Below are 57671 nucleotides of genomic sequence, written 5' to 3'. Positions count from 1 at the left end.
GACGAGGAGCAGGTCGGTGCACTGATGGACTTCGAGATGGTCACCATCCGCGAAGACGTCAGCCTGGAAGTGGTACTGCGTTACCTGCGTCGGCTCAAGGAGCTGCCGGGGCACACCGACAAGCTGTTCGTGGTCGATTACGACGGCATTCTGAAGGGTGTGCTGCCGATCAAGCGTCTGCTGGTCAACGACCCGGACAAGAAGGTGGCGGAGGTCATGGCGACCGACCCTGTCAGCTTCAAGCCCGAGGAAGATGCCTACGATGCTGCCCAGGCTTTCGAGCGTTACGACTTGGTTTCCGCACCAGTGGTCGACAAGAGCGATCGTCTCATTGGTCGTCTGACCATTGACGAGATGGTCGACCTGATTCGTGAAGAGAGCGAGAGCGAAGTCCTCAACATGGCCGGTCTGCGCGAAGAAGAAGATATCTTCGCCTCGGTCTGGCGCTCGCTGCGCAACCGTTGGGCTTGGCTGGCGATCAACCTGATCACCGCCTTCGTCGCCTCGCGGGTGATCGGCCTGTTCGAAGGTTCGATCGAGAAGCTGGTGGCGTTGGCGGCATTGATGCCCATCGTGGCCGGTATTGGTGGCAACTCGGGTAACCAGACCATCACCATGATCGTGCGCGCCATGGCGTTGGACCAGGTCTCGCCAGGCAATACGCGTCGCCTGATGCGCAAGGAGCTGGCGGTATCCTTGCTCAATGGCTTGATCTGGGGTGGGGTGATCGGGATGGTCGCGTTCCTGCTCTACGGCAGCTGGTCGTTGGGTGTTGTGATGACCGCAGCCATGACCTTGAACCTGCTGTTGGCGGCGTTGATGGGGGTGTTGATCCCCATGACCCTGGCACGCCTCGGGCGCGACCCTGCGATGGGGTCGAGCGTGATGATTACCGCCGTAACCGACAGCGGCGGCTTCTTCATCTTCCTCGGCCTGGCGACACTGTTCCTGCTCTGATGGGCAGTGTGCAGCGCCAGGAAGGGCTGATTCGGCTCAAACGAAAAAAGCCAGCTTGCGCTGGCTTTTTTCGTGGGCGTTGGAAACCTCAGGAGGCGTCGGCTGCCATTTCCACATCGTGAGCGATGAGGGCGACCAGCGCGTTCTGCTGGCGGTGGGTGAGTTGACGGAAGCGTTGCAGCAACTCGCGTTCGTGCAGGGACAGTTCAGGGCTGTCCAGGCGCATGCTCAACTCGTCGCCCAGTGCACCTTCCTGGATGAGGCTTTGCTCCAAGCGGGCGATGATTTCGGAGTTCATGCTGCGGTGATGGTTGCGCGCTACCTCGGCAATGCGCTCACGCATCCCGTCAGGCAGGCGGACGACGAATTTGTCAGCGGTGCGGCTGGAGTAGATAGCCTGTTTCATTGGGCGCATATAAATTGACCGGTTGTTCTGGTTCAGGGGAAGCGGTTCTCAAATTGGCCGCACGGTAGTCGGTACGACCGTCGCGACGACAAAATGTTCAACCGTGATGTGATTTTGGATGCTCATCTTGCCTCATGGTCGCCGTTTCCTTGGCGTCAATTCTGTGACAAATAGTGATCCGGGTAAAGGCTTTCTGCCAGTACCAATTATCAGAAATGAGTACTGGTTTGAAAAGTTTTACTCTTTCCCATCTCGACCCTCTGTCAGGCCTTTGCTGTCAAAATCTTGTAAAACTTGGCAAAGGCCTGGTGAAAATCATAAAACTCGCAAGATTTCCCTATCCTTGAGCATAGTGGCTATGCAACATGACGCAAGCGTTCCCCATCAGGCCGAAGCGCCCGACGTTCACGTTTTGACCGCGCCTACGCAAAAAATTCCCTGACGATGCCATTAATATGCAATTGAATCGCCGGGCAGCGTGGAGACGGCGAGAAAACGCAGAAATGGACTACATCGAAATGCCAGTCTCGGGCATGACAAACGGTCGAGCGCTGGTTACCATGCTCGCCGCTGACCGCCTGCGCCGTTTCGGATGGCTTCTCCAAGCCACTGAATTTGCGTAGAATGCGCGACGTGATGTCCCCTTAGTTCAACGGATAGAACAAGCCCCTCCTAAGGGCTAGATGCTGGTTCGATTCCAGCAGGGGACACATCCTTCGCAATTCCGCCTACCACTCCCTGTTGCCGTCTTTCCAGCGCTGGACGAATCGCAGAGATTCGCCACGACGCACGACGACCGGTATCGCACCGGCCACCGTGATCATGTCGTTCAGACCGACAGTGCCTTTTCCTTGTCTTCCTGCTGCTTGCTGGTCTCGCTGGCCTGGGTCATGTCGGCCGTGTTGGCGGCTGCACGTTCAGCCTGCTGCTGCAGCTTGGCCTGGGTCTTGAGTTCGACGTCTTCTTTCATGCGCTGGGCAATCTGTTCGTCGATCTTCTGTTTCTTCTCCGGAGGCAGGGCGTTGTAGTCCTCTTCAGTCATCCCAAGCTCCTGCAGGATCTTCTCCTTGATCTTTTCCTCCGGCGACTTGGACATGTAGTCGCGGAACTCCTGCAGGGCGTTGCTGGCCGGCTGCTTAGATGCACTGGCTTGCTGGCGCGCGGCGATATCGGGGTTCTGCAGGGCGACCTTGAGCTTGGCGAAGGCTTCCTGGCGGGCGTCTTCGGCGTTCTGCTGCGAGGTGTTGCCTTGGCTGTTCTGTTGGGCTGTCGTGTTGCTGGTGGCCAGGGCCTGACGCTGCGGCAGGATATCGGCCTGGACAGTGTCATGGTTGACCCGGTGCGGTTGTTGTACCGCAGTCTGCCAGCCCAACCCATTGAGGCTGATCATCATGTGTTTCCTCCTTGGATGGTAAAACGCGCAGAGCTAGCGGCAAAACCTGTGCCAGACTACCGAAGCCAGAAGCGGCGAGGGCTGTAGCTGGATTGCGCTGAGCGCCAGGGCAGCGGATTGCCCGCAGGAGGAAGTGGCTTGCCGCTATCGGCAAACAGGCTGATGGCAACACCCGTGCCTTGCCGCAGGCAAAAAAAGACCCACCGCACCCAAGGTGCGACGGGTCAAGTCGGCTTTCGCCGCTTCAGTGCTGTTCAGATATGCAGTGCGTGCCCCAATGCCCGCAATGCAGCCTCCTGCACGGCCTCGCCCAGGGTCGGATGGGCATGGATGGTGCCGGCCACGTCTTCCAGCCGCGCGCCCATTTCCAGGGATTGGGCAAAGGCAGTGGAGAGTTCGGAAACCGCTACCCCGACTGCTTGCCAGCCAAGGATCAGGTGGTTGTCGCGACGCGCGACGACACGCACGAAACCGCTTTTCGACTCAAGGCTCATCGCCCGGCCATTGGCGGCGAAGGGGAACTGCGCAACGATGCAGTCCAGGCCCAGCGCGGCGGCTTGGTCCGGGGTCTTGCCGGCCACCACGACTTCCGGATCGGTGAAGCACACTGCGGCAATCGCAGTGGGCTCGAAGCGCCGAGTCTTGCCAGCGACAAGTTCGGCGACCATCTCGCCCTGGGCCATGGCCCGGTGCGCGAGCATCGGTTCGCCGGCCACGTCACCGATCGCCCAGACGTTGCGCATGCTGGTCTGGCAGCGCTCGTCGATGGCGATCGCCGCACCGTTCATCTTCAGTGCCAGGCTCTCCAGGCTGAAGCCCTGGGTGCGTGGCCGACGGCCAACGGCGACCAGTACCTGATCGGCCTCCAGGCGCAACTGTTCGCCTGCGCCGTCGCGCGCCAGCAGGCAGCCCTGTTCGTAGCCTTCCACGCTGTGTCCCAGGTGCAGCGCGATGCCGAGTTTTTTCAGCGACTCGGCCACCGGTGCGGTCAGCTCGGCGTCGTAGGTGGGCAGGATGCGATCACGCGCTTCTACCACGCTCACGCGCGCACCGAGCTTGCGGTAGGCGATGCCCAGCTCCAGGCCGATATAGCCGCCGCCGACCACCACCAGGTGTTGCGGCAGGCTTTTCGGTGCCAGGGCCTCGGTAGAGGAGATCACCGGCCCGCCCAGCGGCAGCATCGGCAGCTCGACGCTGCTCGAGCCGGTCGCCAGCAACAGGTGTTCGCACTGGATGCGCTGGCCGTCGACCTCGACGTTCTTGCCGTCGAGGATCTTCGCCCAGCCATGGAGCACCTTCACGCCATGTTTCTTCAGCAGGGCAGCCACACCGCTGGTGAGGCGGTCGACGATGCCGTCCTTCCATTCGACGCTGCGCGTGATGTCCAGGTGCGGTGCCGAGACGCTGATGCCCAGCGCCGAACCTTCGGCGTAGCGGCGGGTCTGGTGGAACTGCTCGGCCACGTGGATCAGCGCCTTGGATGGGATGCAGCCGATGTTCAGGCAGGTGCCACCCAGCGCCTGCCCTTCGACCAGCACGGTGGGAATGCCCAGTTGCCCGGCGCGGATGGCGGCCACGTAGCCGCCGGGGCCACCACCGACAATCAGCAGGGTGGTATCAAGAATCTGTTGCATGCTCACTCCACGAACAGGCAGGCGGGCTGTTCCAGCAGGCCGCGCACGGCCTGAATGAACAGGGCGGCGTCCATTCCGTCGACCACGCGATGGTCGAACGAACTGGACAGGTTCATCATCTTGCGCACCACGATCTGGCCATCGATCACCACCGGGCGCTCGACCATGCGGTTGACGCCGACGATCGCCACCTCCGGGGTGTTGACCACCGGCGTGCTGACGATACCGCCCAGGGCACCGAGGCTGGTCAGGGTGATGGTCGAGCCGGACAGCTCTTCGCGGCTGGCCTTGTTGTTGCGCGCGGCATGGGCCACGCGGGCGATCTCGCTGGCGTTGCTCCACAGGCTGCCGGCTTCGGCATGGCGCAGTACCGGCACCATCAGGCCGTTGTCACCTTGGGTGGCGATGCCCACATGTACGGCGCCGTGGCGGGTGATGACCTGGGCCTCGTCGTCGTAGGTGGCGTTGATCTGCGGGAAATCGCGCAGGGCGACGACCATGGCGCGTACCAGGAACGGCAGCAGCGTGAGCTTGCCACGGCTCTCGCCATGCTTGGCGTTGAGCTGTTGGCGCAGGGCTTCGAGCTGGGTGACGTCGATTTCCTCGACATAGCTGAAGTGCGCGACGCGGCGCTTGGCATCCTGCATGCGCTGGGCGATCTTGCGGCGCAGGCCGATCACCGGCACCTGCTCGCTGTCGGTGCGCTTGCCGTAGCCGGCTGGCGCCTGGCCGAGGGCGGTCTGCGGCTTGCTGATGAAGGCGTCGAGGTCTTCGTGCAGGATGCGCCCGGCCGGGCCGCTGCCATGCACGTAACGCAACTCGATACCGGCATCCAGCGCACGCTTGCGCACGGCGGGTGAGGCCAGTGGTTTGTCATGCGCCTCGCGCGGGACGATGGGCGCGACGGCGTGGCTTGTGGCCGGCTGCGGACGGCTTTCGGGCTGCGGCTCGCTCCTTGTCTGGGCTGGCGCAGGGGCCGGCGCGACGTGCGGCTCGGCCGGCTTGGCCTGCGGCGCGTCGACGTGGTTGCCGCTGCCTTCGACTTCGATACGGATCAGCTCGCTGCCGACCGCCATGACCTCGCCGGGCTGGCCTCCCAGGGCCAAGACCTTGCCGCTGACCGGCGAGGGAATTTCTACCGTGGCCTTGTCGGTCATGACATCGGCCACCACCTGGTCTTCTGCGATCACATCGCCGACCTTGACGAACCATTCCACCAGTTCGACCTGCGCGATGCCTTCACCGATATCCGGCATCTTGATGACGTGCGTGCCCATTCAGACCTCCATGACCCGTTTCAATGCCGCACCTACCCGCGAAGGACCTGGGAAGTAAGCCCATTCCTGTGCGTGGGGGTAGGGGGTGTCCCAGCCGGTGACGCGCTCGATCGGCGCTTCGAGGTGATGGAAGCAATGCTCCTGGACCAGCGACACCAGCTCGGCGCCGAAGCCGCACGTACGAGTGGCCTCGTGGACCACCACGCAACGCCCGGTCTTCTTCACCGAGGCGACGATGGTTTCCAGGTCCAGCGGCCAGAGGCTGCGCAGGTCGATGACCTCGGCGTCGACGCCGCTCTCCTCGGCAGCCACCTGGGCCACGTAGACCGTGGTGCCGTAGGTCAGCACGGTGACATCGTTGCCGGGGCGGGTGATCGCCGCCTTGTCCAGCGGCACCTTGTAGTAGCCGTCGGGCACGGCACTGTGCGGGTGCTTCGACCAGGGTGTTACCGGGCGGTCGTGGTGGCCGTCGAACGGGCCGTTGTACAAGCGCTTGGGCTCGAGGAAGATCACTGGGTCGTCGCATTCGATCGACGCGATCAGCAGGCCCTTGGCGTCATAGGGGTTGGATGGCATCACCGTGCGCAGGCCGCAGACCTGGGTGAACATCGCTTCGGGGCTCTGGCTGTGGGTCTGGCCGCCGTAGATGCCGCCGCCGCAGGGCATGCGCAGGGTCAGCGGCGAGATGAATTCGCCGGCCGAACGATACCGCAGGCGAGCCATCTCCGAGACGATCTGGTCGGAGGCGGGGTAGAAGTAGTCGGCGAACTGGATTTCCACCACCGGGCGCAGGCCGTAGGCACCCATGCCCACGGCGGTGCCGACGATGCCGCTCTCGGAGATCGGTGCATCGAACACCCGCGACTTGCCGTACTTGGTCTGCAGGCCTTCGGTGCAGCGGAACACGCCGCCGAAGTAGCCGACGTCCTGGCCGTAGATCACCACGTCGTCGTCGCGCTCGAGCATGACATCCATGGCCGAGCGCAGGGCCTGGATCATGGTCATGGTAGTGGTGGCCATGGCGGTTTCCGGGTTGATGCTGTTGTTGTGATCGTTCATCTCAAACCCCCAGTTCCTGGCGTTGACGGCGCAGGTGATCGGGCATTTCCTTGTACACGTCCTCGAACATCGAGGCGGCGCTGGGGATATGGCCATTGGCGAGGGTGCCGAACTGTTCGGCATCCTTCTGTGCCTTGATCACCTCGGCCTCGAGCTCGGCACTGACGGCCTGGTGCTCTTCTTCGGACCAGTGGCCGGCCTTGATCAGGTGCTGCTTGAGACGAAGGATCGGGTCGCCCAGCGGAAAGTGGCTCCAGTCGTCGGCCGGGCGGTATTTGGACGGATCGTCCGAGGTGGAGTGCGGGCCGGCACGGTAGGTGACCCATTCGATCAGTGTCGGGCCCAGGCCACGGCGGGCACGTTCGGCGGCCCAGCGCGAAGCGGCGTACACGGCGACGAAGTCGTTGCCGTCGACCCGCAGCGAGGCGATGCCGCAGCCCACGCCACGGCCGGCGAAGGTGGTCGACTCACCACCGGCGATGGCCTGGAAGGTGGAAATTGCCCACTGGTTGTTGACCACGTTGAGGATCACCGGGGCGCGGTAGACGTGGGCAAAGGTCAGGGCAGTGTGGAAGTCGGATTCGGCAGTGGCACCGTCACCGATCCAGGCCGAGGCGATCTTGGTATCACCCTTGATCGCCGACGCCATGGCCCAGCCGACCGCCTGCACGAACTGGGTCGCCAGGTTGCCGCTGATGGTGAAGAAGCCCGCCTCGCGCACCGAGTACATGATCGGCAGCTGACGGCCCTTGAGCGGGTCGCGGGTGTTGGACAGCAGCTGGCAGATCATCTCCACCAGCGACACGTCGCGGGCCATCAGGATGCTCTGCTGGCGGTAGGTGGGGAAGCACATGTCGGTGCGGTTCAGGGCCAATGCCTGACCACTGCCAATGGCTTCCTCGCCCAGGCTCTGCATGTAGAAGGACATCTTCTTCTGGCGTTGGGCGACCACCATGCGGCTGTCGAAGATGCGCGTCTTGAGCATGGCGTGCATGCCTTGGCGCAGCACCTGCGGGTCGATGCCCTCGGCCCAGGGGCCGACAGCATTGCCGTGCTCGTCGAGCACACGCACGAGGCTATAGGAGAGGTCCGCAGTGTCGGCGGGCTCTACGTCGATAGGTGGCTTACGGACTTGACCGGCGTCGTTCAGACGCAGGTAGGAGAAATCGGTCTGGCAGCCTGGCCGGCCTGTGGGCTCGGGCACATGCAAACGCAGGGGGGCGTACTCGTTCATGCTTTTTACGCTCGCTCGAATGTTGTTTTTGTGAGCTCTGAAGCGGCCGCCGCTGACTACCGGCTTGTGACTGGTAGGTCAGCGTCATTTACATCTTAGAGGCTGGGCCGGAGAATTTTTCTCTCAAGTTCATTGCCTTTATGGCGCAGCGCAGATAAACATTCTGAATAAACACAAGAATCAGGTGAATTTGCCTCATGCGTAAACTTGATCGTACGGATATCGGTATTCTCAACAGCCTCCAGGAGAACGCCCGGATCACCAACGCGGAGCTTGCGCGTTCGGTGAACCTCTCGCCGACCCCCTGTTTCAACCGGGTCAAGGCGATGGAGGAACTAGGGGTGATCCGCCAGCAAGTGACCTTGCTGTCGCCCGAAGCGCTGGGCCTGGATGTCAACGTGTTCATCCATGTCAGTCTGGAGAAGCAGGTGGAGCAGTCGTTGCATCGCTTCGAGGAGGAGATCGCCGAGCGGCCCGAGGTGATGGAGTGCTACCTGATGACAGGCGATCCGGATTACCTGCTGCGCGTGCTGTTGCCGAGCATCCAGGCGCTGGAGCGATTTCTCGATTACCTTACGCGGCTGCCGGGGGTGGCGAATATCCGCTCCAGCTTTGCGCTGAAGCAGGTGCGCTACAAGACCGCATTGCCGTTACCGGCCAATGGCATGACCTTGCGCGAGTAGTTGTCAGTTCAGGCTCTATCGCCACCGCCCGACAGGGTGCTTGATATTTTAAACACCCCCGGCCTATGTTGTGGCTGTCGCCCTTTGCGGCATGCCTACAACAACAAGGACCAGCGTCATGACGACCGAGCGCCTGACCGGCATCGACGAAATCGAATGCGTCACCCCTGACCTCAATGGCGTCCCACGCGGCAAGGTGATGACCGCCGAGGGCTTCCTCGAAGGCCGGCGCCTGCAGATGGCGCGTGGGGTGCTGCTGCAATGCATCATGGGCGGCTATCCGCCGGCAAGGTTCTATGGCAGTGATGACGGCGACCTGGCACTGGTCGCTGATCCTGCGCAAACTCATGTCCTGCCGTGGAGCGACAGCCCACGGGCCTTGGCGATCTGCGATGCGGTCGAGCTCGATGGCACGCCCTCGGGGCTTTCTACCCGTGGTCTGCTCAAGGCGGTGATCGCTCGCTATGCGGCGCTGGGGCTTGCGCCGGTGGTGGCCACCGAACTGGAATTCTTCGTCTTCGCCCCGAACAGTGATCCGGGCCAGCCGTTCCAGCCACCGCTGGGCAGGGACGGGCGCCGCGAGCTGGGCCATTCGGCCTTCAGCGTCAGCTCCAACAATGGCCTGCGGCCTTTCTTCAGCGAGGTCTACCGGTGCATGGCAGCGCTGGGCTTGCCGCGCGATACGTTCATGCACGAGATGGGCGTCAGCCAGTTCGAGATCAACCTGTTGCACGGTGATCCGCTGTTGCTGGCCGACCAGACCTTCCTGTTCAAGCATCTGCTCAAGGAAGTTGCACTCAAACACGGCTTGACCGTGGTGTGCATGGCCAAGCCGCTGGCGCATACCCCCGGCAGCTCGATGCACATCCACCAGAGCCTGGTGGAGATCGGCACCGGTCGTAACGTGTTCAGTGACGAGCAGGGCAGGGCAACCGACACCTTCCATCACTTCATCGGCGGCTTGCAGGCGTGCATGGCCGACTTCACCGCGCTGTTCGCGCCCAACGTCAACTCCTACCAGCGTCTGTGCCACCCTTACGCCTCGCCGAACAATGCTTGCTGGTCAGAGGACAATCGCGCGGCTGGCCTGCGCATCCCGGCCAGTTCACCGGTAGCGCGGCGTGTGGAAAATCGTCTGCCGGGCGCCGACACCAACCCCTACCTGGCGATTGCCGCAAGCCTTGCGGCCGGGCTGCATGGCATCGAGCGCAAGCTGCAGCCCACTGCGGCGATCCAGGGCGAGTTCGTGGTGCCCGAGCACCTGAGCCTGCCGTGCACGCTGCACGCGGGCATCGAGCGCCTGCGTCGCAGCACGTTGGCGCGGGAACTGTTTGGCGAGGAGTTCATCGAAGGATACGTCGCCACCAAGACCCTGGAATTGACGGATTTCTTCGATGAGATCACGCCGTGGGAGCGTAGGGTGCTGGCCGCGCAGGCCTGATCGCGACAGAAGCTTTGCCCGGCGCGCCGCTCCTGGCTTTTTTTCATTGCCAGGGGCCCGCGTCCGGGAAATTGCCCTTATGCTTGCCAGCAGCACCACACCTGCCCAAGGAGCCCGCGGGGACGCATGCGCCAGATCTGGAAGTCATTTCGCTCGTTGTACTTCGCCGCCCTGATGATGCTGATCGGCTCAGGCCTGTTGAGTACCTACCTGGCGTTGCGCCTGGCTGCCGACCATGTCGACAGCCTGTGGGTCGGTGCGCTGATGGCAGCCAACTATTTCGGTCTGGCCGTGGGCGGCAAGGTCGGTCACCGATTGATCGCTCGGGTCGGGCACATTCGTGCGTATGCCACCTGCGCCGGCATCGTCGGTGCGGCGGTGCTGGGGCACGGGCTGACCGATTACGTACCGGCCTGGATCGGCCTGCGCATGATCGTCGGCCTGGGCATGATGTGCCAGTACATGGTCATCGAGAGCTGGCTCAACGAGCAGGCCGACGCCAAGCAGCGCGGTGCAGTATTCAGCGGCTACATGATCGCGTCCTATCTTGGGTTGGTGCTGGGTCAGTTGATCCTGGTGGTGCATCCGGCACTGGGGCCTGAGCTGCTGATGCTGGTCGCCATGTGCTTTGCCCTGTGCCTGGTGCCGGTGGCGATGACTCGGCGCATTCACCCGGCACCGCTGCGGCCGGCGCCGATGGAGCCGAAATTCTTCATCAAGCGGGTGCCGCAGTCGCTGAGTACCGTGCTTGGCGCGGGACTGATCGTCGGTTCCTTCTATGGTCTGGCCCCCCTGTATGCGGCGCGCCAGGGGCTGAGCACCGAGCAGGTCGGTCTGTTCATGGGCTGTTGTATTTTCGCCGGGCTGTTAGTGCAGTGGCCCCTGGGCTGGCTGTCGGATCGCTATGATCGAGCGGTGCTGATCCGCAGCGTGTCGATCGGCCTGGCGGTGGTGTCGCTGCCGTTGGCGCTGCTGCCCAGTGTGCCGCTGGAGTTGCTGTTCGCGGCTGGCTTCATCGTTTCGTTGTTGCAGTTCTGCCTCTATCCATTGGCCGTGGCGTTCTCCAATGACCATGTGGAAAGTGAGCGGCGGGTATCGTTGACGGCGATGCTGCTGGTCACCTACGGCGTGGGTGCGAGCATCGGTCCGCTGGTGGCGGGCGTGCTGATGAAGGCGTTGGGCGCACAGATGCTCTATGCCTTCTTCACCTTCTTTGCCCTGGTGCTGGTGTGGCGTATTCGACCGAAGGCGGTCACCGGGCTGCACCAGGTTCAGGATGCACCGCTGGGCCACGTGGCGATGCCTGCGGCAGGTTCGCCGTTGTCTGCGGCGCTCGATCCACGGGTCGATGAGCAGACCGTGCAGGACGTGATGCAGGCGCCGGTGGCGGCGGAAGATACCGAAGATGAGCCAGGGCAGGTCCAGGGTAGTCAGGTCGAGCCGGAAACCGACAAGGCGAATTGAGTGATGCCCGACCAGGAGCCAGGCTTCCTGGTCGGGATCGTTCATTTTTTGATGGCTCAGGCGTCCTGAATGTTTTGCAGTCGAAACTCGAGAATCTCGCCGTTCAACTCTCCGGCATTGAGGTAGGCGCCATCCCAGATCTTCACTTGGGAAACCCTGTGCCCCAGGGCGTCACGCAGGTAGAACGGAATGTTCGGCGCGCTGTTCGGATTGCCATCCCAATTAGTGAGCGTTTCGATCTTCCACAAGCTTTCGCCAGGGCCGAGCAGGGGCCTGGTGATGCTGTCGATCGCTTTGCCCAACAAGCCGGTGCCATACAGGCCGAGCCATCCCTTATAGTTCTGTTCCATTCTGGCGCCGGCATATTCGAAGCTGCTGACTGTAAAGTTATTCAGGCAACTGATCCGATAATGAGATCGGGTGGCGGTCTGTTTTTCTTTCAGGTACTCGAAATGAAACGTGAGTGGCACGAAGGTACTGAGCGGGTGTTGATAGGCCGCTTCGGTCAGCAGCCATCCCTCCCGTTCTGTTTCACCGTCCGGCTTGGACGGTGACAACCAGCGGGAGGTCCCGACCTGGCCATGCCTGCAATGCAGCTCGGCTGTGAAGTTGCGGTGAATCATGGCGATGCTCCTGTTGAGCGCCCAGGTTGTTGGGGCGATAGCCGTCACCGTAGTGGGTTCAAGGTGTAAGGAGCATGAGGAAAATTTTCAGCGAATGTACCGACCGCCTGAATCGAAAACGCCACCCGAGGGGTGGCGTCGATGTCTTTCAAGGGGCGATCAGTAGTCGTCTTTATCGAACCGCCGCGCTTCACGCTGCAGCTGGTACACGAAACTCTCGATCTTGCGCTGGCTCTGGCCGTTGAGGTTGTGGAAACGCACGCCGGCGAAGGTGGTATTGATGCGCTCTTCGAAGTGCAGGTGACGCAGCTCCACCATCACGTCGCTCAGGCCCAGCGGGTTTGCGGCCTTGAAGCGCTCATACACCTGGCCCAGTTGCAGGCGCTCTTCGACATTGCCATCGAAGCGCAGCTTGCAGCCCGTGGCGGACACGTCCAGCAGCTTGCCGCGCAGCGCGCCGTTGCCCTTGAGGTGGGTGCCGTCGAGGATGATGTCGACCAGTTGCGACAGTTTCAGCGCTGCGCGGAAGGCGTTGCGACGCTGATGGTAGGTCATTTCGGTGGGCAGAGTGCCGCGGTAGCAGCGGTGGCCATCGACTTCGCCGATGGCCAGCGCAGTGTTGCACTCCCAGGCAATGCGTACGCCATCGTGGAAACCTTCGACGCGGAAGGGTTCGCCGTTCTCGATGAACTTCTCGCCGTCACGCGGGATCATTTCGTCCAGTGCCAGAACGTTGGCGTCCCGGTCCACCTGTACCACGTAACTCTGGAAGCGCTGGCTGCGTTCATGGAAGCTGATGATCAGCGGATCGTGGCTTTCCATCAGCTGGCGCAGGTTCGCCGAAATCTCCAGAGGAGTGGTCAGCACTTTTGGTGGCTGAGGAGCATCGGACTCATTGAACACGGGTAATCAATCTCCAGGCAAAAACGACACACGCAAGTAACGGCATTTTGCCAGTATGTTCCGTGCCTTGAATAGGAATAATCACACCTGGCTGATCGCCCGGGGCTTGTCCATGGGGGAGGTGGTACCACGGCTGTCGTACAGCGACGGGGAGTCGCCGCCGTTGAGGATTCTGATCTGGTTGGCCGTGGCGTGCTGCTGCACCTGGATAACCCGGCCATTGGTCTCGTTGACCTTCTGGCAGGTATCCATCAACTGGGTCAGCACATCGAGTTGCTGCAGGATGATCTCGCCGTTTGGCGATTGCGCAGCAACGGCCTGCACACCTGCCCGGTCGGCGCTGAGGCCGAGCCCGTTGAGCAGGTGATTGCGCCGCATGCCCTGCTGCTCGAGCAAGACGATCAGCGATTGCTTGCGGGCGAGGATGGTCTCCAGCACCTGCATGTCCCGACCGTGCAGGGCGACCGTTTCCTTCTGGAGGAGGTCGAGCAGTTCCTGGGTCGGCGCGATGTCGTCTTCGATCAGTTGCAGCAGTGTGGTGTCGTGCATGGCTGGCTCTTGGCTCTGGCGTCCTGGAAGTCAGCGCACCGTAAGGTTAGCGCTGAGCTTCGAAATCAAGCAGTTTGCTGGCGATCCGGCCGGCATCGACCTGGTAGCTGCCGTCGGCGATCGCCTGCCTCAACTGGGCCACGCGGGCGCTGTCGACTGCCGGTTGATCGCGCAGCTTGTCGCTGATCTTCTGCAACTGCTGGGCCTCTTGACTGAGGTGTACCGCCTCTCCGCTAACGCTGGCAGGCTTGCCTGCATCGCTGGCACCACCGGTTTTTTCGGTGTTGCCCGATGCGGCATTGCCGCGAACGCCGCCCGTGATGGACGGAGAGTTATTCAAACGACTGAAGTCGATGACCATGATCAGAAACCTCTGGGTGAATAGGACGCTTGCCTTTGTTTCGGCCAACCCGAAACAAACTTTAGGCACAAATGTTCTGCCGTCCGTCAGCAAACCCGCATATCCCAATTTCTGACACAGTTTAGGAAAAGCGGTTCCTCGCCGCCAGTCCCGGGGTCCTGCATTATTTCGTCGGCGATGAACCGCCGGTGCCTTTTACATCCTTCCTACATCGCCACTTCGACCTGGCCCGGCCCGACCACCGTGGCCTTGACCACGCGCTGGGAGTTGAGATTGCGCACGCGGATCTGTTCGGTCAGGCCGCCCTTGCTGAGGGCTTCGCCTGGCATGCGTACGCTCAGGCCGCCACTGCGGGCGGTGATCACCACGTGATCGCCCTTGCGAATGACGTCCGCTTGTTCCAGTTGCTGCAACGTCAGGACCTGGTCGAGGATGGTCGGGCGCAGCAGTTTCATGCCCACGGCCTGGTCGAGTTCGCTCAGAAAGCCCTGGCCCAGGGTGCTGACGTCACGCTCGCGCAGGGCCACGTCACCTTCAGTGATCACGCTTTCGCGCTTGAGTGGGCGGGTCATGACCACCACGTCGCGGAACAGCTTCACATGTGCCGGCACGAATACCGTCCAGGGCGAGGTGCCGTCGCAACGTACCCGCACCGTCACCCGCCCAAGCGGCTGTGCCGGGCTTTCCAGCGAGGCGTCCAGTTGCTGGCTGCACACCGGCATGCGCAGGCGTGGGTCGAGATTGTTGACCTGGATGTCATAACGTCCCACGGTCTGGGTGCGCGTCATGTAGTCTTCCACGGTGAATTCAAGAAACCCTTGGGTGACACCGATAAGCTGTTCAGGCAAGGTAAACGAATCCGCCAGCGTGCGAGCGCCGGATGCGAGCAGGCATGCAATGGCCAGGGGGATGGCCAGCAGGCGCGTCAGTCGTCGGAAAAATGTCGTTTTCGTGTACATACGCTCAAAAAAGCAAAGCCCGTGCCGACTTGTTGGCAAGCGAGCAGAAAAATAGAAGGAGTCTGGCATGGCTGGCGTTATGGATTCGGTCAACCAGCGCACGCAACTGGTTGGACAGAATCGCCTCGAGCTGCTGTTGTTCCGTCTCAATGGCGATCAACTCTATGGCATCAATGTGTTCAAGGTCCGTGAGGTGCTGCAGTGCCCGGAGCTGACCCTGTTGCCCAAGTCCCATCCGGTGGTGCGCGGTGTAGCGAACATTCGTGGGGCAACCATCCCCATCCTCGACCTGTCGATGGCGACGGGGCTACCGGGCCTGAAAGAAGAGACCCGTAACAGTTTCGTGATCATTACCGAGTACAACACCAAGACCCAGGGTTTCCTGGTGCACTCGGTCGAGCGCATCGTCAACATGAACTGGGAAGAGATCCATCCACCACCCAAGGGTACTGGGCGCGATCACTACCTGACGGCGGTCACCCGGGTAGACAACCGCATGGTCGAGATCGTCGACGTCGAGAAGGTGCTCGCGGAAGTGGCACCGTCCTCGGAGTCGGTTTCCGCCGGCGTGGTCGATGCTGAGGTGCAGGACAAGGCCGTGTTGCTGCGGGTGCTGACCGTCGACGATTCGTCGGTGGCGCGCAAGCAGGTCAGCCGTTGCCTGCAGACCGTGGGCGTGGAGGTGGTGGCGCTCAACGACGGCCGCCAGGCGCTGGACTACCTGCGCAAGCTGGTGGATGAGGGCAAGCGGCCGGAAGAAGAGTTCCTGATGATGATCTCCGACATTGAAATGCCGGAAATGGACGGCTATACCCTCACCGCCGAGATTCGTAACGATCCGCGCATGCAAAAATTGCACATCGTCCTGCATACTTCGCTGTCGGGCGTGTTCAACAAGGCGATGGTCAAGAAGGTCGGCGCTGACGACTTCCTGGCCAAGTTCAAGCCGGACGACCTGGCCCAGCGCGTGGTCGATCGGATCAAGGCAACGCATTGAAACGGCCGGGGCGAGCCCCGGCGCATGTGATTGAAAAGAGGCGGCAGCATTGTCTACGGGTAATTTGGATTTCGAACAGTTCCGGGTCTTCCTGGAGAAAGCCTGTGGCATCCTGCTGGGCGAAAATAAGCAGTATCTGGTGTCCAGCCGTCTCAACAAGCTGATGGAGCAGCAGGGCATCAAGAGCCTGGGTGAGCTGGTCCAGCGCATCCAGACCCAGCCCCGCAGTGGCCTGCGCGAGCAGGTAGTCGACGCCATGACCACCAACGAGACCTTGTGGTTTCGCGACACCTATCCGTTCGAAGTGCTGAAGAACAAGGTGATTCCCGAGTTCATCCGCGCCAACCCTGGCCAGCGCCTGCGCATGTGGTCGGCGGCCTGCTCGTCGGGGCAGGAGCCGTATTCGATCTCGATGGCTATCGATGAGTTCGAGCGCAGCAACCTGGGCCAGTTGAAGATGGGGGCGCAGATCGTCGCCACCGATCTTTCCGGTGCCATGCTCAATAACTGCAAGACGGGTGAGTACGATAGCCTGGCGATTGCCCGCGGCTTGTCGCAGGAGCGCCTGCAGCGCTACTTCGACCCGAAAGGGCCGGGGCGGTGGGCGGTTAAGCCGGCAATTCGCAGTCGGGTGGAGTTCCGCTCGTTCAACCTGCTCGACAGCTATGCGGCGTTGGGCAAGTTCGACATCGTGTTCTGCCGCAATGTGTTGATCTACTTCTCCGCGCAGGTGAAGAAAGACATCCTCATGCGTATCCATGCAACGCTCAAGCCAGGGGGATATCTGTTCCTGGGGGCTTCGGAGGCGCTCAATGGCTTGCCGGATCATTACCAGATGGTTCAGTGCAGTCCAGGGATCATCTATCAGGCCAAGTGAATGAAAAGGCCGGTATCGAGAGATACCGGCCTTTTCGTTTTCGCGTCTGCGAACACCGGACCTTGCCAGCGTGTTCAGGCGGCAAGGTCAGGATCGATCGAGATCGCGATCAGAAGTCGTACCGCACCTTCGCCGAGAATACGTCGGCATTGAAGCCCGACTTGCCCACGTAGTCATAATTGACCCCGAGGGTCACTGCACCCAGCTTGTAGTCGGCACCGACACCTGCTTCGTAGCTGTTGCGCACCGCACTTGCGCCGCGGGTCACGAATGGCGTGTTGCCGAGCAGGAAGGTCGAGGTGCTGTTGGTCTGGTCGGCGGCGAAGTCGTGGTAGCCCATCAGCTTGAATTGCGGCTCCAGGGTCCCGACACCAACGGCATAGCTGCCCGCCACTCGCACACCTGCACCCAGCTCGAGGGCTTCGTAGCGCTCATCTTCGACCTTGAGTGCGGCGGACGAGCCTTTCTCGCGGTAGCCATCGATGTCGACACGGCTGTAGCGTGCGGCCACGCGTGGTTCGACCAGCAATTGCGGGTTGATGTGCCAGGTGTAGCCACCCACCAGGTTCGCGGCCAACTGGTTGCTATCGTAGTCGGCCTTGGCCCGGGTGTCGGCGATCTCACGCTTGCCTTGGTTGTCGCCCCGGCCATAGGTCAGGCTGGCGTCGACGAAGTAGTTGCCCAGCGTATAGGCGCTGTACAGGGTGAAGGCATGGCTCTCGACCGACGTCTTGTTGCCACTGCTGCCGTTGACGTCAGTGTCCAGGAAGCTGTACGCCAGGCCCAGGGTGAGCTGGTCGTTGAGCTTGCCATCGGCACCGACGGCAATGCCGTGACTGTAGGCGTTGTAACCTGCCACGCCGTCACGGGTGCTCTGGGTGGCGTCGCTGTACAGCGATTGAACCCATACGCCGGCCTGGCTGAAGCCTTCCCCCGACGACGCGCCACGCAGGTTGCTGGCGCGGCTGCTGATGGCGTTGCCGATCATGCGCTGGGCTCCGGTGGCTGCCTGGCGCGCGCCGCCGTTGACCTCCGGGGTCAGCTGGCGAGCCAGTCTGGCGACCTGGGCCTGGTCGGCCTTGGCGGCGTAGGCCAGCAGCGGGTCGCCTTTGGGCAACTGAGCCAGCAGGCCGTTACCGATCGCGTTGCCGATGGCACCCTGGGCATTGTCGTTGCCGCCGCTTTCCTTGACGATCTCGGTGACTTCTTCCACTGGTTTGGTCGTGACCTGAGCGTAGACTTTGTTGTCTTCCACCGCGCTGCTCTGCACGCGCAGCAGTGCCGAGGTACTGGTGACCTGGATGCCGTTGGGGTCAAGGTTGTGGCCGGCGGTGTCCACCAGCTGTACCTGGCCGGCCTCGACCAGCAGGTAGCGCGATCCGGACGGCTGGAAGTCCTCTTCGTCGGCGTGCAGGGCGATGCGCGAGCCTTGCTCGAACTTGCTGGTGCCACTGACCTTGAGTACCGCCACGCTCGGGTCGGTTTCGCTGGACAATTCCAGGCCCAGCGCCGAGTTGCCGGCGATCGACAGGTTGCCGTCGATCGCGGTGCGGGCAGCGGTCAGTGACAGGGTTGCGCGGGTGTCGTCACCCAGGTTGCCGACTTCGATCCAGCCACCGGGCTTGAGGCGGATGTCCGGGGTGCTGTGGGGCAGGTAGTGGGCCTGGAACTCGCTGTTACCTTCGACCTCGATGTTGCTCAGCCCGTCGAGCATGCCGGTGATCTGGCTGCCCTCGCGCAGGATGAGCTCGACCGGCCGATTGCTGTGGCTGGCGTCGATGGCGACCTGGGCCATGATGATGCCGCTGTTGAAGATGTTCAGGTCGCCGTGGTCGCGATACCAGGGTTGCTGGCCGGGGCCGTCGAATGCGACATCGCCGATGCGAATGCCGGTGCCGCTCAAGGCGTAGATCGAGCCACGGTTGTCGATGTGCCGCCCCAGGCTACTGGTCAGGGTTGCGCCATCGAGCGCGATGGCCTGGCTGTTCGTGTCGCTGGCGACGATATTGCCGTAGTTTTCGATGCTGTCCAGGCGGGTTGGCATGCCGGTGGCGCCGCCGCGCGACGTGGCGTTGACGCTGATGGCATTGGGGCCGCTGCTTTCGATGGCGCCGCGGTTGACGATCTTGCCCTGCACGGTGGCGCCGGCCAGGTTGAGGGTGATCGCGTTGTAGCCATAGGCGCGGACCTTGGCGTTCTGGGCGTTGACCAGGTCGCCCTTGATCAAGGTCGACTGGCCGTTGGCGCTGGCCAGGTTGATGCCGTAGGCCTCCCGCCGGTTGATGATGCCGATACCGGTGCCGGCCTGGAGCGTGCCTTGGTTGATCAGGTTGCCATCGATGGTGGTATTGCTGATTTTCAGCGCGTTGCCATCGAGGCTGGTGCTCCTGACGAAGGCCTGGTTCATCAGGTCGCCGGTCACATGACTGTTGCGCACGGTGAGGGCGTCGCTGCGATTGACCATGTCCACGGTGGTGCGGTCGTTGTCGTTGATCGGGCTGTTGAAGGTCAGGTCGCCCTGTACGTTGGCGTCGTCGAGCACGATCGCGCTGCGGGAAATATTGGTGAAGCTGCCGCCGAACTCGAGGCCGTTCGCGTAGCTCTGGTGGCTGGAGGTGAAGCCGGCATCGGTCAGTTGGATGGTCTGGCCATGGGCGGGCAGGGCGCTGGTGGCAATTGCCAGGGCAAGCAGGGTCTTGCGGTAGGTCAGCGGGGACACGGTTTCTTCCTTGGAAGGCAATAGGGACAGTGCGCATCCATGCTGTGCCTGAAACCGTAACCAGTGGCCTCATGCCACATCTCTGCGCGGTCGCGAATGCTACTCGCAGTGATGGCAAAATAACACTGCCCTGTTGACGTCAATTTTTTGGATTGCCGCTTTTGCCGCTCGGCAATTGCCGCTCACTCGCCATCAAGCGGAAGCACTTTGCCGCTTTTCTGGCATTGCCGTTGCTCGCGGATGCAGATGATGCCCGGTATTGCTGGGGTTGCGGCTGTTGGCACAGGCCTTGCTATAGCTTGGCCAACGCAACGCTGGTCAACCTTCGAAGGTTCCCCGACATGAGCATCAGCTTCGACAAGGCCCTCGGCATCCATGAAAAGGCACTGGGTTTCCGCGCCCAGCGCGCCGAGGTGCTGGCCAACAACATCGCCAACGCCGACACGCCCAACTACAAGGCGCGTGACATGGACTTCTCCTCGGTGCTTGCCGCCGAGGCAGACAAACAAAGCAATGGGCGTATTTCGCTGACCCGCACCAACGGCCACCACATCGAGGCCGAAGGCCTGGCCATGGGCGACGACAGTCTCAAGTACCGCACGCCGATGCAGCCGTCGATCGACCAGAACACCGTGGATGCACAGATCGAGCAGTCGAACTATGCGCAGAACGCGATCGACTTCCAGGCCAGCTTCACCTTGCTCAACAGTAAATTCAAAGGGCTGGTATCGGCCCTGCGTGGAGAGTGACCATGTCCCTTGCCAGTGTCTTCAACATCGCCGGTAGCGGCATGAGCGCGCAGAACACGCGCCTTAACACCGTCGCCTCGAACATCGCCAACGCCGAGACCGTCTCCTCGAGCATCGACCAGACCTACCGCGCGCGCCACCCGGTGTTCGCCACTACCTTCGAACAGGCCCAGAACGGCGCCGGTCAGTCGCTGTTCGACGACCAGGGCCAGGCCGGCCAGGGTGTGCAGGTCAAGGGGATCATCGAGGACCAGAGCAACCTGGAAGCCCGCTACGAGCCCAATCATCCGGCGGCGAACAAGGACGGCTACGTCTACTACCCGAACGTCAACGTGGTCGAGGAGATGGCTGACATGATCTCCGCCAGCCGTGCGTTCCAGACCAACGCCGAGCTGATGAACACCGCCAAGACCATGATGCAGAAGGTGCTGACCCTGGGTCAGTGATTGAGGAGCGCAACGCATGGCAGTCAATGTTAATGATGTGCTCGCCAACTCCGGTGTGAGCAACGGCACCAAGAAGCCAGCCAGCGAGCCGACCGACAAGAACGCGCTCGGCAAGGATGCCTTCTTGCAGTTGCTGGTCACCCAGATGCAGCACCAGAACCCGCTCGATCCGCAGGACAACGGTGAGTTCGTTGCCCAGCTTGCGCAGTTCAGCAGCCTGGAGGGTATCCAGACCCTCAACGAGTCGGTCAACGCCATTACCGGTTCGCTGGGTTCGTCCCAGGCGCTGCAGGCATCGTCGCTGGTCGGCCGCTCGGTGATCGTGCAGAACGACAAGGCGTTGGTCGATCCGACCAAGAGCTTCAATGGTCAGGTCGTGGTGCCGCAGAACATCGAGAGCGGCAAGGTCACGATCAAGGACAAGGATGGCAACGTCGTCAAGACCATCCAGTTGGGCGAACAGAAGAAGGGCACTGCCGACTTCATCTGGGATGGCACCAACGACAAGGGCGAGAAGGTCGCTGCAGGCAACTACACCTTTACCGCGACGACCACCGTCGATGGCAAGGCTCAGGAGATGTACACGCTGCTGCCAGCCACCGTCACCAGTGTCACCGTGGGTGGCACTGGCGGCGAGATGATGCTCAACCTGGCCGGTATCGGCAAGGTCGGCATCTCCAAAGTACAAACCATCGGAATCTAAGGCCGGCCTGTTCGGCAGAAGGAGCAATGCATGTCTTTCAATATCGGCCTTAGCGGTCTCTACGCAGCCAACAAGCAACTCGACGTTACCGGCAACAACATCGCCAACGTCAATACCACCGGTTTCAAGTCGTCGCGTGCCGAGTTCGCCGACGTCTACGCCGGCGCCAACCGCCTGGGCGTGGGCCAGAACCAGGTCGGTAACGGTGTGCGCCTGGCGGCGGTGTCGCAGCAGTTCACCCAGGGTGACGTGAACAACACTGGCAACGTGCTGGACATGGGGATCCAGGGCCAGGGCTACTTCGTCCTGTCCGACAACGGCTCGCTGACCTACACCCGTGCCGGAGCCTTCCGCACCGACAAGGACAACAACGTGGTGACCTCCGACGGCCTGAACCTGCAAGGCTATGCTGCCGACAGCACCGGCAAGATCCAGAAGGGCATCCTCACCAACCTGAAGATCGATACCTCGGCGCTGGCCCCCAAGGCCACTACCCTGATCGACCAGGGTATCAACCTGAACTCCTCCGCCGACACCATCCCGCTGGAGGTGTCCGACGGCGCGACCCCGCCGGTGATGGTGCCGAACAAGCCGTTCGACCCGGCCGACCAGTCGACCTACACCAAGTCCTTCCCGACCAAGGTGTACGACAGCCAGGGTAACGAGCACACCATGGAGCAGTTCTACCGCAAGACCGGCACCAACGAGTGGACCATGTACACCCTGGTCGATGGTCGCAACCCGCTCAACCCGAGTAGCACCACGCCGCTGACCGGCACCATGACTTTCAACTCCGACGGCAGCATCAAGGCCATGACCACCGACAACACCACGGTGCCGGCGGCCAACTGGAGCGTGACCAACAACACCTTCAGCCTCAAGGGCTGGATCCCGGCCGCGAAGGATGCCGCAGGCAACTGGGCGGCCAACGGTTCGGATGGCAATGCCGACGGCATGCGCCTGGCCATGAACAGCACCACCTCGTACAACACCGAGACCGCGCGCATGTCGCAGAATCAGGACGGCTATGCCACCGGCATCCTGTCGAGCCTGTCGATCGACTCGACCGGGGTGATGTTCGCAAGCTTCAGCAACCAGCAGTCTCGCGCCATCGGCCAGGTTGCGATTGCCAGCTTCGCCAACGACCAGGGCCTGCAGCAGATCGGCGGTACGCGTTGGAAAGAGACCTTCTCCTCGGGTATTCCAGGCATCGACGCGCCGAAGACCGGCACCCTGGGCTCGGTCGAGTCCAACTCGCTGGAAGCGTCCAACGTCAACCTGACCCAGGAGCTGGTCGAGCTGATCAAGGCGCAGAGCAACTACCAGGCCAACGCCAAGACCATCTCCACCGAAAGCACCATCATGCAGACCATCATCCAGATGACCTGATGGTCGCTGGCTGAGCGTGTCTGGACGAACCCCTTTCCCGTGAAGGGGTTCGTCGTTTTTGCAGGAGGGATCATGAGGAAACTGACTGTCGCGCTGTTGGCGGCGGCATGCCTGCTCCAGGCTCAGGCCGGTACTGCGCCGTGGTGGCGCTGGGAAAGCCAGGTGGATGGGCGACTGGTGTGTTCGCAGTGGTCGCCGGGGGAGGGCTGGAAGCGGTTTGCCGGGCCGTACAACAATGGTGGGTGTCGCGATTAGCAATACCGCCACTGCTGAACTTTGGCACCCCCTTGCCGCCAGCGGCAAAGCAGCGCCGGATAACCGACGTTGCACCCTCGACGAAAACCACCAAAGGCCCGTATCCACGGGCTTTTTCTTGCCTCGGGAAAAGTTGGTTCGGAACTTGCTTTACAGCCTGCATAGCAACGGTGAGCGGCAATCGATCGCCAGTGCAGTGGAGGATGACTGTGGACAAGATGCTTTACGTGGCCATGACCGGCGCCGCCCAGAACGCGGTGGCACAGAAGGCCCACGCCAACAACCTGGCGAACGTTTCCACCACCGGTTTTCAGCGTGACCTGGAGCAGGCGCGCTCGATGCCGGTGTTCGGCGACAGCTTTCCGGCGCGTGCCTTCGCCATGAGCGAGCGGCCTGCCACCGACTTTACCGCAGGCCCGATGATCGAGACCGGTCGCGAGCTGGACGTGGCGGTCAGCGGCAACGGTTTCATCGCCGTGCAGGCCCCTGATGGCAGCGAAGCCTATGTGCGCACCGGCAGCCTGAACATCGACGCCCTCGGCGTGTTGCGTGCCGGCAATGGCATGCCGGTGATCGGCAACGGTGGCCCGATCGCCATTCCGCCAGAGCAGAAGGTCGAGGTCGGTGACGATGGCACCATCAGCATCCGCGCCATGGGTGAAGACCCGCGCGTCATGGCCGAGGTCGATCGGATCAAGCTGGTCAACCCCGATATCAAGAGCATCAGCAAAGGCCTCGATGGCCTGATCCATACCAACAGCGGCCAGCCGGCCGATGCGGACGTCAATGTCCGCGTGGTGTCGGGCTTCCTCGAGGGCAGCAACGTCAATGCCGTCGAAGAGATGACTTCGGTGCTGGCCCTGTCCCGCCAGTTCGAGCTGCACGTCAAGATGATGAAGACCGCCGAGCAGGGCGACGAAGCCATGGCTCGGGTTTTGCAAATCAGCTAATCACTTTTGAACGGGTGCCGTAAAACAGGCGCACGAGGAGAACACTAAATGCTTCCGGCTCTCTGGGTCGCTAAAACCGGCCTGTCCGCACAGGACACCAACCTGACGGTCATCTCCAACAACCTGGCCAACGTCTCGACCACCGGCTTCAAGCGCGACCGTGCCGAGTTCCAGGACCTGCTGTACCAGACCAAGCGTCAGCCTGGTGCCCAGTCGACCCAGGACAGCGAGCTGCCTTCGGGCCTGCAGGTCGGTACCGGTGTGCGCATCGTCGGCACCCAGAAGAACTTCCAGACTGGCAGCCTGCAGACCACTGAAAACCCGCTGGATCTCGCGGTCAACGGTCGTGGTTTCTTCCAGGTCCTGCAGCCAGACGGCACTGTCTCCTACACCCGTGACGGCACCTTCCACCTGAACTCCGATGGCCAGGTCGTGACCGCCAACGGTTTCGCCCTCGAGCCTGCCATCGTCGTGCCGCCGGAGGCCCAGACCTTCACCGTCGGCCAGGACGGCACCGTGTCGATCACCACCACCGGCAACCCTGCTGCGCAGATCATCGGCAACATCCAGACCGCAGACTTCATCAACCCGGCCGGCCTGCAGGCGATCGGCAACAACCTGTTCTTCGAGACCGCTGCCAGCGGTGCGCCGCAGGTCGGCACCCCGGGCCTGAACGGTTTCGGCACCACTCTGCAGCAGACCCTGGAAAACTCCAACGTCAGCACCGTCGAAGAGCTGGTGAACATGATCACCACCCAGCGCGCCTACGAGATGAACTCCAAGGTCATCTCCACCGCCGACCAGATGTTGTCGTTCGTCACCCAGCAACTGTAAGTCCTGGCTCTAGCTACCCGGCCGCTGTTGCAGCGCCTGTTACACCGTGAGGTAAGCGTCATGAATCGTCTGTTGTCCGTCGTCGCCCTGGGAGGGGCTGTGTTGCTGGCCGGTTGCGTTGCGCCGACGGCAAAGCCCAACGACCCGTACTACGCGCCTGTACTGCCGCGTACACCTTTGCCGTCGGCGGCCAACAACGGTTCGATCTACCAGGCCGGTTTCGAGCAGAACATGTATGGCGATCGCAAGGCGTTTCGTGTTGGTGACATCATCACCATCACCCTCAACGAGCGTACCTCGGCGAGCAAGAACGCCGGTTCCCAGATCCAGAAGGACAGCAACGCCAATATCGGCCTGACCTCGCTGTTCGGGACGACGCCCAACACCAACAACCCGTTCGGCGGTGGCGACCTGTCGCTCAACGCCGGGTACAAGGGTGAGCGCGCCACCAAAGGTGCCAGCCAGGCCAGCCAGGGCAATACCTTGACCGGCTCCATCACCGTTACCGTGGCCGATGTGCTGCCCAACGGCATCATCGCCGTGCGCGGCGAGAAGTGGATGACCCTCAACACCGGCGAAGAGCTGGTACGCATCGCCGGTCTGATCCGCGCCGATGATATCGCCACCGACAACACCGTGCCGTCCACGCGTGTGGCCGACGCGCGCATCACCTATTCGGGCACCGGCTCCTTCGCCGATGCCAGCCAGCCCGGGTGGCTGGACCGCTTCTTCATGAGCCCGCTTTGGCCCTTCTGAGTACGGATGACCATGTTCAACGCCAGGCAGTTGATTGCCGCGACCTTGCTCCTGTCCTTCGCGTTCGGCGCCCACGCCGAGCGCCTGAAGGATATCGCCAGCATTTCCGGCGTGCGCGCCAACCAGTTGATCGGCTACGGCCTGGTGGTGGGGCTCAACGGCACCGGTGACCAGACCACCCAGACCCCGTTCACGCTGCAGACCTTCAACAACATGCTGTCGCAGTTCGGCATCAAGGTGCCGCCAGGTTCGGGCAACGTGCAGTTGAAGAACGTCGCTGCGGTGTCGGTGCACGCCGACCTGCCGGCCTTCGCCAAGCCGGGGCAGGTGATCGACATCACCGTGTCCTCGATCGGCAACTCCAAGAGCCTGCGCGGCGGTAGCCTGCTGATGACCCCGCTCAAGGGTATCGACGGCAACGTCTACGCCATTGCCCAGGGCAACCTGGTGGTCGGTGGTTTCGATGCCGAAGGTCGCGATGGCTCGAAGATCACCGTCAACGTGCCGTCTGCCGGTCGCATCCCTGGCGGCGCTTCGGTCGAGCGAGCGGTGCCGAGCGGCTTCAACCAGGGCAACAGCCTGACCCTGAACCTCAACCGTCCTGATTTCACCACCGCCAAGCGCATCGTCGACAAGGTCAACGAACTGCTCGGCCCGGGCGTTGCCCAGGCGCTGGACGGCGGTTCGGTGCGCGTCACCGCGCCCATGGACCCGAGCCAGCGGGTCGACTACCTGTCGATCCTCGAGAACCTGGAGATCGATCCTGGCCAGGCCGTGGCCAAGGTCATCATCAACTCGCGTACCGGCACCATCGTCATTGGCCAGAACGTCAAGGTATCGCCGGCCGCCGTCACCCACGGCAGCCTGACCGTGACCATCACCGAAGACCCGATCGTCAGCCAGCCGGGGCCGTTCTCCAATGGCCAGACCGCCGTGGTGCCGCGTTCGCGGATCAATGCGCAACAGGAAGCCAAGCCGATGTTCAAGTTCGGCCCAGGCACCACGCTGGATGAAATCGTCCGTGCGGTGAACCAGGTCGGCGCGGCACCGGGCGACCTGATGGCGATCCTCGAAGCCCTGAAACAGGCCGGCGCCTTGCAGGCCGACCTGATCGTGATCTGAGGACGCTGGCGATGAATCCGAAGAGCCTGGTTTCAAGTGCCGCCGACAGCGGCGCCTACACCGACCTCAACCGCCTGAGCTCGCTCAAGCACGGGGATCGCGACAGCGATGCCAACATCCGCAAGGTGGCCCAGGAGTTCGAGTCGCTGTTCATCGGCGAAATGCTCAAGGCCTCGCGCAAGGCCGGCGATGTGCTGGCTGCCGACGATCCGATGAATACCGAGACGGTCAAGCAGTACCGCGACATGTACGACCAGCAGTTGGCCGTGAGCATGTCCCGCGAAGGCGGCGGTATCGGCCTGCAGGACGTGCTGGTGCGCCAGTTGTCCAAGAACAAGGCCGTGCGCCCGAACACCAGCCCCTTCCCGCGTATCGACGGCAATGCGCCGGCGTTGTGGGGCACGAAAGTGGTCGCACCTGCCCACGCCGCCGAATCGACGTCCACCCGCAACGACGTTGCGGCGCTCAATGCGCGGCGTCTGGCGCTGCCGGGCAGGCTCACCGACCGCCTGCTCGCCGGCATCGTGCCGTCGGCCGGCAATCCGGCTGCGACCAACACCTCGGCATTGCCGGGTCGTGGCGATATTCCGCCCGGTGGCGTGGCCACCGGCGACTGGGAGCCGGCCCAGGCCTTCGCCGCACCGGGGCATGGCATGCAGATTCTCGGGCGCGCCGTGGCCCAGCCGCCGCTGGCGCCGAAGAAAGCCTTCGCCGACAGCGACGAGTTCGTCGCCACCATGCTGCCGATGGCCGAGCAGGCCGCCAAGCGCATCGGTATCGACCCGCGTTACCTGGTCGCCCAGGCTGCCCTCGAAACCGGATGGGGCAAATCGGTCATGCGCAACACCGATGGCAGCAGCAGCCACAACCTGTTCGGCATCAAGGCCACCGGCAATTGGCAGGGCGGCGAGGCGAGGGCGATCACCAGCGAGTTCCGCAACGGTCAGTTCGTCAAGGAAACGGCAGCGTTCCGTTCCTACGACTCCTACCAGGACAGCTTCCACGACTTGGTCAGCCTGCTGCAGAACAATGCGCGCTATCAAGATGCGGTGAAGTCTGCCGATAACCCAGAGCAGTTTGTGCGAGAGCTGCAGAAGGCCGGGTATGCCACCGACCCGAACTACGCCAGCAAGATCTCGCAGATCGCAAGACAGATGAAGTCGGACACGAGCTACGCAATGCTCGGGACCACCACGCAACTTTAAGGGCAGCGAATCATGGCGAGCTTGATCAATATTGGCATGTCGGGGCTGGGCGCCGCGCAGTCGGGGATGTACACCCTGGGTAACAACATCGCCAACGCCGATGTGGACAGTTACTCGCGCCAGCAGAACGTGCAGAAGACCAAGGGCTCGCAGCAGAACGGCAACGTCTTCATCGGCAGCGGCACCACGCTGGCCGACGTGCGTCGAGTGTACAACTCGTTCCTCGAGAACCAACTGCGCACCACCACCTCGCTGTCCAGCGATGCCAACTCGTACCTGAACCAGATCAATCCGCTCGACACTGCCCTGTCGAGCGCTGACACCGGTATCACGGCTGCCCTGAAAGGCTTCTTCACCGCCATGCAGGACGCGGCGGCCAAGCCCAACGAAGATGCCTCTCGCCAGTTGCTGCTGACCAGCGCGCAATCGCTGGCCAAGCGTTTCAACAGCCTGTCGACGCAGCTCAACCAGCAGAACAGCAACATCAACGCCAACATGGCGTCGATCGCCGACCAGGTGAACCAGCTCACCTCGACCATCGCCCAGTACAACGACCAGATCGCGCGCGTGTCGGCGATCCAGGGCCAGCCGAACGATCTGCTCGACCAGCGCGACGGCGCCGTGCGCGAACTGAACAAGCTGATCGGCAGCCAGGTTGTGGAGCGCGAAGGCAACTACGACATCTACCTGCCCAACGGCCAGGCACTGGTACTGGGCAAGACCACCCAGACCCTCGAGGTCGCGCCAAACCGCAACGATCCGACGCGCATGAGCCTGATGATCAACCGCGGCAGCACCAAGATGGACATCACCGACACCACCACCGGTGGCGAGCTCGGTGGCCTGCTGCGCTACCGCAAGGACACCCTGGATCCTGCGCTCAACGAGTTGGGCCGGGTGGCACTGGTGGTGTCCGATGCGATCAACAGCCAGCTCGGCCAGGGCGTCGACAAGAATGGTGAATTCGGTGCGCTGCTGTTCGGCGACATCAACAGCGCCAAGGCCATCAGCGAGCGCAGCATCGCCCGCCAGGGCAACAGTGCAGGCTCCGGCAACCTCGATGTGACCATCAAGGACACCGGTAAGCTCGGCACCAGCGACTACCAGGTGACCTTCACCAGTGCCACCGGCTACAACGTGCGCAAGCTGCCCGAAGGCACCGACATGGGCAACTTCGACCTCAACGACAACCCACCGAAAGTGATCGATGGCTTCAGCCTCTCGCTCAATGGTGGCGCCGTTGCCGCTGGCGACAGCTTCAAGATCACCCCGACCCGCAACGCCGCAGCCGGTATCGAGTCGGTGCTCACCGATCCCAAGCGCCTGGCGCTGTCCGCGCCGTTGGGTGCAGTGAGCGGCTCGGGCAACAAGGGCACCGGGCAGATCACCCAGCCGAACCTGACCTCCAAGCTGGACATCTACAACGCCACCGATCGCACTCAGTTGCAGACCGGCCTGAAATATTCGACCCCGGTCAAGCTGGTGTTCGGCGACGACAGCGCGTCTCCGCAGGGCTACACCCTGTACGACGCCAAGGGCAACTCCATCGGCACCGGCACCATCGTGCCCGGCCAGAGCAACAAGCTGCAGCTCTCGGTGCCGATGGTCGATGGCGCCGGCAACCCGATCATGGATGGCGCCACCCAGCGTTCGTTCACCTTCGAGATGGAAGTGGCCGGTGCACCGAAGAACGGTGACAGCTTCACCGTCTCGCTGACCGGTGCAGGCTCTTCCGACAACCGCAACGCCAAGTCGGTGATCGACCTGCAGACCAAGTCCACCGTGGAAGTCGGCGCCGACGGCAAGGGCATCAGCCTGACCGATGCCTACGCCAAGCTTGTGTCCAACGTCGGCGGCAAGGCTGGCCAGGCGAGCATGGACTCCGACGCCACCAATGCCCTGCAGAAGTCGGCGCTCGATGGCCGCAACGCCGTCTCCGGGGTGTCGATCGACGAAGAGACCGGCAACCTCATCAAGTTCCAGCAGTACTACACCGCGTCGTCGCAGATCATCAAGGCGGCCCAGGAAACCTTCGCCACCTTGATCAACAGCCTTTAAGGAGCCGTAGACCGTGCGCATTTCCACTTCGCAGTTCTACAACACCAGCAGCGCCAACTATCAGCGCGGCTTCAGCAACGTGGTGAAAACCCAGCAGGAATCCAGCGATGGCATCCGCGTGCGTACTGCAGCCGACGATCCGGTGGGCGCCTCGCGCCTGCTGCAGCTCGAGCAGCAACAGAACATGCTCGACCAGTACAAGAGCAACATCACCAATGTGCGCAACTCGCTGAGCACCTCCGAAAGCACCCTCGATGCCATCGGCAAGGTGCTGCAGCGGGTCAACGAGCTGGCGATCAGCTCGGGCAACGCCGGTTTTACCGACGCCGACCGCAAGGCCAACGCCGACGAGCTGGGCTCGCTGGAAGAGCAGTTGTTCTCGCTGATGAACAGCAAGGACGAGAACGGCAAGTACCTGTTCTCCGGTTCCAAGGGCGACACCCCGCCCTACGTGCGCAACGCCGACGGCACCTACAGCTATCAGGGCGACCAGGGCCAGTTGAAACTGCAGGTGGGCGACATGCTCAGCCTGGCGGCCAACGAGACCGGTTTCGACGCCTTCGAGCAGGCGCTCAACACCAGCCGCAGCCAGACCACCCTGACCGCTCCGGCGGTGGACGATGGTCGGGTCAGCCTGTCCAATGGCCAGGTATCCGGCAGCGCGACGTTCAACGACCGCTTCCGCAGTGGTGAGCCGTACCGTATCGAGTTCCTCAGCAGCACTCAGTACCGCATCCTCGATTCGGGCAACAACGACGTGACCCTGGAAGCCTCGCAGGGCGGGACCTATAACCCGAATGCCGAGAATGGCACGATCTCCTTCCGCGGTGTCGACCTGCGCCTGAAGATCACCCTGCAGCCGGGTGACAACCCGGACACCGCGATTGCCGGCCACACCTTCAACCTGAGCTCCAAGCCCGATGCCATCGCTGGCTCGCGTAGCCCAGGCAACACCTCCGGCACCCAGGTCAACAACGCCACCATCAGCAACCAGGCGCAGTACAACGCCTCGTTCCCAGGTGGCGGCGCGGTGCTCAAGTTCACCAGCGCTACCGACTTCGAGCTGTATGCAGCGCCGCTCACCGACAACAGCCGGCCGATCTCCACCGGCACCCTGGCGGGCAACACTGCCACGGCCTCGGGCGTGAGCTTCCAGTTGTCCGGTGCACCCAATGCTGGTGACTCGTTCGCGATCAAGGTCGACACCCACCAGAATCAGAACATGCTCAACACTATTGGCCAACTGCGCACCGCGTTGAGCGTGCCGATGGACAATGATCCCAAGGCGCGCCAGAACTTCCTCGCCTCGCTGGACTCGGCAATCGGCAACATCGCCAGCGCCACCAACCAGGTGAGCTCCTCGATCAGCGCCATCGGTGGTCGCGGCGCGGCATTGGATGTCCAGGCCGAAACCAACGAAGCACTGGGCAATGAAAACAGCAAGACCCAGAGCTCGATCCGCGAAAGCGACCCGGCCACGGTGATGCTGCGCCTGCAAATGCAGACCAACATGCTCCAGGCCTCGCTGCAGTCCTATGCCAAGATCGCCGGCCTGTCGCTGGTCAACTACATCTGAACCCAGGTGCGGGTGATCGCGGGGTGATCGTCCCACGAGCCTGCCTCGCCACCCGCCGGTCAGCGCCGGACTGGGTGGCAGCCGGTCCCGCGGTTCAATCGCTTGAGTGAGTCCTAGTGAACGCACATCCCCTCGTCAGCATCGCCATCCCCGCGTTCAATCCCGAGTTCTTTCGCGCCACGCTGGCCAGCGCCATCGGCCAGGATTACCCGAACCTGGAGATCGTGGTCTGCGACGACAGTCGCGGTGACCAGATCGCAGCGATCTGCGATGAGCTGCGTGCCGGTTGCACAGTGCCCTTGCGTCATGTGCGCAACCCCGAGCGCCTGGGGTTTGCCCGCAACCTGCAGCGTTGCCTGGAGCAGTCTTCGGGCGAGCTGATCAAGTTTCTCTGCGACGACGACGTGCTGTTCGGCACCTGCATCAGCCAGCAGGCCAGAGTACTCAGCGATCACTCCCAGGTCAGCATGGTCATCTGCCAGCGCCTGCTGTGCGCTGCCGACGATGTGCTGCTGCCGGCGCGTTCGCTGAACTTCGTCATTTCCCTGAACAGTGCCGTGATCAATGGCACCGACCTGCTCGAAAGCGTCGCCGACGGCGTGCCCAATCTGTTCGGTGGGATCAGCCATGCGCTGCTGCGCCGTGACGAGGTGCAGGCCTACCTGCCGGCGCTGGTCGGGGAAGGGCAGGGCTTTGCCGCACGCCTGGACCTGGCCTTGTACGCCTGCCTGCTGCGCCGTGGCCACCTGTGCAGCCTGGATCAGGTGCTGAGCCTCGAGCGCGTGCATGCCGGACGCCTGAGCCACCAGGGCAGCATGGTCGAAGCTGCCAAGACTGAATCCGAATGGCTGCTGCAGATGCTCGCCGAGTCCACCGGCGAGCCAGCGCCGGCCGATGGTTGGGTGCGTACGCTGCCGCTGGCCGAATACACCGGGGCAGCCGATCAGGTCTGGGAGGAAATGGACCTGCGCCGTTTCTACTCCGGGCAGATGGCCAACCTCGGCCAGCAGATCGGTACCGACAGCATCAGCTTCGACGAGCTGTATGCCGAATGGCTGGAGTCGCGCCAATTGTCGGCGGGCCAGGTCAGCCTGCTGCCCAAGCGCATCGAGCAGTGGCCGCGCCAGCCGCGTATCGCGGTGGCGGTGCTGGCCGAGGCGGGCGATGAGAAGGTCTTGCGCACCACCTTGCAGAGCCTGCAGGGGCAGTCCTACCCAGCCCGCCATACCTTGGTGCTGGGCCCGGCGGCGCTGGCTGCCCAGGTACAGGGCGAGGCCCGTCACCTGCACAGCCAGGGTGATCACTTTGTCGAGCTTGGCCAGTGGCTGGCCACCGCGCAGGACATCGACTGGCTGTTGCTGCTGCGCGCCGGTGATCGCGCGCACCCTCATGCGCTGGTGATCATGGCCGAGCGCGTGGCCCTGCGCGGCGATAGCCTGTGCCTGTACATCGACGAAGGCGCCAACGACAACCTGGCGCCGTCGTGTCCGATCTTCAAACCCGACTTCAACCTCGATCTGATGCGCAGCCTGCCCTATGTCGGTCGGCTGCTCGCCTTCGATGCCAAGGCGCTGCGCGAACTGGGCGGCTTCGACGCCAGCTTCGCCACGCTCGCCCCCCACGACCTGCTCTGGCGCATGGTCGAGGTCCACGGCCTGCAGGTGGTCGAGCACGTAGCCGAAGTGCTGGTGCAGTGTCACCACCGCTATGCCGACTGGCTCAACGATGCGCAGGCGCATGTGCAGGCCCCTCGCGTGCTGCAAGCGCACTTCGAGCGTCTGGGCGTACAGGCGCAGGTCACGGGTATCGAAGGCAGCATGATGACGCGAGTCACCTACCTGCACCCGCAAGCCGCCAGTGTCTCGATCCTCATCCACGCCGCAGGCGAGCTGGCGGTGCTGATGCGCTGCGTCGAATCGTTGTTCGCCCATACCGCCTACGCCAATTTCGAAGTACTGCTGGTGGCCAGCGGCGAGACATCCCCCGAGGTGCGCGATTGGCTGGGCGGCCTGCAGGGGCTGGGCAGTGACCAGTTACGCGTGTGCCAGGTGGATGCCACCGGGCGGGCGCAGAGCTTCAACGAAGCCAGCCGTCAGGCGCGTGGCGACTACCTGCTGCTGCTCGATGCTGCCTGTGTGCTGTTCGACGGCCGATGGCTGCAGGAATTGATGCAACTGGGGCAGCGCCCGGAAGTCGGCCTGGTTGGCCCCAAGCTGTTCGACAACAATGGCTCGGTGCTCTCGGCCGGCCTGGTGATGGGCATGAATGGCACTGCCGGCACGCCGTTCCTGAGCTGCGCGGTGAATGCCGACGGCTACATGAACCGCCTGAGCCTGGTACAGAACTGGAGCGCGCTGAGCCTTGACTGCCTGCTGGTGCGCGCCGCGCTGTTCGCCGAGCTGGGTGGGCTGGATACTGCGGCATTCGAGGTGTCGCTGTTCGATGCCGATTTCTGCCTGCGGGCGCGCGAAGCAGGCTACCTGTCGGTGTGGACGCCGTTCTCGCGGGTCGCCCAGGTGCCGGTGCCCGCTCAGGAACAGCCCGCACCGCAAAGCCTGCTGGCCGATCAGGAGCGGCTGTATGAGCGCTGGCTGGCATGGGTTGCTTTCGATCCCGCCTACAATCGCAACCTCAGCCTGAAGCTGCCGAACTTCAACTTCGAGCCGGGCCTGCGCGGTGGCTGGGATCCGTTCATCGCACGCGCCATGCCGTCGGTGATGGGGCTGCCCAGCAGCACCTCGGCCATCGGTCACTACCGTGTATCGCAGCCGTTCGCCGAGCTGGAAAAGGCCGGCTGGATCCAGGGGCGCATCGACTACAGCGCACCGAGCCTGATCGAGCTGGAGCGGGAAAAACCTGATGTGGTGATCCTGCAGTGCCGCTACACCCCGGCCAGCCTGCGCGATATCGCCCGCTTCAAGCGCTTCTCCAACACCCGGCGCATCTACGAGCTGGACGACTACATCATCGATCCGCCGAAGAAGAACGATCACGCTCGCAACCTGCCGCGCAACATGCGCGAGCTGGTCAGCGAAGCCATCGGCTTGTGCGATCGCGTGGTGGTCTCTACCGAACCGCTGGCCGATGCCCTGTCGAGCATGCACAGCGACATCCGCGTGGTCCCCAACATGCTCGCCGCCTCCTTGTGGACGGGCCTTCGCAGTGAGCGTCAGACCAGCGCGCGGCCACGTGTAGGCTGGGCGGGCGGCACCAGTCACCGAGGCGACCTGGAGTTGCTGCTGGAGGTGGTGCGCACACTGGCCGACGAAGTCGACTGGGTTTTCTTCGGCATGTGCCCCGAGATGCTGCTGCCTTACGTGAAGGAGTTTCACCCGGCCATTTCGTTCGGTGACTACCCGCGCAAGCTGGCCAGCCTCAACCTTGATCTGGCCCTGGCACCGTTGGAGCAGAACCTGTTCAACGACTGCAAGAGCAACCTGCGGCTACTCGAGTATGGCGCCTGCGGCTTCCCGGTCATCTGCACCGACACCAAGGCCTATGCCGGCTACCTGCCGTGCACCCGGGTGGCCGACAACACCACGGCGCAGTGGCTGGAAGCGATTCGCATGCACCTCGACGACCCGGCCGCCAGCTACCGCCAGGGCGATGCGTTGCGCGAGGCGGTACTGAGCGACTATGTCCTTACCGAACACCATCTGCAGCACTGGGCCAACGCCTGGCTGGCTGACTGAAATCCAGGCGCAGGGCCCAGGCCCTGCGCAGAACCGAACTCTTGAACAGGTGCCTTATGATCGATACCGCAACTGGCTCGCACACTGAAGTGACCGTTGTCCTGCTTGGGCATGACCAGGCGGATCACCGCGCCCGCGCACTCCACTACTACGCCAGCCAGGGCGTTCCATGCCTGGCGCTGGAGCCGGCAGGCCAACTCGGTGCACTGCTCGAGCAGGTGAACACGCCTTTCGTCTGCCTGGCGCTGGATGCCGACTTCGTGCTCGCCGATGCGCTGGGCAAGGCTGCCGCCCATCTGCTTGCACAGCCGCAGGTGAAGGGGGTGCAGGGGCATGCCCTGGCCTATGCGGCGGGCAACTGCAAGCTGAGCTACCACAAGCTCGGTGCATTCGTCGCGCCCCAGGCCGCAGAAGACGCTCTGGCGCGCCTGCGTCGTTATGGCCACAGCGGCCAGCAGGCCTGGCGTGCCGTACTGCGTGTGGCTACCCTGCAGACCGCGTTGGCAGGCCTGCCGCAAGAGCTGGATGCCGCGGGCTGGCGTGTGGCGCTGGGCTACGCGATCCTGCTGCAAGGCGAGATCGGCAGCCTCGAGCAGACCGATGCGGTCTGCGAACTGCTGGACAACGACCTGGGCGCAGCCGCCCGCGAGGAGCGCCTGACCCAGACCGTACGCAGCCTGCGCCAGTGGGATGAGGCGGCGGGTGTGTGTGCCGGCGAAGAAGGTTTCGTGGTGCTCAACCGCTTCGTGCGCAGCAGCTACGATCAGGGCGAGACGCCGCTGCTGTTCAGCTCCGACTGGGCCAGCGTGATTGACGACCCTGAGCAGATCTTCGAGCCGCGCCAGTATGTCGAGCTGCCGTACTACAACGGCAAGCTGTTCCAGCGCCTGAGCGAAATCGAGTTCCTCTGCCATGCCTGGCCGACCGGCGAGCGTCACCTGCATGCGCTCGAAGGCGCCTGGGTGCGCCAGCACGACTTGCTGCAAGTACATCCGAACGACACCAACGACAGCCTGCAGCAGCGCTACCTGCACGCGCTGGGCCTGGGCCTGTTCAACCGGGACGTATGCCAGCGCCTGATGCCGCTGTTGGCCGGTGCCAAGGACGTCCACCATGTTCGCGAAATGCAGGACTGGCTGACCCGCCTGGGCAGCGTTCCGGCACCCGATGCCCGCGCATTGCTCGAGACGACGCCGTCCGGCAAGTTGCTGGCCGCGATTGCCGCCGCGACCCCGGCCGAGGCCGACCGCGCCCGCGCGCAGGCCTACCTGGCGCGCCACCCGGCTGCGCAGATCGCCTTCGTGGTGCTGGACCTGGAGAATGACGACCAGGCACTGCAGGCCACCTTCGACAGCCTGCTGGCCAGCGGCCTGCGCAACTTCAAGCTGGTGGTGCTCAAGGGCGGCAAGCCTCCGGCGATTACCACTGCGCGCGACACCCTGCACTTCATCCAGGTCAACGACGGCAACTGGGCGACCCACCTGAACCAGGTGGTGAAACAGCTTTCCAGCGAGTGGCTGCTGCTGCTCGATGCCGGCGACGTGCTGCTGGCCGGTGGCCTGCTGCGTCTGGCGGTGGAGTTGACCCAGGCGCCGGGGTGCCAGGCAATCGCTGCTGACGAAGTGCAGCGTGACAGCGATGGCCGCCTGCTCGACGTGATCCGTCCGGGCAGCGACCTGGACCTGCTGCGTAGCCAGCCGGGGCTGATGTCGCGGCACTGGCTGGTACGTCGCCAGGCCGTGCTCGATCTGGGTGGCTACAGCGAGTCCTACCGTCATGCGCAGGAATACGACCTGTTGCTGCGCCTGGTCCAGCAGCAGGGTGTTGGCTGCCTGGCGCACATGGATGACTACCTGGTCATCGGCCAGCAGCCCGAGCAGGCTCTGACAGACGAAGCGGCCAAGGTCCTCAACCGTCACCTGACCGAGCTGGGCTACCGCGCCCAGATCAGTGACCAAGGCAGCGCAGGCCTGACCGTCGATTTCCGTCATACCGCCACGCCGCTGGTCAGCATCCTGCTGGCAGGCGAGGGCGATACCGCGCAGTTGCAGGTATCGCTGACCGGGATCTTCCAGCGCACCCGTTACCCGCGCTTCGAAGTGGTGGTGGCCTTGCCGGGGCACGACAGCGCAGGACAGGCGGCGATTGCCCAGGCCTTCGGCACGCGCGTGCGGCTGATTGCCGGTGAGGCCCATGCCTCGCGCCAGCAACTGCTGGCGCTGGCCGCCGGGCAGGCGCGCGGCGATTACCTGGTGCTGCTCTCCGAGCGCTGCCATGTGATTACGCCGGCCTGGATCGAATCGCTGCTCAACGAGGCCCAGCGCCCCGAGGTGGGGATTGTCGGGGCCAGCTTGTGGGGTCGTGGCGAAATCCTGCTGCATGCAGGCTACGAGCTGCTCGACGGCGGACAGGTCAATGCACCCTGGGCCGGCACCTCGGCGGCACGCAGTGCTGCGGCGCGCTGGCCGCTGTCGGTACGCGACTGCCCGGCGGTGTCCGGCGACTGCCTGATGATCAGCCGCGAAACCTTCGAGCAGTGCGGTGGCCTGCCGGCAACAGGTGCGGCAGACCTGGCCCTGTGCCTGGCGGTACGCAGCAACGGCCTGATGGTGGTGTGGACGCCGCGTGCCAGGCTGATGGGCAACGAACTGGTGGTGCCCGCGGGGCAGGCTGTGCAGGCGCTGGCCGAGCAATGGCCTGGCGCGTTCCAGGGGCGTGCGCGGCTCGACGCCCAGGGCGCCGCGGGGGCACCGCAGTGGCTAGCACAGCTGGGATGACTGGCGCGCTAATTGCAAAAAAAGCCGGGTTAAGCCCGGCTTTTTCATGCCCGCTGGCAAATTATTGACAGGCTGCCACCGCGATGGTTAGCGGCCTGCCCTGATCCTGGAGTTCGCCCCCCAATGTCGACCGCTGCGCAGCTGGATGCTCTTTCGCTCGAACAGGCGCTGACGCGCCTGCGCCTGATGTTCACCAAGCCGGGGCATCCCTACTACCTGCTGGCACCTGCCTACCGTGATACCTCGTCCGGTATCGTTTCGATGCACTACCTCTGCCACATGCTCAACCTCAACGGGCGCGAGGCGTACATCTACGGCACCGACGTGGTCAATCCCGATCTCAAGACGCCGTTGTTCGACCCGGCCATCGCCCGCCGCCACCTGGCCGAGGGCAAGGTGCCGATCGCGGTCTATCCCGAAGTGGTCAGCGGCAACCCGCTGGAGTGCCCGGTGGTGGCGCGCTACATGCTCAACTTCGAGAGTTTCATCAGCGGCAAGAGCATGAACGCGGCGGCGACCGACCTGATCTTCTACTACGCCGAGCGCCTTGCCGAGGCCCGTGGCGATGTCAACGTCGACCTGCTGTGCCTGCCCACCATCGACATCGAGCTGTTCGCTGCGGGCGCTGCCGATTGCGTGCGCGAAGGTGCCTGCCTCTACCAGAACCGTCACCCGCTGGAGCAGATCGACTACGACCAGTTGCCTGCCGGCATTCGCCTGCTCAGCGTCGCCAATGCCCTGAGCCTGGCGGAGTTGGCCGAGGTGTTGCGCCATGCCGAGGTGCTGTACACCTACGAATGGTCGATGACCTGTGTGATCGCAGTGCTGTGTGGTTGCCCTGTGCTGTTCATGCCGGGACATGGCGTTGACCAGCAGGTGCTCGACAACAGCTTCTTCGGTTGCGTCGGCTTTGCCATGGCCGACCGGCCCCGCGCCCTCGAACAGGCCCGGGCTACCGTTGGCGATGGTCTGCAGCGCTATGTGCAGCGCACCGCATCGTTCTGGCAGCAACTGGACACCTTCATCGCCAAGACCCAGGACGCAGCCGTGGCTGAAGCCTCGGGCAACCGGCACGGCATGCTCGACTGGTTGCGTCAGCGCTATCCATTGCCCAAGCAAGTGCAACGTCTGCAGCAGGAGCTGTCCGGGCCGCAGGCGCCGAAGCTTGCCGTGCTGGTGCGCGATCACGGCGACCGTCAGGCGCTGTTGCGGACCCTGGAGAGTGTTGACCGTGGCCTGTATCGACAGGTGCAGGTGCATGTGCTGGGCGAGTGCGACCCGCAGCGCGTCGGTGTGCAATGGCAGGCGTGCGACCCACGTGAGCCGGTGGCGACGATCAATGCGCTGCTGAGCGATTGCGCAAGTGACTGGTACTTGCTGGTCGAGGCTGGCGAGACTTTCGTCGCCAGCGGGTTGCTGGCGCTGGCGGTGCGTTTGCTCGATGCGCCCGAGGACTGCCTGGCGGTGTACGCCGACGAAGGCCTGCGCCGCGAGGGAGGGGATGTCGAGCTGGCGCTGCGCCCGGACCTTAACCTGGACCTGCTGCTGGCACTGCCGGGCAGCCTGTCGCGACACTGGGTCTATCGGCGCGAGGCGCTGGCAGCAGGGTTCGCCGGCGACTGTGGGCGAGCCTTCGAGCTCGGCCTTCAGTTGGGCTTGCTGCTCGAACGCGGGCTGGGCAGTGTCATGCATGTCGCCGAGCCGCTATTGATCGGCAAGGGTGGGCCGCTGGCGGCCTGTGCCGACGAGCAGGCGGTCATCGCGCATCATCTGCGCCTGCGCGGCTATGAGCAGGCGCAGGTCTTTGCCCTTGATGACGTGCCGGGCGGTTATCGCATCGACTACGGTCATGCGCATGTCGCTTCGGTCAGCATCATGGTGCCGTTGCGCGGGCAACTGGTCGATTTCCAGCGCTGCCTGGAAACCCTGTTGACGCACACCGCCCATGAGCAGTTCGAAGTGTTGCTGATCGAGGCGGGCAGCGAAGACCCTGCGTTGCTCGAATGGCTGGACATGGTCGGGCAGATCGGTGAGGGGCGTTTCCAGGTGCTGCGCTATATGCCTGGCCAGCCCTGGGCTGCGTTGTGCAACGCGGCTGCGCAGGAGGCGCGGGGTGATTATCTGCTCTGGCTCGACGGCCGCGCCGCGGTACTCGATGGCCACTGGTTGCCGGCGCTGCTCAATCACGCCCAGCGCCCTGAAGTCGGTGCAGTCGGCGGCAAGTTGCTGGCCGGTGACGGCACGGTACGCCAGGCTGGCCTGCTGCTGGGGATCGACGGTTCGGTGGGCGCGGCGTTTGCCGGTCTGCCTGCACTGTCGACAGGCTACATGGCGCGCCTGGCGCTGGAGCAGAACTTCGCTGCGGTCGGTGGCGAGTGCCTGATGCTGCGGCGCGCGCTGTTCCTCGAGGCCGGCGGCTTCGATGCCAGCGAGTTGCTGGCGCCCTGGGCCGATGTCGATCTGTGCCTGAAGCTGCATCAGGCGGGCTATCTGAATGTCTGGACGCCGCATGCGCGCCTGCTGCTGGATGCGCCACGCGATGTGCTGGCCAGCGAAGAGCAGCACGATGCGTTGTATGCGCGCTGGTTGCCGCGTCTGGCGCACGACCCGGCCTACAACGGCAATTTCTCGCTGCGTGACGGGCAAGGCTTCATGCTGCAAAGCAATGACCTGAGCTGGCGACCTTTGCTGGGCAAGGTGCCGCGGGTATTGGCTTGCATTGCCGAGCAGGGTGACCGGGCATTGTCGCGTCTGGTCCATCCGTTGGGGGCGCTGTGCGAAAACGCGTTGCTCGACGGCGCGGCAACCCTGGGGCTGCTGTCGCCGGTGGAGCTGGAGCGTTTTGCCCCGACCAGCGTGATCCTGCAGCGACCGTTGGATGATGCAGGGCTGCTGGCCTTGCGGCGGCTGAGTGCATTCTCCCAAGCGCTGAAGGTAGTGACGCTTGACGGTTATCCCGAACCTGCGCAGTTCGAGTCCGGCGAGGATCTGCTGCAACGCCTGCAGGCCGCGTTGATGCAGGCTGACCGCGTGCTGGTGCCGACGCCTGCGTTGGGCGAGTGGCTGCAGGGGCTGCACCAGGATATCCGGGTGCTGGAGAACGCCTTGCCGGTCGGCTGGGGCCGCCTGAAGGGCGAGCGGCAGGCAGGGGTCTTGCCACGTCTTGGCTGGATCGCCGGCAAGGACGACGAGTTGCTCGAGCAGGTAGTACCGGCCTTGTCGGGTGAAGTCGAGTGGGTGGTGCTGGGTGAGTGTGCCGGTAGCTTGAGGCCGTTCGTCAGCGAGTCGCACCCAGCGGTCGAGCCTGAGCATCTGGGCGAGGCCCTGGCGGCGTTGAACCTCGATCTGGCGCTGGTGCCCATGGCCGATTCCCTGGAAAACGCCTGTTCCGGTGACCTGCGTGTGTTGCAGCACGCGGCCTGTGGTCATCCGGTGATCTGCAGCCGAGTGCCGGGCTTTGCCGCAGGCGATGCCTTGCCGCTGTCGCGCGCGGGTAACCAGTCCGACGAATGGCTGCAGGCGATCCGTCTGCACCTGTCGGACCGTGACGCTTCGGCGGCACTGGGCGATGCGCTGCAGGCGGCTGTGCGTGGGCAGTGGCTGCTCGAAGGTGCGCGGCTGGAGAGCTGGTGCCGGGCCTGGTTACCCGATTGAAGGGGTGGTCTGCAGTGAGGATGTGACGCTGTAGTGTCCATTCGACAAAAAACGCGTGACTTGAGAGTCACTTCGCGCATCTTCACTGTATATTGTCCGAACTAGGAGCCGCCGTCGCGCAGCCATAAACGTGGTCAGGAACAGGGGCGTCCCGTGTTTCCTGGCGTTTCGTCGTTGCGTACGCCGTGGGCTACTTCGCTGTTATTGAACGGGAAGCCACATGATTGGCATTAAAAGCATCGCCAGTTACCTGCCGACTCAAGGGGTAGACAACTACGCCCAGGGCGCAAAATTCGGCAAGGACCAGGATTTCATCTTCGGCAAGATCGGTTCCACCTTCTTGCCGCGCAAGGACAGCGAGCAGGAAACCTCCGACCTGTGCGTCGAGGCTGCACGCAATCTGTTCGCCGCCAATCCTTCGCTCGACCCTGCCAGCATCGATGCAGTGATCGTCGTCACCCAGAATGGCGACGCCGAGGGGCTGCCGCACACCGCAGCGATCGTCCAGCACAAGCTGGGGCTTTCGACCCATGTCGCGGCGTTCGACGTTTCGCTGGGGTGCTCGGGCTATGTCTACGGCCTGTACGCGATGAAAGGCTTCATGGAAGCTGCGGGCTTGAAGAATGGCCTGCTGATCACCGCCGATCCGTACTCGAAGATCGTCGACCCAGAAGACCGCAACACCACCATGCTGTTCGGCGATGCCGCCACCGCGACCTGGATGGGCGAGAACGCCGCCTGGCAACTGGGCAAGTCGCTGTTTGGCAGTGACGGTGGCGGGGCTGAGCACCTGCGCACCACCGATGGCAAGTTCTTCATGAACGGTCGTCAGGTCTACAACTTCGCCCTGGTCAAGGTGCCAGCGCACCTGAACCAGTTGCTCGAAGCCAGCCAGCTGAAGGCTGAAGACATCGACCTGTATTGCCTGCATCAAGGCAGCGCAGCTATCGTCGATGCGGTGTCGGCGCGCTTCGATGAGGGCGAGCACAAGGGCAAGTTCGTCAAGGACATGGTCGAGACCGGCAACACCGTTTCTTCCAGCATTCCGTTGCTGCTGGAGAAGCATGTGCTGGGTTCGACTCACAAGCGCGTTGCCCTCAGTGGTTTTGGCGTCGGCTTGTCGTGGGGCTCGGCGATCATCGAACGCACTGATTGAGCGTTGTCGCGGTATCTGCAAAAGCGCCGAACGGGTGACCGTTCGGCGCTTTTGTATTTCTGCTGTCTATCAGCCGTTCTGCGCACGCCGGTGGGCGCTGTATTTCTGACGTCAAACCCTTGATTTCATTGGGGTGGCAGCGTGCCACTAAAAAAATTCGCAAAACCCCCTAAAGCAAACCGCCACGACGACGATAACCATTACGAAGGTTCTCTAGGCCACACACCCGGCAAACGCCAGGGCCGGAAGCCGCAGTACCCAATCCAACGAGGAATTCGTCATGGCTTTGACCGTTAACACCAACACCACCTCTCTGGGCGTTCAGAAAAACCTGAGCCGTGCTTCCGACGCTCTGAGCACCTCGATGACCCGTCTGTCGTCCGGCCTGAAAATCAACAGCGCCAAAGACGACGCCGCCGGCCTGCAGATCGCTACCCGCATGACCTCGCAGATCCGCGGTCAGACCATGGCTATCAAGAACGCCAACGACGGTATCTCCATCGCCCAGACCGCTGAAGGCGCGATGCAAGAGCAGACCAACATTCTGCAGCGTATGCGTGAACTGGCCGTCCAGTCCCGAAACGACTCCAACAGCCAGCAAGACCGTGACGCTCTGAACAAAGAGTTCCAGTCGATGCTGTCGGAAATCGACCGTATCGCCGACTCCACCCAGCTGAACGGCAAGAACCTGCTGGACGGTACCGCTGGCGTCATGACCTTCCAGGTCGGCTCCAACACCGGCACCGCCAACCAGATCACCGTGACTCTCAGTGCCGCGATGAAAACCACCGGTACTGGCGCTGCGCTGACCGCCCTGGCTGGCAAGAGCATCACCGGTGCCAACAGCACCGCCGCCGAAGCCACCTTCACCGCCGCCATCAGCGCCATCGACGAGGCCCTGCAGGCAATCAACACCAACCGTGCTGACCTGGGTGCCGCCCAGAACCGTCTGACCAGCACCATCAACAACCTGCAGAACATCAACGAGAACGCCGAAGCTGCTCGTGGCCGTGTACAGGACACCGACTTCGCTGCCGAAACTGCCCAGCTGACCAAGCAGCAGACCCTGCAGCAAGCTTCGACCTCGGTTCTGGCCCAGGCCAACCAGCTGCCGTCGGCAGTTCTGAAGCTGCTGGGCTAATCTGCCTGATAGCTGCTGGCGGGGGAGTGCACTTGCGGCGCTCCCCCGCCTTTTCATTACGAGGTGGTGGACATGGACATGAGCGTCAAGCTGAACCTGTCTTATCCGGCCGCACGCTCGGCCGAGCAGGTTACCGACAAGCCGGTCTCGCGGCCGTTGGAAACATCCGCTGAGGGCGACAAGCAGGGCGCAGTCAAGGTGCACGACACCGACAACGTCAAGAACGCCGTGTCGCAGATCGAGCAATTCCTGAAAGAAACCCGACGTAATCTTGAGTTTTCCACGGATGAAGAATCCGGCAAGATTGTCGTCAAGGTCATCGCCAGCGAAACCGGCGAGCTGATCCGTCAGATTCCCTCCGAGGAGGCCCTGCGGATCGCCGAAAGCCTGCGCGATGTCAAAAGTGTACTGTTCAACGCCAAGGTCTGACCGGCGGCGAGCACTACGCGACACGAATCATGCCGGCCTTGCAGGAGCAGGGCGGGCGCGTTGAAGAGAGGGGCAGGACATGGCGACAATTACTCCTAGCACAGGCGTGGGCTACGGCCTCGAGATCAGCAAGATCGTCGATGCATTGGTGAAGTCCGATACTTCGGCCAAGTCCAACCAGATTGCTCGGCAGTCGAGCAATAACTCGGCGATCCTCTCGGGCATCGGCTCCCTGCGCAGCGCCCTGACGGCGTTCCAGGATGCCATGAAGAAGCTCAACGACAAGGATGCGCCTTCCTTCAACGCCTTTGCCGGTACTTCCGCCAACGAAAGCGTGGTCAAGGTCAAGACCACCAACAGTGCAGTTGCCGGTACCTACGATATCCGTGTAAGCCAACTGGCCACTGGCTCCAAGGTCGCCAGCCAGCAGTTCGCCGGGGGGGGAAGCTCGGCGATTAGCGAAGGTGAGCTGACCATCAGCCAGAACGGCAAGACCTACAAGGTCAATGTTGCTGCCGGTTCCACGCTGCAAAGCGTGCGCGACCAGATCAACAAGGAGCTGGGCAAGGAAGGTATCACCGCCAACGTCGTCAACGAGGCGGGCGGTTCGCGGCTGGTATTCGGCTCTACCACGACCGGCAAGGGTAGTGACATTTCCGTCGGCGGTATCCCTGAGCTCACCATCGATGGCACGCAGAAGATGGTGGGTACGGGGGGCGGCTTTATCGACGCCCTGGCACAGGATGCCGAGTTCTCCGTCGACGGTTTGAAACTGACCAGCTCCAAGAACGCCGTCGACAACGCGGTCAGTGGCCTGAGCCTCGAGCTTACCGGCACCACTTCGCCCACTGCCACGACCGGGGTCAAGGTGAGTGTGACGCTCGATAACGATGGCCTGAAGAAATCGGTTCAGTCGTTTGTCGATGCTTACAACACCCTGCGCAAGGCTGTTACCGCCCTGACGACACCGACCAAGGACTCTTCAGGTAACGTGACCAGCCTGGGCCCGTTGACCAACGATCCGACCACGCGCTCGTTGCTGAGCGACATCGGCAAGGTGATCGCCGAAGCCGGTTCGGGCACCCAGCTCAATACCCTCAGCCAGCTGGGTATCAACACCCAGAAAGACGGCACGCTTGAGTTCAACAGCACCAAGTTCACCGCTGCACTGAACGACAAGAAGCTTGGCTCGGAGATTCAGGGGCTGTTCACTGCCGACGGTGGCGTTTTCGACCGGATGACCAAGGCCCTCGATCCCTACGTCAAGACCGGCGGTTCGCTGGATTCGCGCAAGACGGCGCTCGACAAGGTGACCAAGAACCTGCAGGACCAGCAGGCTGCGCTGGACCGCCGTACCGAGCTGCTGACCACCTCGCTGACCAAGAAGTACGCAGCGCTCGACACCGCCCTGGGCCTGATGAAGAAACAGGGCGAGCAGATCGTCTCGATCTTCGATGCGATGAATGCCCAGGCCAAGAAAGGCTGATCGCTAAGCGGCGACAAAAGCCCGGTGACACCTTGCAGGTGTCCCGGGCTTTGTGTTTCATGGCTAAAGTTTTTTGACGAGCTGGCGATAAAGCAGGTATACGCAACCTTTTCGCTGCAATGAGGTAGTTCCATGAACCCGATGTTGGCCCTTCGGCAGTACCAGAAAGTCAACGGTGCTGCACAGACTTCCGAAGCCAGTCCGCACCGTCTGGTGCAGATGCTGATGCAGGGCGGTCTTGACCGGATGGCCCAGGCCAAGGGCGCCATCGCGCGCAAGAACGTCGCCCAGAAGGGCATTCTGATCGGCAAGGCCATCGACATCATTGGTGGCCTGCGCGAAGGGCTGGATCTGGAGAATCACGCCGACAGCCTGACCGACCTCGACAACCTGTACCAGTACATGAGCCGTCGCCTGATCGAAGCCAACGTCCACAGCGATCCGGCGATCATCGACGAAGTGGCGCGCCTGCTGATCACGGTCAAGGAAGGCTGGGACGCTATCGGCGAACAAGTGCCGGCAGAGTAATTCCAGGAGGCGCACATGAGCGAAGTGATTGCACGTATCGAAGAGACCCGCGATGCCTTGCTGGCAGCGTTCGCTGAACGCGACTGGGATGCGGTGGGCAAGCTCGACCTGGCATGTCGCGTGTGCGTCGAGGATATCCTGGCCGAAGCGCGGGAAAACGATGCGCAGGTCAGGAGCAGCCTGGATGAATTGCTGACGGTCTATCGCCAATTGATTGAAGTTGCAAGTGGTGAACGTCAATCAATAGTCGACGAGATGGCGCAGATCCGTCAGGCAAAAAACGCGACAAAGGTATACCATCTGTTCAGCTGATCGCTGGGCAATGCAAGAAGCTGCGCGCCATAAATTTGACTGTGTGCTGTTTTTTGACTTAACTAGTGGCTGTTTTCGAAATTTCAGACGTCCGAACACTGACCATTCAGTCGGAATGATGTCGAGCACGCCCTCGGGCGCCGATATGACTAGGGAAGTTAGTATTGAATGTGGCGTGAAACCAAGATCCTCCTGATCGATGACGACAGCGAACGCCGCCGCGATCTGGCGGTGGTCCTGAATTTTCTCGGCGAAGAGAACCTTTCCTGCTCCAGTGCGGACTGGCAGCAGTCGGTAGAGGCGTTGTCTTCGAGCAGGGAAGTCCTGTGTGTGCTGATCGGGGCGGTAAATGCTCCGGCAAGTGTCCTGGGCCTGCTTAAGACAGTGGCTGCGTGGGATGAGTTCCTTCCGGTTCTGCTTCTGGGCGAAATTTCTTCCGCCGAGTTCCCTGAAGACTTGCGCCGGCGCGTGCTGTCCAACCTGGAGATGCCGCCGAGCTACAGCCAGTTGCTCGACTCGCTGCACCGCGCCCAGGTCTATCGTGAAATGTACGACCAGGCCCGCGAGCGCGGTCGTCAGCGCGAACCCAACCTGTTCCGCAGTCTGGTGGGTACCAGCCGGGCGATCCAGCATGTGCGGCAGATGATGCAGCAGGTGGCCGACACCGATGCCAGCGTGCTGATCCTCGGTGAGTCCGGCACGGGCAAGGAAGTGGTGGCGCGCAACCTGCACTACCACTCCAAGCGCCGTGAAGCGCCGTTCGTGCCGGTCAATTGCGGGGCGATTCCGGCCGAGTTGCTCGAAAGCGAGCTGTTCGGGCATGAGAAGGGCGCCTTCACCGGGGCGATCACCAGCCGTGCGGGGCGTTTCGAGCTGGCCAACGGCGGCACCCTGTTCCTCGACGAGATCGGCGACATGCCGTTGCCGATGCAGGTCAAGCTGTTGCGCGTACTGCAGGAGCGCACTTTCGAGCGGGTTGGCAGCAACAAAACCCAGAGCATCGATGTGCGCATTATCGCGGCGACCCACAAGAACCTCGAGAGCATGATCGAGGAGGGGACCTTCCGCGAAGACCTGTACTATCGCCTGAACGTCTTCCCTATCGAAATGGCACCGCTGCGCGAGCGTGTCGAGGACATCCCGCTGCTGATGAACGAGCTGATCTCGCGCATGGAGCACGAGAAGCGCGGCTCTATCCGTTTCAACTCGGCCTCGATCATGTCGCTGTGCCGGCATGGCTGGCCGGGCAACGTCCGTGAGCTGGCCAACCTGGTCGAGCGCATGGCGATCATGCACCCGTACGGGGTGATCGGTGTTGCCGAGCTGCCGAAGAAATTCCGCTACGTCGATGACGAAGACGAGCAGTTGGTCGACAGCCTGCGCAGCGATCTCGAAGAGCGCGTGGCGATCAACGGTCATGCGCCGAACTTCTCCAGCCACGCCATGCTGCCGCCGGAAGGCCTGGACCTGAAGGACTACCTCGGCAGCCTTGAGCAGGGGCTGATCCAGCAAGCCCTGGACGATGCCAACGGTATCGTTGCTCGTGCCGCCGAACGCCTGCGCATCCGTCGAACCACGCTTGTGGAGAAGATGCGCAAGTACGGCATGAGCCGCCAGGGCGGCGAAGACCAGGCCGAAGACTGAAGGCCCGGCCCCTTGCAGGTGCAACCTCGTGTCGCGCCTGCAAGGGGCCGGCGTTCGTTCAGAAACCCCGTCCCCGGCACGGCTATTGCTACACCGCAGGCAAAGTACCGTTTTTATGACGGTCAGCCATGCGAGAGAGCACGATGCCCCAGGCCGCCCACATCTCCCGAGCCTCTGAGCTGCAGGGACGCACCCCGGTCGAACAGGAAAGTCGACAAGGGCTCGAGCAGGCGTTCGCCCTGTTCAACCAGGTTTCCTCCCAGCTCAGCGAGTCGTACAACATGCTCGAGGCGCGCGTCAGCGAGCTCAAGGGCGAGTTGGAAGTGGTCAGCGCGCAGCGTATGGCCGAGCTGGGTGAAAAGGAACGTCTGGCCAACCGTTTGCAGCATTTGCTGGATTTGCTGCCTGGCGGGGTGATCGTCATCGATGGTCAGGGTCATGTGCGCGAAGCCAACCCTGCCGCCTGTGAGTTGCTCGGTGCGCCGTTGGTCGGTGAGCTGTGGCGCCAGGTCATCGCCCGCAGCTTCGCGCCGCGAGAAGATGACGGCCATGAGGTGTCGCTGCGTGACGGTCGACGCCTGTCCATTGCCACCCGTTCGCTGGATGCCGAGCCCGGCCAGTTGGTGTTGCTCAACGACCTGACTGAAACCCGTCGCCTGCAGGGGCAACTGGCGCGTCACGAGCGTCTGTCGTCGTTGGGGCGCATGGTCGCGTCGCTGGCCCACCAGATTCGTACGCCGCTGTCGGCGGCGCTGCTCTATGCCAGCCACCTGGCAGACGATGAGGGGGAGCTGGCGCTGGCAACCCGGCAGCGCTTTGCCGGCAGCCTCAAGGAGCGCTTGCACGAGCTCGAGCATCAGGTGCGCGACATGCTGGTGTTCGCCCGCGGCGAGCTGCCGCTGAGTGATCGGCTGACCCCCAAGGCGTTGTTCCAGGTGCTGCAGCAGGCTGCGCAGTCGCATGTGCAGGGGCATGCGGTGCGCTGGCAGTGTGACACGCACCTGGGCGAGTTGCTGTGCAATCGCGACACCTTGGTCGGCGCCTTGCTCAACCTGATCGAAAACGCGCTGCAGGCAAGCCCTGAGCCTGCGCGCCTGAAGGTTCACCTGTTCCGGCGCGGGCTGAGCCTGCACCTGTGCGTCAGTGACGCTGGCAGCGGAATCGACGCGCAACTGCTGGCGCGTCTGGGTGAGCCGTTCCTGACCACCAAGGCCACCGGCACCGGCCTGGGCCTGGCGGTGGTCAAGGCGGTGGTCAAGGCGCATCAGGGTAGCCTGGAGTTGCGTTCGAAGGTCGGCCGCGGCACCTGCGTGCGGGTGGTGCTGCCGCTGATCGGCGGGCAATCGACGGAGGTGTTGTGATGGTCAAGGTGTTGCTGGTCGAGGATGACCGTGTCCTGCGTCAGGCGCTGGGCGATACCCTCGAGATCGGCGGCTTCGACTACCGCGCCGTGGGCAGCGCCGAGGAAGCGCTGGATGCCGTGGCCGAGGACGCCTACGGCCTGGTGGTCAGCGATGTGAACATGCCGGGCATGGACGGCCATCAGTTGCTGGCCAGGTTGCGTCGCCATCATCCACAACTTCCGGTGCTACTGATGACCGCTCATGCTGCGGTCGAGCGTGCCGTGGAGGCGATGCGCCAAGGGGCTGCCGACTATCTGGTCAAGCCGTTCGAGCCCAAGGCACTGCTGAGCCTGGTCGAGCGGCATGCGGCGGGTCGCCTGGATGCCGAGGAAGAAGGGCCGGTGGCTAGCGAGCCGGCCAGCAGGCAGTTGCTCGAACTGGCCGCCCGTGTTGCCCGCAGTGACTCCACGGTGCTGATCTCGGGCGAGTCGGGGACCGGCAAGGAAGTGCTGGCGCGCTACATTCACCAGCAGTCGGGGCGTGCAGCGCAGCCGTTCGTGGCGATCAACTGTGCGGCGATTCCGGACAACATGCTCGAAGCCACACTGTTCGGTCACGAAAAAGGCGCGTTCACCGGTGCTATCGCGGCCCAAGCGGGCAAGTTCGAGCAGGCCGAAGGCGGCACCCTGTTGCTCGACGAAATTTCCGAAATGCCACTTGGCCTGCAGGCCAAGCTGTTGCGCGTGCTGCAGGAGCGGGAGGTCGAGCGGGTCGGCGGGCGCAAGCCGATCACCCTGGACATCCGCGTGCTGGCCACCACCAACCGTGACCTGGCGGGCGAGGTGGCGGCGGGGCGCTTCCGCGAAGACCTGTACTACCGTCTTTCGGTCTTCCCGCTGGCCTGGCGCCCACTGCGCGAGCGCAGCGCCGATATCCTGCCGCTGGCCGAGCGCCTGCTGGCCAAGCATGTCGGCAAGATGAAGCATGCGCCGGTTCGTCTGTCGGCCGAGGCGCGGGCATGCCTGCAAGCGCACGCATGGCCTGGCAACGTGCGCGAGCTGGACAACGCGCTGCAGCGAGCGCTGATCCTGCAGCAAGGTGGGGTGATCGAGGCGGCGGATTTCTGTCTGGCGGGCGCCATTCCCTTGTCGCCAGTGAGTGATGATATCACTGAGCCATCATCGCTCGAATCGTCCTCGGAGTCCAGTGGCCTGGGCGACGATATGCGTCGTCATGAGTTCCAGATGATCATCGATACCTTGCGCGCCGAACGTGGGCGTCGCAAGGAGGCCGCTGAGCGTCTGGGCATCAGCCCGCGCACGCTGCGCTACAAGCTGGCGCAGATGCGTGATGCGGGGATGGATGTCGAGGCCAGCCTGTACGGGTGAGCGCCTCTGCGGAGTGACTTTGCGAAGGCTGGCACCTTTGTTGCTTTAACCGTTTTACCCGCTGCATCAGTGTCAAAAAAATGCGGCCGCCGGAGAGAGAAGGTCATGAGCCAAGGTGTTGAATTCAATCGTCTGATGTTGGACATGCGCGCGATGCAGGCCGATGCCATGTCGCTGCCCAAGGTCGCCGCTGCGCCTGAGCTTGCCCCGGGCCAGAGCAGCTTCGCCGACATGCTCGGCCAGGCCATCAACAAGGTCAGCGATACCCAGCAGGCATCCAGCCAGTTGGCCAACGCCTTCGAGATCGGCAAGAGCGGCGTCGACCTCACCGATGTGATGATCGCCTCGCAGAAGGCCAGTGTGTCGTTCCAGGCCCTGACCCAGGTGCGCAACAAGCTGGTCCAGGCGTACCAGGACATCATGCAGATGCCGGTTTGAGGACGTATTGAGTCATGGCCGAAGCAGTCGTCGATAACGCCCCCGCCAAGAGTGGCCCGCCCGTGGCCAAGCCGCCGCTGTTCGGCATGGCGTTCCTGGAAAACATCTCGCAGATGCCCATGCTGCGTCAGGTCGGCCTGCTGGTCGGGCTGGCCGCCAGCGTGGCTATCGGCTTTGCCGTGGTGCTCTGGTCGCAGCAGCCGGATTACCGTCCGCTGTATGGCAGCCTGGCCGGCATGGACACCAAGCAGGTCATGGAAACCCTGGCCGCCGCTGATATTCCCTACACCGTCGAGCCGAATTCCGGTGCACTGCTGGTCAAGGCCGATGACCTCTCCCGTGCCCGCATGAAACTGGCCGCCGCCGGCGTGGCGCCGAGCGACGGCAACATCGGGTTCGAGATCCTCGACAAGGACCAGGGCCTGGGCACCAGCCAGTTCATGGAGGCGACCCGTTACCGTCGCGGCCTGGAAGGCGAATTGGCGCGGACCATCTCCAGCCTGAACAACATCAAGGCTGCACGGGTGCACCTGGCCATTCCGAAAAGCTCGGTATTCGTGCGTGACGAGCGCCGCCCGAGCGCTTCGGTACTGGTCGAGATGTTCCCGGGGCGCAACCTGGAAGCCGGTCAGGTGATGGCGATCGTCAACCTGGTCGCCACCAGCGTGCCGGAGCTGGACAAGTCGCAAGTCACCGTGGTCGACCAGAAGGGCAACCTGCTCTCCGACCAGTTGCAAGACACCTCGCTGACCGTGGCCGGCAAGCAGTTCGATTACACCCGGCGCATGGAAGGCCTGCTCACCCAGCGTGTGCACAATATCCTGCAGCCTGTGCTGGGCAACGACCGCTACAAGGCCGAGGTGTCCGCCGACGTCGACTTCAACGCAGTCGAGTCCACCTCTGAACAGTTCAACCCCGATCAACCTGCCCTGCGCAGCGAGCAGTCGGTGAATGAGCAGCGTGCCAGCAGCCAGGGCCCGCAGGGTGTGCCCGGTGCGCTGAGCAACCAGCCGCCGGCGGGTGCCGCCGCCCCGGAAAACGCCGCTGGCGGTGGTACGCCAGCCGGTGCCATTGCCCCGGGCCAGCCGCTGGTCGATGCCAACGGCCAGCAGATCATGGACCCGGCCACCGGCCAGCCGATGCTCGCGCCATATCCGTCCGACAAGCGTCAGCAGAGCACCAAGAACTTCGAGCTGGACCGCTCCATCAGCCATACCCGCCAGCAGCAAGGTCGCCTGACCCGCCTGTCGGTGGCCGTGGTGGTGGACGACCAGGTCAAGGTCGATGCCAATGGCGAGACCACTCGCGCGCCCTGGGGCGCCGAGGACCTGTCGCGCTTCACTCGCCTGGTGCAGGATGCGGTCGGCTTCGACGCCAGCCGTGGCGACAGCGTGACCGTGATGAACGTGCCGTTCTCCGCCGACCGCGGTGAAGTGCTCGCCGACATTCCGTTCTACTCGCAGCCGTGGTTCTGGGACATCATCAAGCAAGTGCTGGGCGTAGTGTTCATCCTGGTGCTGGTGTTCGGCGTGCTGCGCCCTGTGCTCAACAACATCACCGGTGGCGGCAAGAGTGCGGCCACCGACAGCGACATGGAACTGGGCGGCATGATCGGCCTGGACGGCGAGCTCGGCAACGACCGCGTCAGCCTCGGCGGCCCGAGCAGTATCCTGTTGCCAAGCCCGAGCGAAGGCTACGAGGCGCAACTGAACGCAATCAAGGGCCTGGTGGCCGAAGACCCGGGCCGTGTCGCCCAGGTCGTGAAAGAGTGGATCAACGCCGATGAGTGACAACCGAGCCGTTACCGCCAAGCTGAGCCGCGTCGACAAGGCGGCGATTCTCCTGCTGTCTCTGGGCGAGACCGATGCAGCCCAGGTCCTGCGCCACATGGGGCCCAAGGAAGTGCAGCGGGTCGGCGTCGCCATGGCGCAGATGGGCAATGTGCACCGCGAGCAGGTCGAGCAGGTCATGAGCGAGTTCGTCGAGATCGTCGGCGACCAGACCAGCCTGGGCGTCGGCTCCGACGGCTATATCCGCAAGATGCTCAACCAGGCGCTCGGCGAGGACAAGGCCAACGGCCTGATCGACCGCATCCTGCTCGGTGGCAACACCAGCGGCCTGGACAGCCTGAAGTGGATGGAGCCGCGTGCCGTGGCCGATGTCATCCGCTATGAGCACCCGCAGATCCAGGCCATCGTGGTCGCCTACCTCGATCCCGACCAGGCCGGTGAAGTGTTGAGCAATTTCGACCACAAGGTGCGCCTGGACATCGTCCTGCGCGTTTCGTCGTTGAACACCGTGCAACCGGCGGCACTCAAGGAACTGAACCAGATCCTCGAGAAACAGTTCTCGGGCAACTCCAATGCCGCGCGCACCACCCTGGGTGGCATCAAGCGCGCTGCCGACATCATGAACTTCCTCGACAGTTCCGTGGAAGGCCAGCTGATGGATGCGATCCGCGATATCGACAGCGACCTGTCGGAGCAGATCGAAGACCTGATGTTCGTCTTCAACAACCTGGCCGACGTCGACGACCGTGGTATCCAGGCGCTGCTGCGCGAGGTGTCCTCGGACGTGCTGGTGGTGTCGCTCAAGGGCGCGGACGAGAAGGTCAAGGACAAGATCTTCAAGAACATGTCCAAGCGTGCTTCGGAACTGCTGCGCGACGACCTGGAGGCCAAGGGGCCGGTGCGGGTCAGCGATGTGGAGGCGGCGCAGAAGGAAATCCTCACCATCGCTCGACGCATGGCCGAGGCCGGCGAGATCGTGCTCGGTGGCAAGGGTGCCGAGGAAATGATCTAAGCGATTTCGCGCACCGTGCTGACTGGCGCTGACCCTGTGGGCGCGGGCTTGCCCGCGACGGCGCCAGGCCAGGCAACGCGTTGCCCCTGCTGACGCATTCGCGGGCAAGCCCGCTCCCACGGGGATCGCGTTGGCCGAACATGGTTTCGAGAACATGACAGCATGTCCACCAAAGAACATCCCAGCGACCTGATCCGCGCCCGCGACCTCGAGGGTGTCGATGTGTGGGCACTGCCCAGCTTCGATCCGCAACCCGAGTTCGAGCCTGAGCCTGAACCCGAGGTGGTCGAGGAAGTCGAGGAAGTGCCGCTGGAGGAAGTCCAGCCGTTGACCCTCGAAGAGCTCGAGGCGATCCGTCAGGAGGCCTACAACGAAGGCTTCGCCACTGGCGAGCGCGAGGGTTTCCACAGCACGCAGCTCAAGGTGCGCCAGGAAGCCGAGGAGGCACTGACGGCCAAGCTGGCAGGCCTGGAGCAACTGATGGCGAACCTGCTCGAGCCCATTGCCGAGCAGGACACCCAGATCGAGAAGTCCCTCGTGCACCTGGTCGTCCATGTCGCCCGTCAGGTGATCGGCCGCGAGCTGCGTAGCGACTCCGGGCAGATCACCCATGTGCTGCGTGAGGCCCTCAAGTTGCTGCCAATGGGCGCCGACAATATTCGCATCCACCTCAATCCCCAGGACTTCGAGCTGGCCAAGGCCTTGCGCGAGCGTCACGAGGAGAGCTGGAAGCTGCTCGAAGACGAGTCCTTGCTGCCGGGTGGTTGCCGCATCGAGACGGCCCACAGCCGCATCGATGCCACCATGGAAACCCGCATGGAGAAGGCCGTGGCGCAACTGTTCGAGCAGTCCCACGATCAATCCCTGCATCCGGCGGCACCGGATCTGTCCATTGAGCTGGATGCGCCCGATGCGCCTTGATCGCACCAGTTTCGCCAAGCGCTTGAGTGGTTATGCCGAGGCGGTGAGCCTGCCCGAGCAGCCGGTGGTCGAGGGGCGCCTGCTGCGTATGGTCGGCCTTACCCTCGAAGCCGAAGGCTTGCGCGGGGCGGTAGGCAGCCGCTGCATGGTGATCAACGACGACAGCTACCACCCGGTGCAGGTCGAGGCCGAGGTGATGGGCTTTGCCGGCAGCAAGGTCTTCCTCATGCCGGTCGGCAGTATCGCCGGTATCGCCCCGGGGGCGCGGGTGGTGCCGCTGGATGACAGCGGCCGCCTGCCGATGGGCATGAGCATGCTTGGGCGGGTGCTCGATGGCGCTGGCCGTGCCCTCGATGGCAAGGGCGGGATGAAGGCCGAGGACTGGGTGCCGCTGGATGGTCCGGTGATCAACCCGCTCAACCGCGATCCGATCAGTCAGCCGCTCGACGTGGGCATCCGCAGCATCAACGGCCTGTTGACCGTCGGTCGCGGCCAGCGCCTGGGCCTGTTCGCCGGTACCGGTGTCGGTAAGTCGGTGCTGCTGGGCATGATGACCCGCTTCACCAAGGCCGACATCATCGTCGTCGGGCTGATCGGCGAGCGGGGCCGCGAGGTGAAGGAGTTCATCGAGCACATCCTCGGCGAAGAAGGGCTCAAGCGTTCGGTGGTGGTCGCCTCACCGGCCGACGATGCGCCGCTGATGCGCCTGCGCGCAGCCATGTATTGCACGCGCATCGCCGAGTATTTCCGCGACAAGGGCAAGAATGTCCTGCTGTTGATGGATTCGCTGACCCGTTTTGCCCAGGCGCAGCGGGAAATCGCCCTGGCCATCGGCGAGCCGCCCGCCACCCGTGGCTACCCGCCGTCGGTGTTCGCCAAGTTGCCCAAGCTGGTCGAACGCGCGGGCAATGGCGAGGCCGGCGGGGGTTCGATCACCGCGTTCTATACCGTGCTTTCCGAGGGTGATGACCAGCAGGATCCGATCGCCGACTCGGCGCGTGGCGTGCTGGACGGTCACTTCGTGCTGTCCCGGCGTCTGGCCGAGGAAGGGCATTATCCGGCGATCGACATCGAGGCCTCGATCAGCCGGGTCATGCCGCAGGTGGTGGATCCCGACCATCTGCGCCAGGCGCAGAAATTCAAGCAACTGTGGTCGCGTTTGTCGCAGAGTCGCGACCTGATCAGCGTCGGTGCCTACGTGGCCGGTGGCGATCCGGAAACCGACCTGGCCATTGCCTTGCAGTCCAAGCTGGTGGCGTTCTTGCGCCAAGGGCTGGACGAGAGTGTCGGCATGGCCGAGAGCGGCGAGCAGTTGGGCGCGGTGTTCGCCCCGCCGGCGGGCGGCTGATAGGCCATGGCCCTGCCCAGTCGTGCCGCGCGCCTGTCGCCGGTGGTGGAGATGGCCGAGGAGGCCGAGCGCAAGGCCGTCCAGCGCATGGGCCATTTCCAGCAATTGGTGGCCCAGGCCCAGGCCAAGCTCGCCGAGCTTGAGCGTTTTCGCGAGGACTACCAGTTGCAGTGGATCAACCGCGGCAGCCAGGGCGTTGGCGGCAGCTGGTTGGTCAACTACCAGCGCTTTCTGGGGCAGTTGGAAACGGCCATGACCCAGCAGCGTCAGAGCCTGACCTGGCACCAGAACAACCTCAAGAACGCCCGTGATGCCTGGCAACAGGCCTATGCCCGGGTCGAGGGCCTGCGCAAGCTGGTGCAGCGATACCTGGACGAGGCTCGTCGGGCAGAAGACAAGCGCGAGCAGAAGTTGCTCGACGAGCTATCGCAGCGGTTGCCGCGGCAGAATCATTTCTAGCTCGACGTTGCTTCAACCCGCTGCGCTTGCGGCCTGGCTGGGCGACTGCTAAACCTTCCTGAGTCGTAGCCATCTTCGAAGGAATCGCACGTATGGCAGTCGAATCTGATTTTTCACCGGACGAAAAGCAGTTGACGATCAAGGTCAAGGGCCATTTCGATTTTGGCAAGCATCAGGAATTTCGTGACGCCTACGAGCGCTTGGATCCGACCCCGAATTCGGTAGTGGTGGATCTCAAGGACGCGACGTATCTGGACAGCTCCGCGCTGGGCATGCTGCTGCTGTTGCGCGATCACGCCGGTGGCGAGCGCTCGGATATCAAAGTGATCAATACCAGTTCGGACGTGCGCAAGATTCTCGCCATTTCCAATTTCGAAAAACTGTTCGACGTCAGCTGAGCCGACCATGCCCGCCGAACAGGGATTGAGGGTGCTGATCGCCGAGGACGGTGCGGCGGATCGCTTGCTGCTCGCGCAGATCGTGCGGCGCCAGGGGCACGAGGTGGTCACTGCCGAAAATGGCGAGCAGGCCGTGGCACTGTTCGCCGAAGAGCGGCCGGACCTGGTGCTGCTCG

50 protein-coding genes and 1 tRNA gene (2 of these 51 only partly in view) are annotated in these 57671 nt (G+C 63.2%); 39 read left to right on the top strand and 12 right to left on the bottom strand.

Annotated elements, in window-relative coordinates; all coding sequences use genetic code 11:
• Positions 1 to 957 carry the 3' portion of a magnesium transporter gene (gene mgtE / locus ACK3BK_RS17910; protein WP_186666469.1) on the top strand. The gene continues 486 nt to the left of window position 1, outside the view, so the window shows 957 of its 1443 coding nt (coding positions 487–1443); its start codon lies off the left edge, out of view; its stop codon occupies positions 955 to 957.
• 88 nt (positions 958 to 1045) lie between these two features.
• Here the strand turns inward: mgtE and ACK3BK_RS17905 are convergent, their stop codons facing one another.
• Positions 1046 to 1372, bottom strand: a complete 327-nt coding sequence (locus tag ACK3BK_RS17905) for an Arc family DNA-binding protein (RefSeq protein ID WP_029613963.1) — start codon at positions 1370 to 1372, stop codon at positions 1046 to 1048.
• Between the two features lie 629 nt (positions 1373 to 2001).
• Between ACK3BK_RS17905 and ACK3BK_RS17900 the strand changes: the two genes are divergently transcribed.
• Positions 2002 to 2073 (top strand) — tRNA-Arg (locus ACK3BK_RS17900).
• A 119-nt stretch (positions 2074 to 2192) separates the two neighbouring features.
• On the opposite strand, the gene ACK3BK_RS17895 is transcribed toward ACK3BK_RS17900, so the two are convergent.
• The 5 genes from ACK3BK_RS17895 to ACK3BK_RS17875 form a co-directional block, all read right to left on the bottom strand.
• The gene (locus ACK3BK_RS17895; protein WP_288376149.1) at positions 2193 to 2756 is read right to left on the bottom strand and encodes a hypothetical protein; all 564 of its coding nucleotides are present in this window, start codon (positions 2754 to 2756) and stop codon (positions 2193 to 2195) included.
• Positions 2757 to 3010: 254 nt separating this feature from the next.
• Positions 3011 to 4390, bottom strand: a complete 1380-nt coding sequence (lpdA, locus tag ACK3BK_RS17890; RefSeq protein ID WP_411383003.1) for a dihydrolipoyl dehydrogenase — start codon at positions 4388 to 4390, stop codon at positions 3011 to 3013.
• Positions 4391 to 4392: 2 nt separating this feature from the next.
• Positions 4393 to 5667 carry a dihydrolipoamide acetyltransferase family protein gene (locus tag ACK3BK_RS17885; protein ID WP_186666467.1) on the bottom strand — a complete coding sequence of 425 codons (1275 nt, stop codon included), beginning with the start codon at positions 5665 to 5667 and terminating at the stop codon, positions 4393 to 4395.
• On the bottom strand, positions 5668 to 6726 hold the full coding sequence (locus ACK3BK_RS17880; RefSeq protein WP_186666465.1) for an alpha-ketoacid dehydrogenase subunit beta: 1059 nt from the start codon (positions 6724 to 6726) through the stop codon (positions 5668 to 5670).
• Position 6727: 1 nt separating this feature from the next.
• Positions 6728 to 7960 (bottom strand): 3-methyl-2-oxobutanoate dehydrogenase (2-methylpropanoyl-transferring) subunit alpha, encoded by a 1233-nt coding sequence (locus ACK3BK_RS17875; protein ID WP_186666463.1) that lies wholly within the window; start codon positions 7958 to 7960, stop codon positions 6728 to 6730.
• A gap of 197 nt (positions 7961 to 8157) precedes the next feature.
• Between ACK3BK_RS17875 and bkdR the strand changes: the two genes are divergently transcribed.
• From bkdR to ACK3BK_RS17860, 3 genes are all read left to right on the top strand, one after another.
• Positions 8158 to 8643 carry a Bkd operon transcriptional regulator BkdR gene (gene bkdR / locus ACK3BK_RS17870; RefSeq protein WP_027593063.1) on the top strand — a complete coding sequence of 162 codons (486 nt, stop codon included), beginning with the start codon at positions 8158 to 8160 and terminating at the stop codon, positions 8641 to 8643.
• 199 nt (positions 8644 to 8842) lie between these two features.
• On the top strand, positions 8843 to 10084 hold the full coding sequence (locus ACK3BK_RS17865) for a glutamine synthetase family protein (RefSeq protein WP_186666674.1): 1242 nt from the start codon (positions 8843 to 8845) through the stop codon (positions 10082 to 10084).
• Between the two features lie 126 nt (positions 10085 to 10210).
• Positions 10211 to 11548: an MFS transporter gene (locus ACK3BK_RS17860; protein WP_186666461.1), complete on the top strand. Its 1338-nt coding sequence runs from the start codon at positions 10211 to 10213 to the stop codon at positions 11546 to 11548.
• 56 nt (positions 11549 to 11604) lie between these two features.
• On the opposite strand, the gene ACK3BK_RS17855 is transcribed toward ACK3BK_RS17860, so the two are convergent.
• The 5 genes from ACK3BK_RS17855 to flgA form a co-directional block, all read right to left on the bottom strand.
• Positions 11605 to 12171 carry a hypothetical protein gene (locus ACK3BK_RS17855; protein ID WP_186666460.1) on the bottom strand — a complete coding sequence of 189 codons (567 nt, stop codon included), beginning with the start codon at positions 12169 to 12171 and terminating at the stop codon, positions 11605 to 11607.
• A gap of 159 nt (positions 12172 to 12330) precedes the next feature.
• Positions 12331 to 13074: a flagellar brake protein gene (locus ACK3BK_RS17850; RefSeq protein WP_186666459.1), complete on the bottom strand. Its 744-nt coding sequence runs from the start codon at positions 13072 to 13074 to the stop codon at positions 12331 to 12333.
• Between the two features lie 81 nt (positions 13075 to 13155).
• Positions 13156 to 13623, bottom strand: coding sequence for a flagella synthesis protein FlgN (locus ACK3BK_RS17845; RefSeq protein ID WP_054891911.1), 468 nt, complete (start codon positions 13621 to 13623; stop codon positions 13156 to 13158).
• A 46-nt stretch (positions 13624 to 13669) separates the two neighbouring features.
• Positions 13670 to 13984 (bottom strand): flagellar biosynthesis anti-sigma factor FlgM, encoded by a 315-nt coding sequence (flgM, locus tag ACK3BK_RS17840; protein WP_411383002.1) that lies wholly within the window; start codon positions 13982 to 13984, stop codon positions 13670 to 13672.
• Between the two features lie 206 nt (positions 13985 to 14190).
• Entirely contained in the window at positions 14191 to 14943 is a 753-nt protein-coding gene (gene flgA / locus ACK3BK_RS17835) for a flagellar basal body P-ring formation chaperone FlgA (RefSeq protein ID WP_411383001.1), read from the bottom strand.
• 67 nt (positions 14944 to 15010) lie between these two features.
• On the opposite strand from flgA, the gene ACK3BK_RS17830 reads away from it, so the two are divergent.
• Positions 15011 to 15940: a chemotaxis protein CheV gene (locus ACK3BK_RS17830; protein ID WP_411383000.1), complete on the top strand. Its 930-nt coding sequence runs from the start codon at positions 15011 to 15013 to the stop codon at positions 15938 to 15940.
• 49 nt (positions 15941 to 15989) lie between these two features.
• Positions 15990 to 16817 (top strand): protein-glutamate O-methyltransferase CheR, encoded by an 828-nt coding sequence (gene cheR, locus ACK3BK_RS17825; protein ID WP_186666457.1) that lies wholly within the window; start codon positions 15990 to 15992, stop codon positions 16815 to 16817.
• A gap of 109 nt (positions 16818 to 16926) precedes the next feature.
• Here the strand turns inward: cheR and ACK3BK_RS17820 are convergent, their stop codons facing one another.
• Positions 16927 to 19536, bottom strand: a complete 2610-nt coding sequence (locus tag ACK3BK_RS17820; protein ID WP_411382999.1) for an autotransporter outer membrane beta-barrel domain-containing protein — start codon at positions 19534 to 19536, stop codon at positions 16927 to 16929.
• 341 nt (positions 19537 to 19877) lie between these two features.
• Between ACK3BK_RS17820 and flgB the strand changes: the two genes are divergently transcribed.
• The 32 genes from flgB to ACK3BK_RS17660 form a co-directional block, all read left to right on the top strand.
• On the top strand, positions 19878 to 20285 hold the full coding sequence (flgB, locus tag ACK3BK_RS17815) for a flagellar basal body rod protein FlgB (RefSeq protein WP_186666455.1): 408 nt from the start codon (positions 19878 to 19880) through the stop codon (positions 20283 to 20285).
• A 2-nt stretch (positions 20286 to 20287) separates the two neighbouring features.
• The gene (flgC, locus tag ACK3BK_RS17810; protein ID WP_054891905.1) at positions 20288 to 20731 is read left to right on the top strand and encodes a flagellar basal body rod protein FlgC; all 444 of its coding nucleotides are present in this window, start codon (positions 20288 to 20290) and stop codon (positions 20729 to 20731) included.
• A 16-nt stretch (positions 20732 to 20747) separates the two neighbouring features.
• Positions 20748 to 21434, top strand: a complete 687-nt coding sequence (gene flgD, locus ACK3BK_RS17805) for a flagellar hook assembly protein FlgD (protein ID WP_186666453.1) — start codon at positions 20748 to 20750, stop codon at positions 21432 to 21434.
• Positions 21435 to 21464: 30 nt separating this feature from the next.
• On the top strand, positions 21465 to 22823 hold the full coding sequence (gene flgE / locus ACK3BK_RS17800; protein WP_186711013.1) for a flagellar hook protein FlgE: 1359 nt from the start codon (positions 21465 to 21467) through the stop codon (positions 22821 to 22823).
• A gap of 72 nt (positions 22824 to 22895) precedes the next feature.
• Positions 22896 to 23078, top strand: a complete 183-nt coding sequence (locus ACK3BK_RS17795) for a hypothetical protein (protein ID WP_186666449.1) — start codon at positions 22896 to 22898, stop codon at positions 23076 to 23078.
• A gap of 209 nt (positions 23079 to 23287) precedes the next feature.
• On the top strand, positions 23288 to 24028 hold the full coding sequence (locus ACK3BK_RS17790; RefSeq protein ID WP_054891901.1) for a flagellar basal body rod protein FlgF: 741 nt from the start codon (positions 23288 to 23290) through the stop codon (positions 24026 to 24028).
• 48 nt (positions 24029 to 24076) lie between these two features.
• Complete coding sequence (gene flgG / locus ACK3BK_RS17785; protein ID WP_063545695.1) at positions 24077 to 24862, top strand: flagellar basal-body rod protein FlgG; 786 nt, start codon at positions 24077 to 24079, stop codon at positions 24860 to 24862.
• A 60-nt stretch (positions 24863 to 24922) separates the two neighbouring features.
• Positions 24923 to 25618 carry a flagellar basal body L-ring protein FlgH gene (flgH, locus tag ACK3BK_RS17780; RefSeq protein WP_054891899.1) on the top strand — a complete coding sequence of 232 codons (696 nt, stop codon included), beginning with the start codon at positions 24923 to 24925 and terminating at the stop codon, positions 25616 to 25618.
• Between the two features lie 12 nt (positions 25619 to 25630).
• Positions 25631 to 26740 (top strand): flagellar basal body P-ring protein FlgI, encoded by a 1110-nt coding sequence (locus ACK3BK_RS17775; protein ID WP_054891996.1) that lies wholly within the window; start codon positions 25631 to 25633, stop codon positions 26738 to 26740.
• 11 nt (positions 26741 to 26751) lie between these two features.
• Positions 26752 to 27945 carry a flagellar assembly peptidoglycan hydrolase FlgJ gene (flgJ, locus tag ACK3BK_RS17770; RefSeq protein WP_411382998.1) on the top strand — a complete coding sequence of 398 codons (1194 nt, stop codon included), beginning with the start codon at positions 26752 to 26754 and terminating at the stop codon, positions 27943 to 27945.
• 12 nt (positions 27946 to 27957) lie between these two features.
• On the top strand, positions 27958 to 30003 hold the full coding sequence (gene flgK / locus ACK3BK_RS17765; protein ID WP_186711015.1) for a flagellar hook-associated protein FlgK: 2046 nt from the start codon (positions 27958 to 27960) through the stop codon (positions 30001 to 30003).
• 13 nt (positions 30004 to 30016) lie between these two features.
• Positions 30017 to 31579, top strand: coding sequence for a flagellar hook-associated protein 3 (locus ACK3BK_RS17760; RefSeq protein ID WP_186666446.1), 1563 nt, complete (start codon positions 30017 to 30019; stop codon positions 31577 to 31579).
• A 116-nt stretch (positions 31580 to 31695) separates the two neighbouring features.
• On the top strand, positions 31696 to 35271 hold the full coding sequence (locus ACK3BK_RS17755; RefSeq protein WP_411382997.1) for a glycosyltransferase: 3576 nt from the start codon (positions 31696 to 31698) through the stop codon (positions 35269 to 35271).
• 56 nt (positions 35272 to 35327) lie between these two features.
• On the top strand, positions 35328 to 38048 hold the full coding sequence (locus tag ACK3BK_RS17750) for a glycosyl transferase (protein WP_411382996.1): 2721 nt from the start codon (positions 35328 to 35330) through the stop codon (positions 38046 to 38048).
• Positions 38049 to 38171: 123 nt separating this feature from the next.
• On the top strand, positions 38172 to 41702 hold the full coding sequence (locus tag ACK3BK_RS17745; protein WP_411382995.1) for a glycosyltransferase family 2 protein: 3531 nt from the start codon (positions 38172 to 38174) through the stop codon (positions 41700 to 41702).
• Positions 41703 to 41922: 220 nt separating this feature from the next.
• Positions 41923 to 42858, top strand: a complete 936-nt coding sequence (locus ACK3BK_RS17740) for a ketoacyl-ACP synthase III (protein ID WP_288376126.1) — start codon at positions 41923 to 41925, stop codon at positions 42856 to 42858.
• Between the two features lie 280 nt (positions 42859 to 43138).
• Positions 43139 to 43999 carry a flagellin domain-containing protein gene (locus ACK3BK_RS17735; RefSeq protein WP_411382994.1) on the top strand — a complete coding sequence of 287 codons (861 nt, stop codon included), beginning with the start codon at positions 43139 to 43141 and terminating at the stop codon, positions 43997 to 43999.
• Positions 44000 to 44071: 72 nt separating this feature from the next.
• Complete coding sequence (locus ACK3BK_RS17730) at positions 44072 to 44428, top strand: flagellar protein FlaG (RefSeq protein ID WP_186666439.1); 357 nt, start codon at positions 44072 to 44074, stop codon at positions 44426 to 44428.
• A gap of 79 nt (positions 44429 to 44507) precedes the next feature.
• Positions 44508 to 45914 (top strand): flagellar filament capping protein FliD, encoded by a 1407-nt coding sequence (fliD, locus tag ACK3BK_RS17725; protein WP_411382993.1) that lies wholly within the window; start codon positions 44508 to 44510, stop codon positions 45912 to 45914.
• A 132-nt stretch (positions 45915 to 46046) separates the two neighbouring features.
• Positions 46047 to 46442 (top strand): flagellar export chaperone FliS, encoded by a 396-nt coding sequence (gene fliS / locus ACK3BK_RS17720; RefSeq protein WP_411382992.1) that lies wholly within the window; start codon positions 46047 to 46049, stop codon positions 46440 to 46442.
• Positions 46443 to 46457: 15 nt separating this feature from the next.
• Positions 46458 to 46754: a flagellar protein FliT gene (gene fliT, locus ACK3BK_RS17715; protein ID WP_186666437.1), complete on the top strand. Its 297-nt coding sequence runs from the start codon at positions 46458 to 46460 to the stop codon at positions 46752 to 46754.
• 168 nt (positions 46755 to 46922) lie between these two features.
• Positions 46923 to 48398, top strand: a complete 1476-nt coding sequence (gene fleQ, locus ACK3BK_RS17710; protein ID WP_186666436.1) for a transcriptional regulator FleQ — start codon at positions 46923 to 46925, stop codon at positions 48396 to 48398.
• Between the two features lie 143 nt (positions 48399 to 48541).
• Entirely contained in the window at positions 48542 to 49759 is a 1218-nt protein-coding gene (locus ACK3BK_RS17705; RefSeq protein ID WP_411382991.1) for a sensor histidine kinase, read from the top strand.
• Complete coding sequence (locus tag ACK3BK_RS17700) at positions 49756 to 51129, top strand: sigma-54-dependent transcriptional regulator (RefSeq protein WP_288376119.1); 1374 nt, start codon at positions 49756 to 49758, stop codon at positions 51127 to 51129. Before ACK3BK_RS17705 ends, ACK3BK_RS17700 begins: the two co-directional genes overlap by 4 nt.
• A 105-nt stretch (positions 51130 to 51234) precedes the next feature.
• Positions 51235 to 51567, top strand: coding sequence for a flagellar hook-basal body complex protein FliE (gene fliE / locus ACK3BK_RS17695; protein WP_054891884.1), 333 nt, complete (start codon positions 51235 to 51237; stop codon positions 51565 to 51567).
• Positions 51568 to 51581: 14 nt separating this feature from the next.
• Positions 51582 to 53357 (top strand): flagellar basal-body MS-ring/collar protein FliF, encoded by a 1776-nt coding sequence (fliF, locus tag ACK3BK_RS17690; protein WP_186666429.1) that lies wholly within the window; start codon positions 51582 to 51584, stop codon positions 53355 to 53357.
• Complete coding sequence (gene fliG / locus ACK3BK_RS17685; protein ID WP_186666427.1) at positions 53350 to 54369, top strand: flagellar motor switch protein FliG; 1020 nt, start codon at positions 53350 to 53352, stop codon at positions 54367 to 54369. Before fliF ends, fliG begins: the two co-directional genes overlap by 8 nt.
• A gap of 162 nt (positions 54370 to 54531) precedes the next feature.
• On the top strand, positions 54532 to 55290 hold the full coding sequence (fliH, locus tag ACK3BK_RS17680) for a flagellar assembly protein FliH (protein WP_186719849.1): 759 nt from the start codon (positions 54532 to 54534) through the stop codon (positions 55288 to 55290).
• A complete protein-coding gene (gene fliI / locus ACK3BK_RS17675; RefSeq protein WP_411382990.1) occupies positions 55280 to 56638 on the top strand; it encodes a flagellar protein export ATPase FliI in 1359 nt (452 codons plus the stop codon). Before fliH ends, fliI begins: the two co-directional genes overlap by 11 nt.
• A 6-nt stretch (positions 56639 to 56644) precedes the next feature.
• The gene (gene fliJ / locus ACK3BK_RS17670) at positions 56645 to 57097 is read left to right on the top strand and encodes a flagellar export protein FliJ (RefSeq protein WP_186666423.1); all 453 of its coding nucleotides are present in this window, start codon (positions 56645 to 56647) and stop codon (positions 57095 to 57097) included.
• A gap of 92 nt (positions 57098 to 57189) precedes the next feature.
• A complete protein-coding gene (locus ACK3BK_RS17665; RefSeq protein WP_411382989.1) occupies positions 57190 to 57495 on the top strand; it encodes an STAS domain-containing protein in 306 nt (101 codons plus the stop codon).
• Between the two features lie 7 nt (positions 57496 to 57502).
• Positions 57503 to 57671: the 5' portion of a fused response regulator/phosphatase gene (locus ACK3BK_RS17660; RefSeq protein WP_186666421.1), read on the top strand. The gene runs 1523 nt beyond the window's last position; the window shows 169 of its 1692 coding nt (coding positions 1–169); it begins with the start codon at positions 57503 to 57505; its stop codon lies beyond the right edge, outside the window.

This window comes from Pseudomonas sp. L7 (genome assembly GCF_046605565.1).
Taxonomy (GTDB): Bacteria; Pseudomonadota; Gammaproteobacteria; order Pseudomonadales; family Pseudomonadaceae; genus Aquipseudomonas; species Aquipseudomonas wayambapalatensis.
Note: the sequence above shows the minus strand (reverse complement) of the source record. Positions and strands in the feature narration are given on the sequence as shown.

Bases quoted from the DNA above. Each gene is read 5' to 3' on its own strand.
- ACK3BK_RS17855 (WP_186666460.1), bottom strand. From the start codon at position 12,171: ATGATTCACCGCAACTTCACAGCCGAGCTGCATTGCAGGCATGGCCAG.
- flgD (WP_186666453.1), top strand. From the start codon at position 20,748: ATGGCAGTCAATGTTAATGATGTGCTCGCCAACTCCGGTGTGAGCAAC.
- ACK3BK_RS17730 (WP_186666439.1), top strand. From the start codon at position 44,072: ATGGACATGAGCGTCAAGCTGAACCTGTCTTATCCGGCCGCACGCTCG.
- ACK3BK_RS17885 (WP_186666467.1), bottom strand. From the start codon at position 5,667: ATGGGCACGCACGTCATCAAGATGCCGGATATCGGTGAAGGCATCGCG.
- fliG (WP_186666427.1), top strand. From the start codon at position 53,350: ATGAGTGACAACCGAGCCGTTACCGCCAAGCTGAGCCGCGTCGACAAG.
- ACK3BK_RS17795 (WP_186666449.1), top strand. From the start codon at position 22,896: ATGAGGAAACTGACTGTCGCGCTGTTGGCGGCGGCATGCCTGCTCCAG.
- ACK3BK_RS17735 (WP_411382994.1), top strand. From the start codon at position 43,139: ATGGCTTTGACCGTTAACACCAACACCACCTCTCTGGGCGTTCAGAAA.
- fliE (WP_054891884.1), top strand. From the start codon at position 51,235: ATGAGCCAAGGTGTTGAATTCAATCGTCTGATGTTGGACATGCGCGCG.
- flgG (WP_063545695.1), top strand. From the start codon at position 24,077: ATGCTTCCGGCTCTCTGGGTCGCTAAAACCGGCCTGTCCGCACAGGAC.
- fliF (WP_186666429.1), top strand. From the start codon at position 51,582: ATGGCCGAAGCAGTCGTCGATAACGCCCCCGCCAAGAGTGGCCCGCCC.
- flgE (WP_186711013.1), top strand. From the start codon at position 21,465: ATGTCTTTCAATATCGGCCTTAGCGGTCTCTACGCAGCCAACAAGCAA.
- ACK3BK_RS17665 (WP_411382989.1), top strand. From the start codon at position 57,190: ATGGCAGTCGAATCTGATTTTTCACCGGACGAAAAGCAGTTGACGATC.
- flgJ (WP_411382998.1), top strand. From the start codon at position 26,752: ATGAATCCGAAGAGCCTGGTTTCAAGTGCCGCCGACAGCGGCGCCTAC.
- ACK3BK_RS17745 (WP_411382995.1), top strand. From the start codon at position 38,172: ATGTCGACCGCTGCGCAGCTGGATGCTCTTTCGCTCGAACAGGCGCTG.
- fliH (WP_186719849.1), top strand. From the start codon at position 54,532: ATGTCCACCAAAGAACATCCCAGCGACCTGATCCGCGCCCGCGACCTC.
- ACK3BK_RS17750 (WP_411382996.1), top strand. From the start codon at position 35,328: ATGATCGATACCGCAACTGGCTCGCACACTGAAGTGACCGTTGTCCTG.
- ACK3BK_RS17865 (WP_186666674.1), top strand. From the start codon at position 8,843: ATGACCGCCGAGGGCTTCCTCGAAGGCCGGCGCCTGCAGATGGCGCGT.
- flgM (WP_411383002.1), bottom strand. From the start codon at position 13,984: ATGGTCATCGACTTCAGTCGTTTGAATAACTCTCCGTCCATCACGGGC.
- flgK (WP_186711015.1), top strand. From the start codon at position 27,958: ATGGCGAGCTTGATCAATATTGGCATGTCGGGGCTGGGCGCCGCGCAG.
- ACK3BK_RS17705 (WP_411382991.1), top strand. From the start codon at position 48,542: ATGCCCCAGGCCGCCCACATCTCCCGAGCCTCTGAGCTGCAGGGACGC.
- ACK3BK_RS17845 (WP_054891911.1), bottom strand. From the start codon at position 13,623: ATGCACGACACCACACTGCTGCAACTGATCGAAGACGACATCGCGCCG.
- flgC (WP_054891905.1), top strand. From the start codon at position 20,288: ATGTCCCTTGCCAGTGTCTTCAACATCGCCGGTAGCGGCATGAGCGCG.
- fliT (WP_186666437.1), top strand. From the start codon at position 46,458: ATGAGCGAAGTGATTGCACGTATCGAAGAGACCCGCGATGCCTTGCTG.
- lpdA (WP_411383003.1), bottom strand. From the start codon at position 4,390: ATGCAACAGATTCTTGATACCACCCTGCTGATTGTCGGTGGTGGCCCC.
- flgA (WP_411383001.1), bottom strand. From the start codon at position 14,943: ATGTACACGAAAACGACATTTTTCCGACGACTGACGCGCCTGCTGGCC.
- fliD (WP_411382993.1), top strand. From the start codon at position 44,508: ATGGCGACAATTACTCCTAGCACAGGCGTGGGCTACGGCCTCGAGATC.
- fliJ (WP_186666423.1), top strand. From the start codon at position 56,645: ATGGCCCTGCCCAGTCGTGCCGCGCGCCTGTCGCCGGTGGTGGAGATG.
- ACK3BK_RS17905 (WP_029613963.1), bottom strand. From the start codon at position 1,372: ATGCGCCCAATGAAACAGGCTATCTACTCCAGCCGCACCGCTGACAAA.
- ACK3BK_RS17880 (WP_186666465.1), bottom strand. From the start codon at position 6,726: ATGAACGATCACAACAACAGCATCAACCCGGAAACCGCCATGGCCACC.
- bkdR (WP_027593063.1), top strand. From the start codon at position 8,158: ATGCGTAAACTTGATCGTACGGATATCGGTATTCTCAACAGCCTCCAG.
- ACK3BK_RS17895 (WP_288376149.1), bottom strand. From the start codon at position 2,756: ATGATGATCAGCCTCAATGGGTTGGGCTGGCAGACTGCGGTACAACAA.
- ACK3BK_RS17830 (WP_411383000.1), top strand. From the start codon at position 15,011: ATGGCTGGCGTTATGGATTCGGTCAACCAGCGCACGCAACTGGTTGGA.
- fliI (WP_411382990.1), top strand. From the start codon at position 55,280: ATGCGCCTTGATCGCACCAGTTTCGCCAAGCGCTTGAGTGGTTATGCC.
- fleQ (WP_186666436.1), top strand. From the start codon at position 46,923: ATGTGGCGTGAAACCAAGATCCTCCTGATCGATGACGACAGCGAACGC.
- fliS (WP_411382992.1), top strand. From the start codon at position 46,047: ATGAACCCGATGTTGGCCCTTCGGCAGTACCAGAAAGTCAACGGTGCT.
- ACK3BK_RS17740 (WP_288376126.1), top strand. From the start codon at position 41,923: ATGATTGGCATTAAAAGCATCGCCAGTTACCTGCCGACTCAAGGGGTA.
- ACK3BK_RS17875 (WP_186666463.1), bottom strand. From the start codon at position 7,960: ATGAACGAGTACGCCCCCCTGCGTTTGCATGTGCCCGAGCCCACAGGC.
- flgH (WP_054891899.1), top strand. From the start codon at position 24,923: ATGAATCGTCTGTTGTCCGTCGTCGCCCTGGGAGGGGCTGTGTTGCTG.
- ACK3BK_RS17775 (WP_054891996.1), top strand. From the start codon at position 25,631: ATGTTCAACGCCAGGCAGTTGATTGCCGCGACCTTGCTCCTGTCCTTC.
- flgB (WP_186666455.1), top strand. From the start codon at position 19,878: ATGAGCATCAGCTTCGACAAGGCCCTCGGCATCCATGAAAAGGCACTG.
- ACK3BK_RS17860 (WP_186666461.1), top strand. From the start codon at position 10,211: ATGCGCCAGATCTGGAAGTCATTTCGCTCGTTGTACTTCGCCGCCCTG.